The sequence below is a fragment of the Planosporangium thailandense genome (genome assembly GCF_011947195.1).
Taxonomy (GTDB): Bacteria; Actinomycetota; Actinomycetes; order Mycobacteriales; family Micromonosporaceae; genus Planosporangium; species Planosporangium thailandense.
The window spans coordinates 1-57,671 of sequence record NZ_JAATVY010000026.1 but is presented as its reverse complement, the minus strand read 5'-3'; the positions used below and the strand labels follow the sequence as shown (position 1 = coordinate 57,671).

The window sequence follows — 57,671 nt, the reverse complement described above, 5'->3', positions numbered from 1 at the left end:
TCCGCCCGAGGGTACGGGCCCACTGCACCGCGCCCCGTGCCGTGGCGACCCCTACCTCGAGCCAACCGTCGTCGAGGCGCGCGTCGTCGAACGCCCGGATGCCACCGGTGATGGTGCCCACGTTGCCCAACAGGACGCAGCTCGCCTTGCCGTCGAACCACGTTGTCCCGTCGACGCGGATCCTGGCCCGTACCGGATCGTCGCGCACGTGCCTGAGCGCGGTCCACACGTACGCCAGCCGGCCGGCCCTGTCCTTGAGCGACCGGTCGGCGTCGCGGATGAGCGCGCCGTCGAAACCGGCGCCGGCCATAACCGCGAAGTGCTCGCCGTTGACCTTTCCCAGGTCGAGGGCGCGGCGCCGGCCCTCGAACCCGATCCGCACGGCAGCGGCCAGGTCACGCGGGATACCGAGGTTGGACGCGAGCATGTTGGCCGTGCCGGCGGGCACGATGGCCAGCGTGGCGCCCGAACCGGCCAGCGCGTCGGCGCAGCGCTGGACCATCCCGTCGCCGCCCCACACGAAGACCAGCTCCGCGCCCTGCTTGAGCGCCTTGCGCGCCTTCTTGGGCGCCTTCGCGCTCTTGGCGACCTCGTACCAGACGATCCGGTCGACGCCGTACCCGCTGACCAGCGTGCGCAGCTCGTCGAGCCCGCCACCGAGCTTCTTCCCGCGGTGCGCGACCACCGCGACGGTACCCACCGTGACGGCGCCGGCAGCAACGGCTTCGGCCGCGACCGCGCTCATCGACATCACCGCCCTCATCCGGCCGTCCCGTTGCGACAGTCACTGGATACCCGGCGATGACACCGTTCAATCCACGCCGTTCAACGTCACAGGCTCGCGACCTCGGCGGCCAGCGCCGCGACCGTGTCCTCGAGCTGTTGCGGGGTGTGGCTGGCGTTGATGAAGAAGCGCAGCCGCGCCGCGGAGTCCTCGACGGCCGGGTACAGGATCGGCTGCACGTTGACCCCGCGCCGGCGCATCCGGTCGGCCAGCAGCAGCGCGCCGGACGAACCGCCCGTGAGGACCGGCACGACCGGGGCCGTGCCGGACCCGACGGCCAGCCCGGCCTCGGCCGCGAGGCGCCGGAAGAGCGCGGTGTTGGCGGTCAGCCGGGCCACCCGCCCGGGCTCGGCCCGCAGGCGGCGGAGCGCGGCCAGGGCCGCCGCGCCTGCCGCCGGCGGAAGGCCGACGCTGTAGACGAAACCGGGGGTGGTGTACCGCAGGTACTCGATGAGCCGGGCCTCGCCCGCGACGTACCCGCCGCAGCTGGCGAGGGCCTTCGACAGCGTACCCATCCAGATGTCCACATCGGACGCCGCGACGTCCCAGTGCTCGCCGGCGCCCCGACCGGTCGCGCCGAGCACGCCGACGCTGTGCGCCTCGTCGACATAGAGCAGGAAGCCGTGGCGGCGGCGCAGCTCCACCAGGGCGGGCAGGTCGGCGAGGTCGCCGTCCATGCTGTACACGCCCTCGACGGCGACGACGACCCGCCGATGGCGCGGCGCAAGGTCGGTCAACAGCCGGTCGAGCGCGGCCAGGTCGTTGTGCGGGAACGGTCGGCGCGACGCCCCCGACAGCCGGATCCCCTGCAGGATGCTGTCGTGGGCGAGCGCGTCGTGCAGGGCGAGATCACCCGGGCGCAGCAGATGCCCCAGCACGCCGACGTTCGTGGCGTGGCCGCTGACCATCGTCAGCGCGGCCTCGGCGCCGAGCAGGTCCGCGATCTCCGCCTCCAGGTCGCGGTGCAGGGGACGCTCGCCCGAGGCGACGCGGCTGGCCGACACCGAGGTCCCGTAGCGCGCGACGGCTTCGGCGGCGGCGGCCACCACGGCGGGGTCGGTGGCCAGGCCCAGATAGTCGTAGCCGGAGAAGTCGATCAGCTCCGCGCCGTCGACGACGGTCGTCGCGCCCAACGCACCGTCATGGGCGACGAAGTACGGGTTGGGCACGCCCAGCCGCTCGGCGAGCGACAGCCGGTCGCCGAGCGCCGCCAACTCGGGCAACCGGTCATCGACCAGCGGCTCGGTGTGCGCCACCGGCGGGCCGGCGTGCCGGTCCAGCCAGGCGGCGACCTCCGCGATGGTCGTGGTGCGCTGCAGCAGTTCGTCCGGCAGCCGGTCGAGACCCGGGTACGCCTTCGCCAGGTGCTCCTCGAGTTCGAGCAGCATCAGCGAGTCGAAGCCGAGGTCGTCGACCAGGGCCTGGTCGGGCCGCAGCGAGTCCTCGGGGTACGCCCCGGCGCTCGCGATCGCCGCCATCAGCGCGTCGGCGGTGGGCGCCGGCACCGACGAGCCCGCCGGCTCACCCCGGACGTCGGGGCTCGCCGGCGCGCTCCCCCGGCGGACCGCCCAATACCGGGTGGCCTGGCCATCCCGCGGGGACGACGTGACCGGGTGCGGGGCGCCGGGCGCCTCCTCCAGCACCACGTGGACGTTGGTGCCGCCGAAGCCGAACGAGCTGACCCCGGCCCGCCGGGGCGCACCGGGGTTCCGCGCCCACGGCCGGGCGGTGTCCGACACCCGCAGCGACCCCAGCATCGGGTCCGGCTCGTCGCAGCCCACCTGCGGCGGCACGGTCGCGTGCCGCAGCACCAGCACGGCCTTGATCAGGCCCGCGATGCCGGCGGCCGACATGGTGTGGCCGATGTTGGCCTTCACCGAGGAGACCTCGGTCGCGCCGCCCGCGCCGAACACCTCGCGCAGGGCCGCGAGTTCGACCGCGTCACCGGCCGGGGTGGCGGTGCCGTGGCACTCGACGAAGCCGACCGCGGCCGGGTCGACGGCGGCGTCGCGGTACGCCCGCCGCAGGCATGTGACCTGTCCTTCCAGTCGGGGCGTCATCGGGCCCTCGGCCCGTCCGTCGTTGGCGCAGCCGGTACCTCGGATCACCGCGTACGGCCGGTCGCCGTCGCGGAGAGCGTCGGCGAGGCGCTTGAGGACGACCACGCCGGCGCCCTCGCCGAGCACGAACCCGTCGGCCCGCCGGTCGAACGGCCGGCACACGCCGGCCCGCGACACCGCACCGATGCGCGAGAACCCGATGAGGTTGTCCGGTACGAGGTTGAGGTAGACGCCGCCGGCGACCGCGAGGTCGCACTCGCCGGCGCGCAGGTGCACCACCGCCTCGTGCAGCGCCACGAGCGCGGACGCGCACGCGGCGTCGACGACGAAGCTCGGGCCGCTGAAGTCGAACACCGCGCTGACGGTCGCGGCCGCCATGTTGAGCAGGGTGCCGGGGATCGTGTACGCGCGCGGCGGCGCCACGCCATCGACCGCCGCCCGGGCCGCGTCGGCGTCGAGCGGCGCGCCGAACTCGCCGGCGGCCATCTGCCGGGCCCGGATCCGGCTGGTCAGCAGATCCTTGTACTCGCTGACGGACGCGCCGACGTAGACGCCGGTACGGTCTCGCGGGATCGCGCCGAGGCCGGCGTCGCGCAGCGCGTCGTCGGTCAGCGTGACCAGCAGGCGGTGCTGCGGGTCGGTGACCTCGATCCGGCGGGGTGCGAGCGCGTACCGCTGCGCCGCGAAGCTGTCGACGTCCGCCAGGTGGGCGACGACGTCGGTGTACGCGAAGTCGGCGGCGCGCAGGTCATCCGCATCGTGCAGCCAGCCGTGCCGCCATCGGTCCGGCGACACGGGTGCCGTCGCCACCCGCCCGGTGCGGATGAGGTCCCAGTACCCGTCGAGGTCCTCGCCGCCGGGGAACCGGCAGGCCATGCCGACGACGGCGATGGGTTCGCTGCGCTCGCTCATCGCTTCGCGCCGGCCTGTGTCAGCAGCCCGGGCGGGCCGGGGATCTCGGTGACCGCCTCGGCCGGTACCCGCGGCAGATCGTGGCGGGTCAACCCCAGCTCCTTGAGCAGCGGCAGCACGACCTCGGCCAGGAACACGCCGCGGTCGACGCCGGCCGCGCGCATCACCTCGATGCGGCTGTCGTAGTCGGGCAGCAGGTCCTCCGCCGGCATCCGGAAGGTACGCAGTACGAAGGCGAGGTCGGCGAGGGTGCCGTCGCGGTCCTCCGCTAGGTGCAGCTCGATCATCTTCAGATAGAACCTGGAGTGCGCCATCTCGTCCCGGCCGATCAGCCGGTAGATCTCCGGCAGCACCGGGTCGCCGAGCTGCCCGGCCCAACCGCGCTGCTTGCGGTAGATGACAAACGTCGTCATCTCCTGCAGCGCGCCGTAGATGGTCATGCGGCGGCCGTCGTCGTACGGGGCCTGCCAGGTGCGCGCCAACACCGCCTCGGTGTAGTCGTGCAGCTCGTCGTCGCCGCGCGCGCCACTGCGCCGCAGGTACTCGCGCAGCACGAGCGAGTGCTTGGCCTCCTCGTAGCCCCAGTTGGCCGCGAACCAGGCCCGGCCGTAGTCGCCGCGCATCAGCTCGAGGTGGGCGCGGAGGTAGTCGGGCAGGTACATCTCCACGCCGCAGAACGTCTCCGCACACAGCGTCAGCCGGGGATCGGGCTGGTGCCCGGCCAGCTGATCCCAGTCGACGTCGGTGAAGACGTTCCAGCGGCGGGTTCGCTCGGCCCGTTCGAAGAACGTCAGGTACTCGCGGTGGAACGCCTCCCGCAGTGCCCGGCTGGTCACCGGGGCTCCCCGGGCAGCCGGGCGGACAGCGCTCCGGTGAGGTCGCCGATGCTGCGTACCGTCGCCAGCTCCTCGTCGGGCACCCGGATCGCCAGCCGCTCCTCGGCCCACGAGACCAGCTCCAGGGTCTGCAACGAGTCCAGCCCGAGCGCCTCGATCCCGGTGTCGATGTCCAGCGCCGGAGCGGGCCGCCCGGTCACGTCGGCGATTCCCGTCCTGATCAGCGCGAGCAGTTCTTCGGTGGACACGGCACTCCTAGATCTCATCGATGCGGCGCAGCGACCACTGCGCCAGCGACTGGTAGTGCATCTCGAACGCCCGGATGCAGGCGGTCAGGTACCGGTCGTAGTCAGCCAACAGGTGATCGCCCCAGCGACGCCGGATCTCGTCGGCGTGCCCGCGCAGCCGGCTGCGCCAGTGCTCGCAGGTCCGCCGGTAGTCCTCGCGCCGGGTGCGCACCTCGACGATCTCCCAGTACGGGTTGACCGCCTGCACGATGTCCTCCATCCGGGGCGTGATGCCGCCGGGGAAGATCTGGTACGTGACCCAGCCGATCTCGCGGATGTCGGCGGCCAGCCGGGGCGCCCGGTTGCGCAGAATGCACTGGAGCGCGAAGTGGGCGCCCGGCCGGCTCCACTCCCAGGCCCGCCGGAAGTAGTCGCGGTACCGGGCGACGGCTTCACCTGCGCGCGCCTGCTGCGGGGTGCAGACGTGCTCGATCATGCAGATGGACATGATGGTGTCGAAGCGCACCGGCGGAACGTAGTCGCGGTAGTCCACACAGGACGCGGTCACACCGGGCAGGTTGCGGCGCACGATCTCGGCGTGCTGCGCCTCCGACAGCGTGATGCCGTGCGCCTCGCGTACGCCGCGGTCGACGGCCAGGTACTCCAGGTTCGCGCCCCAGCCGCAGCCGATGTCGAGTACCCGCGAATCCGGGCGGACGTGGCCGTACCGGTAGAGCACATCCAGCTTGGCCACCTGCGCGGCGTCCAGGTCGTCGGTGTCGTCGAACACGGCGCACGTGTAGTTCATCCGCCGGTCCAGCCACAGCCGGAAGAACTCGTTGTCGACGTCGTAGCTGACGGCGACCTCGGCCTTGTCCGACATCAGCGCACCAGCTCCCCGGCGAGGTAGCGCCGGCGAGTCTCCTGCCGGCGCGGCTTGCCCGAGGTCGTCTTCGGCACGGTGCCGGGCCGCACGCGTACGACGTCGGTCACGGAGAGGCCGAGCGGTTCCGCCACCGCGGCGCGTACCGCGTCGGGGATGCCTTCGGGCGCGTTCGGGGCGCACTCGACGACGACCACCACCTCCTCGGTGTCGGCGCCCGGCCGGGTGAACGCGACGACCCCACCTTCGCGCACCCCCGGGACGGTGGCCGCCGCCCACTCCACGCGCTGCGGGTCGGTGTTGGCACCGCGGACGACCAGCAGGTCCTTGGCGCGACCGGTGAGGTAGAGGCTGCCACCGTCGAGGTAGCCGAGGTCGCCGGTGCGCAGCCAGCCGTCCGGGCCGAACGTCTCAGGCGCCGACTCGCCGAAATACCCGCCCGCGACCGACGGGCCCCGTACCCAGACCTCCCCGACCGCGCCGGGTGCCGCCGGAGCGCCGGAGGCGTCGACAACGGCCACCTCGTGCCCGGGCACAGGTCGGCCGCAGTCGACCGTCCCGTCCTCGGCGGTACGCAGGCCGCGGGCGAAGCTCACCGCCAGGGTCGCCTCGGCCAGGCCGTAACAGGGGGTCAGCGCGGCCGCGTCGAGCCCGGCCGGGGCGTACGCGGCGAGGAACCGCTCGAGGGTCGCGGCGTTGATCGGTTCCGCTCCGCAGCCGAGGACGCGGACGCACGACAGGTCCATCGAGCCGACGTCGTCGGGCCGCGCCCGCCGGGCGGCCAGCCCGTACGCGAAGGTCGGCCCGAACGTCACCGTGCCGCGGTACGCCGACACGGTGCGCATCCAGACGCCGGGGTCGCGCAGGAACGTCGCGGTCGGCAGGAAGACCACGGGTACCCCGGCCGTCATCGCGGCGCAGCCGAACCCGACCAGGCCCATGTCGTGGTGCAGTGGCAGCCAGCACACGCCCACGTCGCGGTCGCCGTCCAGCGCGATGCCGGCGGTGATGGCCGCGCAGTTGGCGGCCAGCGACCGGCGGGTGGCGAGGACGGCCCGCGGCCGGCCCGTGCTGCCGCTGGTGAACTGCGCGTACGCGGGCGCGTCGGGCGGCAGCGGCACCGGGGCCGGGTAGGCGTCGACATCCGCTTCGGCTTCGGCGAGATCCTCGACGGCGACGGCCGTTGTCCCCGCCTCCAGCAGGTCGAGCGTCCCGGCCGGGCCGCAGACGAGCCGGGGCCGTACCAGCCCGAGCGACTCGTCGATGCCACAGCGCCACGCGTCGCGGCGCCCCAGCGCGGGTGGCGGCGGCAGCGGCACGGGCACCGCACCGAGCCAGAGCAGCGCCAGGAACGTCGGCATGAACGCCTCGGGCTCGCCGGCGATCAGCGCCACCCGGTCACCGGCGGTGACACCCCGCGCGGCGAACGCCCCGGCGCGGTGGCTGACCAGCTTGTGCAGTTGCGCCCGGCTCAGCGTCACGGCCGTACCGTTGCCGCGCAGGTAGGTGTGGGCGGGCCGATCGGTGTGCTGGGCCGCCGGGTCGCCGTACGACGACACCACGTCGGCCACCCACCACGGGTCCCGCATGACGCTCCTCCCTGGTCACCGGCGTACGCCGGGGTTTGGCGATCATGACCAGGACAACGGAGCGGATCAATCAGGCGAACGGGCGGAGGTCCACATCCAACGGCCAACTCAGCAGGCGAACCGCGCCTTCCTGATCTCCACCGGCAGAGCGGGCCGGGCCGTCGGCCGGGGCCGGGCCGTCGGCCGTGGGCTTCACGCCACCCGCCGCGATCCGGTCCACAGTGGCGAGGCCGTCGGCAGCCACGTCACGGTAATGGAACGGTCGCCCGGGTACGCGAAACGCGTACGCCGATGAGAACGGCCACAGGGCGCCGACCGTAGCGCCCTGTGGCCAGCGTGCCTACTCCGCGACGACCTCCGCGGGCGCGGCACGGACGCGGGTGCCGTCCTGCAAGACAACCTCGACCCGACCGTCTTCGCCGAGCGGGCCTACCCCGTAGATCGCCTTGCCGGACAGCGCCCGCGCGTTCTGCTGCGACGGGCCTGGCCGGAACACCCACGCCACCTCGGTCGGCCGCCTCGACTCCCCCATGACTACCTCCGATCGTCGCCGGAGTTGACCCTAGGAGCGCGCGCGGCGCCGGCCGCGCAGACGCGCCGAGGCGATCTCGCACCACCCCGTCGGGTTAGGACTAACGGCTGCCCGGACGCCGCTCCACGGGCCGTCCCCTCCGCCCATGACGTCCGGCCGGCCGGTCTAGGGTTGAAGAAGGCCGGGCGCCACCCGACACCATGATCGATACTGCCCTCCGCACGCGCCGTGCCCCCCCGTACCCGCGAAGCGGCCGAGCTCGTGACCGCCACCGACGAGCGGGAGGAGCCGACGATGGAGTTCGACGTGACGGTCGAGATCCCCAAGGGGCAGCGGAACAAGTACGAAGTCGATCAGGCGACCAAGCGGATCCGGCTGGCCCGGACGCTGTTCACGGCGACCCAGTACCCGACCGACTACGGGTACGTCGAGGGCACGCTCGGTGACGACGACTCGCCTCTTGACGCGCTGGTACTCGTACGGGAACCGACCTTCTCCGGCTGCCAGATCCGTTGCCGCGCCATCGGGATGTACCACATGCGCGACGAGAAGGGCGACGACGCCAAGGTGCTGTGCGTGCCGGCCGGCGACCCACGCGAGTGCCACCTGCGCGACATCGACGACCTGCCGCACTTCGACCGGTTGGAGATCCAGCACTTCTTCGAGGTCTACAAGGACCTCGAGCCCGGCAAGAGCGTCGAGGGCGCGAACTGGGTCGGGCGGGCCGAGGCCGAGGCGGAGATCAAGCGGTCGCGGCAGCGGCTACGCGCCGCGACGACGGGCGGCTCCGACGCCTCGTCCGCCTGGTAGCGGCGGGCCCGGTGGGCCCCTCCTGCCCGGCGGCGTGTCGCAGGTTCGAACGCCGCCGTCCGGGGCATGACGCACCCGCCCGGGCTCGGCTGTACCCGGCGACCCGTGTCCGTCACCACCGCACGTCGCCCACCGCGCGAGCCAGGCGCCCACCCATGGGATGTCAGGACTGGCGCGTCCGTGAAAGGCGGGAACCGGGTATGCGAGGGGTGTTCGGGCGTCGCCGAAAGGCCGCCGGTACGCGAAAGGCCGACGGTCCGACGGCGGCGCGCGGATCGGCCGGCAAGCGACGACCCGATCGCCGGCCGGTCGGCGGTCCTCGCGTCAAGGCCGGACGACCGCGGCGCGACCCCCGGTGGGCCTGGGCGCTCGTGGTGGTCGGGACGCTGCTGATCCTGAGCAGCGCGGCCACGCTGGTCGGTGGCAGGTTCGTGGTCTCCCGGTACCTCGGCACCGTGCACCAGACGAGCCTGTTGGGCGCGGCCGCCGTGCCCCGGCCGGCCAGCGCGCCGCTCCCGCACACCCAGATCGACGGCCCGCTCAACCTGCTGTTGATGGGTATCGACGAGCGCGCCGACGACCCGAAGGGCGGCGCCCGGTCGGACTCGATCATCATCGTGCACATCCCGGCCAGCCACGACCACGCGTACCTCATCTCGATCCCCCGCGACAGCCGGGTGCAGATCCCCGCCTATCCGCGGGCCGGGTACCGGGGCGGAACCGAGAAGATCAACGCCGCGTTCGCGTACGGGTTCGGCTTCCCCGGCAACCGCAGCCGCTCCGACGGGTTCCAACTGCTGGCCCTGACCATCAAGCAGCTCACCGGCATCGGCTTCGACGCCGGCGCGATCGTCAACTTCGACGGTCTGCGGTCGGTGGTCGACGCGGTCGGCGGCGTGGACCTGTGCGTCGACGAGGAGACCACGTCGGTACACGTGGGTCGGGACGCCTCCGGTCGACCGGCGGTGCCGTACCTGCAACCGCCGCCGGACGGCAGGCCGGTGCCGGTCCCCGGGGTGCGACCGCAGGTCTACCACGTCGGCTGCCAGTCCTTCACCGGCTGGCAGGCCCTCGACTACGTGCGTCAACGCGAGCTGATACCCGACGCGGACTACGGCCGGCAGCGTCACCAGCAGCAGCTCATCGCCGCCCTGGTCAAGAAGGTCTCCCGTACCGGGCTGGTCTCCGACCCGCTGACCACCGATCGGACCATGCGGGCGCTGGGCAGCGCGGTCACCTTCGACGGCAACGGGGTCTCCCTGGCGGACTGGATCTTCATGCTGAAGGGCATCGACCCGGCCGCCATCACCATGGTCAAGACCAACGGAGGCCGGGCCAGCACCCAGCTCATCGACGGCCAGTCCTTCGAGATCCTCACCGACACCACCCGCCAGATGTTCCAGGCGACCCGTGACGACACCCTCGACACCTTCATCGCGGCCCATCCCGACTGGGTGACCACCAACACGACGCCGTGACCGACACGTCCCGGTGGCCCGGTTGCTAGCCTGCGACCATGCCGACCCGCGAGGTGTACGCCCGCTCCCGTCGCCGCCTGCTCGACCTGGCCGCCGGCCTCGACGAAGTCACCGCCGCGCGTGATCTGCCGGCCCTTCCCGGCTGGAGCGTCAAGGACGCCTACGCACACCTCGCCGGAGTCTGCGCCGATGTCCTCGACGGCCGGCAGGGACTGCCGCTGGCGGACTGGGGCGAGCGCACCGTTGCCGAACGGCGCGAACGCAGCCTCGCCGACGTGGTCGCCGAGTGGGCCACCCGCGGCCCCGACCTGGACGAACGGCTGGACGGCGACGGATCGTTCCGCCTCGGGGTCGACGTGTGGAGCCATGAGCACGACATCCGGGGCGCGCTCCACCTCCCGGCGCCCACCCCGACGGAGACCGCGTGGGTGGTCGATCAGGTGCTCGGGAACCTGGGACGCTCCTGGCCCGGTTCCGACGCACCGTCGGTCCGACTCACCGTGACCGACGGCGACGAGCACGTTCTCGGCGCCGGCGAGCCTGCCGTCGCCCTGCGCTGCGACGCGTTCACCCTTGGACGGCTGTTGATGGGCCGGCGCAGCCGGCGGCAGGTGGCCTCGCTCGACTGGTCCGGCGATCCGCGACCGGTGCTGGATCGCCTCTTCGTGTTCGGCCCGGCCGACGAGAACGTCGACTACTGATCGCGATCGCCGACCGTCCGCGTGACCGCCGCGCCCGCGGGTACCGACTTGTAACCGGCGTACACACTCGATGGCGGCCGCCGGTATCCGGCGGGTGACGAGTACGGGAGATGCATGATCATGCTGACGGCGCAGACGCGGCGTCGCCGACGCTTCGGCGCGGTTGTCGTAACGGTGGCCACGGCCCTCGCCTCGGTGCTGCTGACGGCGGCCCCCGCGGGGGCCGCGACCGTCGCCATCCACGACGACTCGCAGGTGCTGGATGCCACCCGGGTACAGAACGAGGCGGCCTCGCTGCCCGACCCGGTCGCCGTCTACACCACCACGAAGTTCGCCGACGACAAGGCCGCGTTCGATCGGGAGGCGCAGTCGAAGGTGACCATCCCGACCGCGATCGTGATCGCGGTCAACACCCAGTCGCAGCACCTCGCGATCCGTACCGGGCCCAGATCGCGGGTCAGCCAGTCCGAAGCGCAGCAGGCCACGCAGTCGTTCGCCACCTCCTACCGCGCCAACCACGACTACACGGCGGCCACCGTCGCGGCGCTGGACTCCATGCGTACGGCCGTGCGCAACGGTCCCGCCGCGGGCGCCCGACCGCCGGCGCACCGGACCGCCCGCTCGTCGGGCGGCGGCCTGGTCGGAGGATTGTTCTGCCTCCTGCTCGTGGTCGCGGTGGTCGTCGCGATCGTGGGGATCACCCGGCGCTCCCGCCGGGCCCGCCGGTCCTAGGGCCCCGGCTACGGGCCGCCCGGCCGCTCCGGCGTGAACCCGCGGCCGGGCGGCGGCGACGCCGGCTCGAGCGACACGTTCTGACCCGGTCGATCTTCAGCGTTTACTCAGGGGACCGCGAGCAACCTGGGGGGTGGATGGCCGGTGGTGCCGACCACCGGATGACAGCTGAATATCGCAGGAGGTTCGGCATGAAGCCGATCAGGCGCGTCGTCGTGACCACCGTGGCGGCGACCGCCATGGCTCTCGGCGGCGGGGTCGGCGTGGCGGCGGCCGACGCCGTACCGTCGCCGACGCCCACCACGACGACGGTCCCCAGCCCGACGACCGTACCGGGTATGACCACGTCGCCCGGGCCCCACCACACAACAAGCCCGGGCGGCGGCGCCGGTGCGCCCGGCACCCCAGGCGCTCCCGGCGCTCCGGGCGCGACCGGCGCTCCAGGTGCTCCCGGTACGTCAGAGCCCGAAGAGCACGAGTGCTGCTGCTGTTGCATGCAGCACCACCACCATCACGGGTACCGGCACCCCGGCGAGGGCGGCCAGGAGACCGGTGGCCCCGGGGGCGGCCAGGAGACCGGTGGCCCCGGGGGCGGCGAGAACACCGGCGGTGACGGCGGCGCCTGGTGGTGACCGAGGTAGCACGAGGTAGATAGCGCATGTGGGGCCCGGCCGCGCCGAGGCCCCACGGCACCCGACGAAGGTCCCCGGCAGCCGCGGGCTGCCGGGGACCGGCATCGCGAATCTGCTGCGCGGTCGCGTCGACGGCCGGCCGAGACGTTCACGTGTGTTCGGCCGGATCCCGCTCACGGCGTCCGGCAGATCATCCTGCTGCGGTTCGGCTGTCCGGTTAGGAAAAACGGACGATTAGGCATTAGCAGCACGAAAACGCAGAGCCCACGGCGAAGATTGGCCCAACGCGGACGCGCTGATCGTCGCGCGCCCGCTGCCTGGCGCACGGAACTGCGCCGACGACCAGTCGAACAAGTCCCGGACCGGGCCGAGAGCGCCCGGAACGGTGACAAAGTGGGCACGCAACACACCGCTGTACCGCAGTAACGCCTGAACCCCTACCGGCCCGCATCGGATGCCGTACGGGTGCGAGCCGGGACCGGTCCGGGCGCGCCTCGTGCCCGGCGCACGCCCGCTCCGATCAGTGATCGCGGTACGACCGCGACACCTTGGGGGCTTCCGCGTGCGACCGATGTTCGGAGCGCTGCGTCAGTACAACTACCGCCTGTGGGCAACGGCCGATCTGATCTCCATCATCGGCACCTGGATGCAGGTGCTCGGCGTCAACTGGTACCTGCTGCAGTCCACCGGCTCCGCGACGAAGATGGGCTTCGGCGTTCTGCTGCAGTCCCTGCCCGTCCTCCTGCTGGGCCCGTACGCCGGCGCGCTGGCCGACCGGATCCGGCCGCGGCCGCTGCTGGTGGTCAGCCAGCTCGTCCACGCCTCGCTGGCCGGCGCGCTCGCGTTCGTCGTGTTCTCCGGCTCCCACGCCGTGTGGCCGGTGTACCTGATCTCCCTGCTCGCCGGCGTGACATCGGCGGTCGACGGCCCGGCGCTCGGCCGCTTCGGCACGATGGTGGTCGGACCGAAGTCGCTGGGCAACGCGCTGGCCCTCGGCTCACTGATCAACTCGACCGGCCGGATCGTCGGGATGAGCCTCGGCGGTGTGCTGGTCGCCGCGGCCGGCCCGGGCGCGCTGTTCGCCGGCAACGCCCTGAGCTTCCTCGCCGTCGTCGCCGCGCTGCTGCTGATGCGCCCGCACGAGTGGCACCCGCTCGCCGGCGCCTCGGACGCCCCGGCAGCCGAACGCGGCGTCCGAGCCGGGTTCTCCTACCTGCTGCGCCAACCGGTCGTCCTGGTCACGCTCGCCCTGTCGCTGGCGCTCGGCTGCCTCGGGCGCAACTACCAGGTCACGATGGCGGCCATGAGCGCCGGGCCGCTGCACTCGGGCGGCGCCGGGTACGGACTGCTGTCCACGGTGTTCGCCGCCGGAACCATCCTCGGCGCGCTCGTCACCGCCCAGCGGGCGCAGCTGTCCCACCGGCTGCTGCTGGTGGCGGGCACGGTGGCCAGCGCGCTGCAGCTGGTCTCCGGGCTGGTCCCGAACCTGCTGTCGTTCGCCGTCGTCCTGGTGCCGATCGCGGCCGCCGCGATCACGATCGACACGACCGTCGCGGCGCGCGTGCAGCTGGACACCCGCGAGGACATGCGCGGCCGGGTCGTGTCGGCGATGTCGATCGTCGGGTCGCTGTCCGGAATGGCGGGCGCGCCGCTGCTCGGCTGGCTGTCCGAGCGCCTCGGTCCGCGTACGGCCCTGGTGTTCGCCGGAGCGGTGTGCCTGGCCGTCTGCGCGGCAGCGGCGGTGCTGCTGGCCCGGTTGGGCGCGACGGCGTCCGCGACCGTTCCGGCCACGACGGGTGCGGGCGCGCTGCCGGCCGGCTCCGTGACCGCCGCGGCGGACGCGGCCGTGGCGGCGCATCCGGCAGCCGCTACCGTCGCGGTCGTCGAATCCACGCCGCGCCCGCGCGGCGCCGGCCAGTCCGCGGTTCACACCCGGTACGCGGTTGCCGGGCCGGCCCGGCGGCGCCGGCAACCGGGTCCGGCCAGCTACGGCGGGCACCTGTCGCCCGGCTCCGCCGCGGCGCGGCGGGGCCGCGCCGGCGGCACCCGCACCGCCTGACCTGAGCGGAGGCCGACACGCGCCCGGCCTGAAACGAACGCACGGCCACTCGCCCGTTACGGTGCTTCACGAGATCCGCCGCCCGTGCCGCTGGGAGTGCCTGTGAGTGTGCAACACCTGCTTCTGCTGTTCGCCGCTGCGGGCGTCGCAGGCTGGATCGACGCGGTCGCCGGCGGCGGCGGCCTGGTGCAACTGCCCGCGCTGCTGCTGGCCGCGCCCAACGTCCCGGTGGCCGCCGCGCTGGGCACCAACAAGCTCGCCTCCATCACCGGTACGACGACCGCCGCGGTGACGTACGCCCGGCGCACCAAGCTGGACTGGCGCACGCTCGGCCCGGCGGCGGGGCTCGCGGTGGTGTGCGCCGGGCTCGGCGCGCTGTCGGCCTCGGCGGTACCGACGTCGTACCTGCGGCCCGTCATCATGGTGATGTTGCTGGCGGTCGCGCTGTTCGTCGTGTTCCGGCCGCAGTTCGGCACGCTCCAGGCGGAGCTGGACCAGCAGGCCCGGCGGCGGGCGATCGCGCTGGTGCTCGCCGGCGTCGTCATCGCCTTCTACGACGGCATCCTGGGCCCCGGCACCGGCACCTTCCTGATCTTCACCTTCATCGGCGTGCTCGGCCAGGACTTCGTGCACAGCTCGGCCATGGCCAAGGTCATCAACGCCGGCACCAACTTCGGCGCGCTCGCCGTGTTCGCCACCCAGGGGCACGTGCTGTGGCTGACCGGGCTGGGCATGGCCGTGTTCAACGTCGCCGGCGCCCGGCTCGGGGCGGCGACCGCGTTGAAGCGCGGATCGGGCTTCGTCCGGCTGGTGCTGCTGGCGGTGGTGACCGTGCTGGTCGGCAAGCTCGCGATCGACCAGTGGGCCTGATTCGGCGGGCCGGTCGCGTCAGCCCGCCTCGGGGCCGCGCCGGGTGGGGATGGTGATGGCGAGCAGGACCGGGCCGCCGGTGGTCGGGCTTCCGCAGCCGGGCGCGTCGCCGTTGCCGGACGGGCAGCTACCGCACCCGCCGCCGGGGCAGCCCCGGCCGATCTCCTCGACCGTCAGCTGTCCCCGACGCACCCAGTAGTCGACCATGGCGTCGACCTCACCGCGGCTCACGCCGACGTTCCGCGCCACCTCGTCGAGGCTCACGCTGTCGGCCGACCGGATCTCACGCAGCACCTGACGGAGCGGGCTGGCCCCTCGCCCGTTCACCACAGCAGGCTCCCCACCTGGAAGACGAGTACCGACAACAGCCACGCCACGGCCAGCTGGATCCCCATACCGACGAGGGTCCACCGGGTGCCGATCTCGGCGCGCTGCGCGGCGACCGTGGCCATGCACGGCGTGTACGCGAGCAGGAACACCATGAAGGCCAGTACGGCCACGGCGGTGTGCCCGCCGGAGGTGTGGGTGAACGTGGCGACCAGTTGCGGCCCCAGCTGTCCGGCCCGGTGCACGTCGGACGGCTCGGCCGCGCTGTACGTCTGCGCGAACGTCGCCACCACGGCCTCCTTGGCGACGAAGCCCGTCATCAGCGCCGCGCTCGCGTGCCAGTCGCCGTACCCGGCCGGGGCGAACGCGGGCGCGATCGTCCGCGCCGTGGCCCCGAACAGGCTCTGTTCGACCGGGGTGTGTCCGGGCGTCCCCGCGCCGCCGCGTACCGGGATCGACGACAGCAGCCACACGGCGGTGACGGTGAGGACGATGATGCCGCCGGCGGTCTTGAGGAACCCGGCCAGCTTCTGCCACGTCTGCAGGCCCACCACGCGCGCTGTGGGCCGCCGGTACGCCGGTAGCTCCAGCACCAGGGGCTCCCGCGTGTGTCCGCGGAACAGCGTCCGGCGCAGGCCGAGGCCGATCAGGATGATGAGCGCGATCGACAACACGTACATGGCGAACACGGCCGTGCCGGCGGAGCTGCCGAAGAAGACGTTGGCGAGCAGCACGTACACCGTCAACCGCGCGCTGCAGGTGACGTACGGGACGAGCAGGCTGGTCAGCAACCGTTGCCGGGTGTCGGACAGGATGCGGGTGCCGGCGATCGCCGGCACGTTGCAGCCGAAGCCGACGATGAGGGGCAGGAACGCCCGGCCGGGCAGGCCGATGAGCCGCATGAACCGGTCGACCACGAACGCCGCCCGCGCCATGTACCCGGAGTCCTCGAGCAGGGCGAGGAGCACGAACATGATGGCCATGAGCGGCACGAAGGTCAGCAGCTGACCGACGCCCGCGACGAGGCCGTTGAGTACGAGCCCGCCGACCCAGCCGTCGGTGCCGATGCCCACGCGGGTGAGCAGCCAGCCGACGCCGCTGCCGACGGGTCCGTCCAGCAGCGACTGCAGCCCGCTCTGCAGCGGTGCGGCGACCCGGGTGGTGGCTTCGAAGACGCCCCACATGACCAGCAGGAAGACCGGCAGCCCCAGCAGGCGGGAGGTCAGCACCCGGTCGATGCGGTCCGACCAGGTGACGATGTCCTCGCCGGCGCGCCGCACGGAGGCCGCCACGACGCCGTGTACCCAGGCGTAGCGCCGCTCCGCGACGACCGTCTCGGCGTCGTCGTCGAAAAGATCGTCGCCCGGGAGAGCCGGCTCGTCGCCCGGAGCGGCCTCGATCAGGCGCCGCCGCGCCACCGGTACCGCAGCGTGGATCGCCTCGGTGCCGGCCAGGTCGGCGAGGTGGGCGGCGCCGGGGCCTTCGGTCAGCAGCTCGAGCGCGAGCCAGCGGGCGGGGAACCGCTCGGCGACGGCCGGCGTCGCCGCGATCAGCACGCCGAGGTCGGCGACGACGGCCTCGACCGGTTGCCCCAGGTCGACGCCGTGCGCGGCGGCGTCCGCCCGCCCGTGGGCCGCCGCGTGCGACAGCGCGTGGGCCACCTCCGCCGCGAGCTCACCGCAGCCGCGGCGCTGCCGGGGTACGACGGGCACGACCGGTACGCCGACCGCCCGCCCCAACGCCTCGGCATCGACGTCGATGCCGCGCCCGGCGGCCACGTCGACCATGGTCAGCGCCACCACGACCGGCACGCCGGCCTCCAGGACCTGGGCGAGCAGGTACAGGTTGCGGGCCAGGTTCGACGCGTCGACCACGACGACGGCGAGGTCCGGGCGGCCGGCGAGCCCCCGGTCCACCAGCAGGTCGCGGGTCAGCTCCTCGTCGGGGGACTGCGGCAGCAGGCTGTACGTGCCGGGCAGGTCGACGACCTCGACGGCGCGGTCGCCCAGCCGCCAGGTGCCGGTGGCGACGTGTACGGTCTTGCCAGGCCAGTTGCCGACGTGCTGGCGGGCGCCGGTGACCGCGTTGAACAGCGTGGACTTGCCGACGTTGGGGTTGCCCACGAGCGCGACCCGGGCGTCGTGGCGGGCGGGGTCGACCTCCCCGACGGGGCCGTCGGTAACCGGCTCGCAGCAGGGTGCGGGACGGGTCGGCTGGGGGGAGGGAATCCTGCGCGTGGTCGGGCTCGTCACCGGGCGGGCCGCCATCACGCGGCCGCGCGGATCAGGTCGACGCGCAGCGCCCGGCAGGTCTCCACGTCGACGGCGATGCGCGCGTCTCCGACGGCCAGCAGCAGGCCGCCGGTGGCGCCACGGCCGAGGACCCGCAGGATCTGACCGGGCACGAAGCCCAGCTCCATGAGCCGGCGACGCTGCTGGCGGTCGCCCTCGATCCGGTTCAGGCGTGCCCGGTCGGCCGGTCGGCAGTCCCGAAGGTCCATGCCTACTCCCCGCGACGTGATGGTAGGTAAACCTAACCTAACATCGAGCGGCGCCGCGCGCCGTGTTCAGTTCTTCAGATCACGTTCCGTCATCTGTGGGCCGGACGATCCGGGTCGGACAATCCGGGTCGCGATTCCCAGCTCAGGATGACACGGACGGGCCACCCCGGCCGCCCAGCGAACGGGTTACCCACAGCGACCGCCCGTACCCGTCACCGCCCGGCGCCGGTCACCTACTGACAGGCACTGAACAGGGTCGTTACCTTTCTCGGACATCGTCGCTCTACGATTCGCTCATGACCACCCGTGCGGAAGTTGCACATGTGCTGCGCCGCGCCACCTTCGGTCCGCGCGCCGACGAGGTCGACCGCGCCGAGCGCGTAGGCGTCGACGCCACCGTCGCCGCGCTGCTCGCTCCGGCGGGTGACGACGCCGGAGCCGCCCGTACCCCGGCACCCACCCTCCCCTTCGTACCCGCGGTCCCCGCCACCGGTGACCCCGCCAAGATCCAGCGGGCCCGCCAACAGGTGCTCGACCAGCAGCGGACCGCGACGCTGTGGTGGCTGGACCGCATGACGCAGGCCGACCACCAGCTACCCGAGAAGCTGACCTTCTTCTGGCACGGGCACTGGGCGACCTCCGTGGAGAAGGTCCGCGACGCCGGCCTGATGGTGCTCCAGCAGCAGACGCTGCGCCGGCTCGGCGGCGGCGACTTCGGGGTGCTGGTGAAAGCGATGCTGCGCGACCCGGCGCTCATCATTTGGCTGGACGGGCAGACCAACGCCAACACCGCACCCAACGAGAACCTCGCGCGCGAGCTGATGGAGCTGTTCACCCTCGGCATCGGCAACTACACCGAGACCGACGTACGGGAGGGTGCCCGCGCGCTCACCGGGTGGGGCATGAGCCGCGCGCTCCAGAAGTCCATGTTCGACCCCAAGCGCCACGACGGCGGGGTGAAGACGATCCTCGGACGTACCGGATCGTTCGACGCCGACGGCTTCGCCGACATCCTGCTCGCGCAGCCGGTGAACGCGGAGTTCCTCACCGCGCGGCTATGGCTGCGGTACGCCTCCGCGCAGCCGCTGCCCGACGACGTGCGGAGCCGGCTGGCGGCGGCCTACCGCGCGCGGCGCAACATCACCGACCTGCTGCGGGCACTACTCACCGATCCCGCGTTCGCCGACACGCGCGGGCAGCTGGTCAAACAACCCGTGGAATGGGCCGTCGGCGCCATGCGCCAGCTGGGCATCCGCCCGCGCGCACTGTCCGACAAGCAGCAGCGCCAGCTCCTGCAGGACCTCGAACAGCTCGGGCAGGTGCCGTTCGCGCCGCCGAACGTCGGCGGGTGGCCCTCCGGGGCCGCCTGGCTGACCACCTCGGCCATCCAGGTGAAGCTGCGGATGGCCGACGCTCTCGCCGCACAGGCCGCGCCCGCCACGATCGCCGCGCTGGCCGCGGTGCCGGCGGCACAGCGCCCGGAGGCGCTCGCCCGGCTGCTCGTGGTCGACGCGTTCACCGACCGTACGCGGGCGGTGCTGGCCAAGTCGGCCGGCAACGTCCGGCAGTTGATCGCGCTGGGCCTGGCCAGCCCCGAGTACGCGGTGATGTGAGGAGACACGCCATGGACACGCTCACCCGTCGCCGGTTCCTCATCGCCAGCGGAGTCGTCGGTGGAGCGGCTCTCGCGGCCGGCGCCACCGCGTACACACTCCACGACATCCTCGCCACGGCCGGCGACCGACCGTCGGACCCGGACACGCGGACCCTGGTGCTGGTGACGCTGTACGGCGGCAACGACGGGCTCAACACCGTCATCCCGTACGCCGACCCGGCCTACCACACCGCCCGCCCGGAGCTGGCCTACAAGCCGGAGGAGGTGCTCCGTCTCGACAACTCCCTCGGTCTGAACCCCGGAATGACGGGCTTCAAGCGGCTCTACGACGCCGGCCGGCTGGCGATCGTTCGCGGCGTCGGCTACCCCAAGCCCGAACACAGCCACTTCCGCTCGATGGACATCTGGCAGACCGGACAGCCCGACCACCCCGGTTCGACCGGCTGGCTCGGCCGCTGGCTGGACGCCACCGGGGGCGACCCGCGCCACGCGGTCTCCTTCGAACCGGTGCTGCCGCCCGTGCTGGCCGGTGCGACGACGGCCGGCGCGGCCGTCCCACCCCGGTCGAACGCGACGACCGCGGTGCCCGCCGGGTTCGGCCGGACCGCGCCCGGCGAGCCGCCGCTGCAGGCCCGCGCCGCCCGCGCGTACGCCGACCTGGTCGAGGTCGACGCCATGGTCACCCACCTGCCGCCGACCCCGGCGCCGGGCGGCAGCGCGGCGGCCAGCGGGAAGGCCGCGCCCAAGCCCGCGAGTGCCGCTCCGCGCAGCCCCGTGGCCGCGCAGTTCGACCTCGTCGCCCGCTGTGTCGAGGCGGGGGTGGCCACCCGCGTCTTCTCGGTGTCGCTCGGCGGGTTCGACCTGCACGCCGACGAGAAGGAAGCTCAGCAGCAGCAGCTCACCGAGCTGGACGCCGCCGTCACGGAGTTCGTCGAGCGGATGGGCCGCAGTGAGGCCGGACGCGACGTCGTGGTGGCGATCTACTCGGAGTTCGGTCGTCGCGTTCGCGCCAACGCCTCGCAGGGCACCGACCACGGCACGGCGTCGGACCTGTTCGTGCTCGGCACCCCCGTACGTGGCGGGCTCTACGGCGCCCAGCCCAGCCTGACCGACCTCGACGACGGCGACCTGAAGTTCACCACCGACTTCCGGGATGTGTACGCGACGCTGCTCGACGGCGTGCTCGGCACGGACCCGGCGCGGATCCTGGACGGCTGGTCCGGCCAGGTCAACGGCCTGCTGCTCTGACCTCTGTCGAGCGGTGGCGACCGATCACCGGCTGGTGGCGACCGGTCACCGGCCGGTGACCGCCTGCAGCCCGAGCCCGGTCAGCGCGACCGTCACCGACAGCACCACCCCCAGCAGCAGCGGCCGGACGCCGGCCCGCCGCAGTTCGGCCAGCCGCAGGTCCAGCCCCACACCCGCCATGGCCACCGCGACGCCGAGGGTGGCCGTGAAGCCGAGCGCGGCGTGGGCGTCGTGGGGCACCGCACCGACCGTGTTCGCGAGCGCGGCCAGCAGGAACAGCAACAGAAACGGCGGTACCAGGCGGCGGACCGGCGGCCGTCCGGCGGCATGCGTCCCCGCCGTGCCGCGCCGGTGGCGCAGCACCGAGACGGCCAGGACCACCGGGATGATCATCAGGGAGCGGCAGAGCTTCACCACGATCGCGTAGTCGCCAGCGGCCGGGCCGTACGCGTACCCGGCGGCCGTCACGCTCGACGTGTCGTTGATCGCGGTGCCGGCCCACAGCCCGAAGCCGTGCGCGCTCAAGCCGAGCAGATGACCGACGACGGGGAAAACAATCACCGCGGCCACGTTGAAGACGAAGATCGTCGACATCGCGTACCCGACGGCGGCCTCGCCCGCGCCGATCACCGGTGCCACCGCGCCGATCGCCGACGCGCCGCAGATGCCGGTGCCCGCGCCGATGAGCAGCCGCAGGTCGTCGTCCACGCGCAGCAGTCGGCCCGCGACCAGCGCCATGACCCCGCACGCGGCGAGCGTGCCGAGCATGACCGGCAGCGAGGCGACGCCGACCCGGAGCACCGAGGTCAGCGACAGGCCGGCGCCGAACACGACGATCGCGGCCTGCAGGACGTACCGGCCGGCGAGCCGGCTACCGGCGGCCACCGCCCATCCGGCGCCCCGTGCCCACCGTCCGGCCAGCGCACCGAGCGCGATCGCGATCACCGGAGCGCCGACGACGGGCAGTAGGCGCCCGATCCCGGTCGCCAGGCAGCCGATCACGGCGGCGATCGCCAGCCCCGGCAGGAGGCGCCGGACCGGACGCGCGCGTACCGGTGCGTGGAAGGTCATGGTCGGACGGGTGGGGACGGAGGTTGTCACGAGCCCAGTTTCTGACACACGGGACGATTCGGATACGGGGCAGTGTTATATGGCGCGATAGGGTGTACCTATGGCACCACCCCGGCTCGCCGCCGCCGACCTGACCGCACTGCGACTGCTGGTCGACACCGTCGACACCGGCAGCGTCTCCGCCGCCGCGCGGGCCGCCCGCATCGCCCAGCCGTCGGCCAGCGAGGCGTTGCACCGGCTCGAACGGCGCCTCGGTCTCACCCTGCTCGTGCGCACACCGCAGGGCTCCCGGCCGACCCCGGCCGCACAGCGCCTGGTCGGCCTCGCGCGGCAGGCGCTCACCGCCCTCGACGCGGTGGCCGCCGAGGCGGCCGCGCTCCAGGCGGCGGAACGGCAGGAGGTGCGCGTCGCGGCCAGCTACACGATCGCCGAGTACGTGCTGCCCGCCCTGCTGCCGGGCGCGGGCGACCTGACCGTCGCACTGTCCGTGGTCAACTCCGACGAGGTGCTCACCCGGGTGCGCGGTCACGAAGCCGACGTCGGCTTCATCGAGGGCCCGCTCGACGTCACCGGGCTGCGGGTACGGCGAATCGCCCGCGACGAACTCGTCGTGGTGGTCGCCCCGCGCCACCCGTGGGCGCGGCTGGACGAGCCGTTGCCGGCAGCGACGCTCGCCCGAACGCCGCTGCTGCTACGGGAGCCGGAGTCGGGCACCCGGCGTACCTATGAACGGGCCCTGGCCGGGCTCGGCCTGACCCCGGCCGCGCCGCTCGGGGTCCTGACCTCGACCGAGGCGCTCAAAGCGGCCGTACGCGCGGAGGTGGGCGGCACCGTCCTCAGCCGGCTCGCGGTCGCCGCCGACGTACCCGCCGGCACGCTGGTCGAGGTCCCGGTGGCCGGCCTCGACCTCGGGCGCGACCTGCGGGCGGTCTGGCTACCCGGCCGGCTCACTCCCCTCGCGGCGTCGTTCGCCCGCGCCACCGTCTCCCCCGGGGCGTCCGACGAGGCACCGGTCTCGTCGGACTAGGCACCGGTCTGGTCGGACCAGGCACCGGTCTCGTACGGCAGGACCACGGTGAAGCGGGCGCCGCCCTCCGGCGCGTGGCCCGCCTCGATCGTGCCGCCGAGCCGGCGCACCAGCCGTGCGGCCAGCGCCAGCCCCAGTCCGCTGCCGACCGTGCGCACCCCGCGGTACCGCTGGTATAGGGCGCCCCGCTCGAACGCCACGGCGAGATCGTCGTCGGTGAAACCCGGGCCGCCGTCGCGCACCTCGACCACTCCCCCGGCCGGCTCGGCCCGGACCGCGAGCACCAGCGGGGCGCCGGCCGGGACCACCCGCAGCGCGTTCTCGCACAGGCCGTCCACGACCTGGCGCACCCGTCCCGGATCGGTGCGCGCCGTGACGGGTGTGCCCGGAAGCTCGGTACGCAGCACCACGCCGACCGGGGCGCAGCGACCACCCCACGCCTCGGCCGCCGAGCCGATCAGGTCGGCCAGATCGACCGGCATCAGCTCGACCGGCAGGTCGGCCGCCTCCAGCCGCGCCAGCACGAGCAGGTCCGACACGAGCCGGTCCAGCCGGTCGGCCTCATCGAGGACGGTCCGGCCCGCCTTCGGCGCACCCTCCGCGCCGACGACGCCGTCGGCGAGCGCCTCCGCGTACCCGCGGATCGTCGTCAGCGGCGTGCGCAGCTCGTGGGAGACCGACAGCAGGAAGTCCCGCTGGCGCCCCTCGCTCGTGGCCAGGGCCGCGGCGAGCCGGTTGAACGACTCGGCCAGCTCGGCCACCTCGGTCGGCGGCCGGACGGCCAGCCGGACCGTCCGGTCTCCGGCGCGCAGCCGGGCGGCGGCCGCGGCCGCGTTCCGGACCGGGGTAGCCACCAGCCGGGCGAGCAGGGCGCCGGCGACGAGTCCGGCGGCCAGACCGGCCGCGAGCGCGAGCCACAGGTTCCGCAGGACCAGCGCGGCCGCACCGGTGACCGCCCGGGTCAGCACGACCCCGTTGCCGGCGGTGGCCAGCGGGCGCCCGGCCACCAGGACGGCGTGTCCCCCGACCACCGCCCGCCCGTCCACCCCGACACCGGCCGCCACCTGGTTGACGACGGGCGCCGGCAGACCCGGCTGATCGGGTACGCCGCGGCGGATCATGTACACCTCGATGCCCTGCCCGCGCAGGCGGCGCACCAGGGTCTCGCGCTCGGCCGGCCTGGCGGTCGCCAGCACGTCACCGGTGAGAATCGCCTTGTCGTGCAGGCCCTGACGCGCCTGGCGGTTGGCCGCGGTGACGGCGACCGGCAGCGCCACCGCCGCCGTCACGATCACGGACACCACGGCCGTGGCACAGGTGACCAGGATCGACCGGGCGGTGAAGGTACGGATCATCGGACCTCGTCGGCCGTGTAGCCGGCCCCACGGACCGTCCGGATCAGCGCCGCCGCCGGGCCGAGCTTGCCGCGCAGCTGGGCGACGTGCACGTCGACGGTACGGGTGCCGGCGGCTGCCGCGTACCCCCAGACCGACGCGAGCAGCTCCTCCCTGCTGAACACCCGCCCCGGCCGGGCCATCAGGTGCTCCAGCAGGGCGAACTCGGTCGGCGTCAGCGTGACCGGCGCGTCGTCGACGAGCGCCAGCCGCCGGCCCGGGTCGAGGGTGACCGGTCCGAGCCGGCGTACCCGGTCGGTCTCGGGTGGCCCCGCGGCCCGCCGCAGCAGGGCCTTGACCCGGGCGACCAGCTCCCTCGGGCTGAACGGCTTGGTGACGTAGTCGTCGCCGCCGAGCTCCAGGCCGAGGATCCGGTCGATCTCGTCGTCACGGGCGGTGAGGAAGATGACCGGGGTCCAGTCGCCCGACTCGCGCAGGCGCCGGCACACGTCGGTGCCGTCCGTACCGGGCAGGGCGATGTCGAGGACGCACGCCACCGGCCGCAGCCGGCGCGCCGCCGCCAGGCCCGCCGTTCCGTCGTGCTCCACGTGCACGCCGAAACCCTCACGCGTCAGGTAGAGCCGGACCAGGTCGGCGATCGGCCGTTCATCCTCGACGACGAGGACAAGGCCTTTGGCAGCGGCGTGCTCGGTCACGCCGCCCATGATGCCCCGCGGATCTCAACGGCGGATCAGGGCAAGGTTTGGAAAATGTACGAGCCGCCGGTCACGAGGGTGGCAACGGGCCCGGCGCGCCTGGCGCCGGGCCGGTCGGTTCAGCTGCCCGAGGTCGGGTCGTGGCGCGCGGCGTTCACGGCCTTGCGGTCCGCGACCAGCTGCCTTCGGTCGGCCTGGACGGTCCTCAGCGCCGCGCGGGCCGCCTTCAGGCCCACCCGGTCGGTCACCGCATCCACCTGGTGGCGGGCGGTGGCGGCGTCGGTGACGAGCTTGTCGAGGTCGGCGTCGAGCTTCGCCTTCTGCGCGGCGGTCAGCTTCTGGTTGGCGTCCACCCGCTGCCGCGCCGCGTTGGCCCGCGCGGTCAGCTTGTCCAGCCGCTGGTCGGCCCGATGCTTGAGCTCGTTCACCGTCTTGTGGGTGCCGCCGGTCGATGCCGCCGGGCTGGGGCTGGCAGCGGTGGCGGCGAAGGCGCCGGTCGCGCCGGCGGCCAGCAGGCCGGCGCTGATCGCGCCGACGGCGAACGCCTTACGGGTCAGTCTCATCGGTGGGTACTCCTCCACGTCGTACCGGACGGCTACGTCCCCTAACGCTGCCGGAGCGGTGCTTGTATCCGGCAAAGCGAACGTAAAGGTCTGGTAAGCCGTGGACCGCCGGCCGCGAGACTTTCACAACTTCCGAACAGCACCCTGACAGGGTCCGGATAGGTTTCCGGTATACCTCTCAAACGTGGCAACACGCGTACGACCCGGCAAAGAGCACAAGCTGTGAACGAGCAGACCGGTAACACCCCCCAGCGGACGAACCGCCCACCCACCACCAGTGGCACCGTCTACCGCTCCCAGGCGGCGGCAGCCCCCGTCAGCCCGCCCACCGCCAGCGGGGCACCCGCGGCACGACCCCGACGCGGTCGGGGTCCGGGTCGGTTCGCGCTGGCCGCCCTTCTCATCCTGAGCACCACGGCGTCGATCCTGGCCGCGTACCACCTCACCTCGTCGGCGGCGAACGCGGCGGCGAAGACACCGGCGGGCGTCGGTACGTCCGCGGCGGCCGACGCGCCATCGGCGGCCGCCCCGTCCCCGACGGCCACCCCCGGCGTCCGGCTCACGGCCGGACCGGTGAACGTCAACGTCGACGGCTTCTTCTCCTGGGCGCTCATGGACCGCACCACCGGCGCCATCAGTGGTTCGGCGAACGACGCCACCGAAACCAGCACCACCGAGTCGATGATCAAGATCTGGATCTCCAGCGACTACCTGCGCCGCCAGGCCGCCGCCGGCAACGCACCCAGCCAGCAGCGGCTCGACGAGCTGACCACGATGATCCGCGACAGCGACGACCAGGCGGCCGAGGACATCTACCGACTCGACGGCGGCGACGACGTCGTCGACCGCATGATCTCCATGTGCGGCCTCACGAACACCACGATGGTCGACGGCTGGTGGAGCAAGACCCAGATCACGGCCGCCGATGCGACCCGTCTCGGCCTGTGCGTCGCCGACGGCCGCGCCGCCGGCCCGAACTGGACGGCATGGATCCTCGACCAGATGCGGCAGGTCCGGGGCGAGGGCCGCTTCGGGATCGTCGACGCGCTCCCCGCCAACGTCGCGGGTACGACCGCGATCAAGAACGGCTGGACCCTGATCTATGACGAGGGCCAGTGGCATGTCGCCTGCCTCGCCGTGCAGGACAAGTGGATCCTCTCCGTCCTCGCCCGCTACGACGGCTCGCGGGGCCTGGCGTACGGCGCGAACGTCTGCGCCGACGTCACCCGGCAACTCATGGCCGGCTCATCGTGACCATCCGCTGACCGCACGGGGTACGCGAGCCGGTTTGCGACAGCGCCGCGCGGGTAGACGGCTCTGCTTCGGGCGGGACACGACGGGTTCGGACAGGACGCGACAGGACGCCGGACGGGGCGGTCACCATGGCGGAGTTGGCGTTCATCGACAAGGTAGCGGAGCGCGCGGGCGTTCCCGAGGATCAGGCCAGGGCTCTGACCGAGGCGACGCTACGCACGCTGGCCGAGCGGCTCACCGCCGGCGAGGCGGACGATCTGCCCGCCCACCTGCCCGACCAGTTCCGGGCCTTACTGATCAAGGGTCAGGAGCCGGCGCCCGACTTCCCCCTGGACGAGTTCGTGGACCGGGTCGCCGGCCGGGCCGGCGTCCCGCGCGCCATCGCCGAACGGGGCATCGGCTCGGTCCTGCAGGCCATGCACGACGCCGTCGGGCACAAGGAGTTCCGGGACGTCATGTCGCAACTCCCGCGGGAGTTCGGCGACCTGATGGACCTCTCCCACCGGCAGCGCTGACCGCGCGGCTGCCCGTACGTCGGGGACGGCGCGCCGGCCGTACCGCTGACGCTACGCGCTCTGCGCCGGGCGGCGAGCAGCACGTTCCGCGCCGTACTGTCCATAGAGGAGGTCACCGGTCCGGAGCCGGTCCGGCCGTTCCAGCCTCCCACGCCGCGCCGGAATGAACGCTCGTGACCTCTGCCCCGTGATCGGTCGACTAAACGGCGCGTAGGGCCTGTGTCAGAAACGGTGCGGCCCGGGGACCCGCCCTAGTCGGCCCCGACGAGAGCGGCTGCGTCAGTGGCGGTCGCCGGAAGCCCGAGCGCGGCATCGACGCCGACCACGCCGAGAACACGCGCCGCGAACGCGTTGACAGCGGTCAGGCGCAGCCGGACACCCATCTCGCGACAGATACGCTGCGCCACGACGAGGGTGCCGATTCCGGTGGAGTCGATGAACTCCAGACCACGGAGGTCGAGGCCGATGGCGGTGAGCCCACCGCGGTTGAGCAGCTCGGTCAGCGCAGCGCGAAGCTGGCCGTTGGTCGCGCAGTCGAGCTCACCGCGCACCGACACGGTGACCTCGCCACGCCCGACCGGCTCGACTCCGATCTGCAGAGTCGGCTTCCCCTGGGCAGCGGCGTCGGTGTCCATAGTTCGGCCATCATAGCCCTGCCGAACGACGGGCAGTCCATATCCGGATGACCGATCCGGACCGCGCGGGTCGCCACAACGCCGGCGCCGGCCGGCGAACAGGCAGGTCGCGCAGTCGATGCGGAGACGTGACGTGGACCCGGACAGTGGCCGGAAAACTACCGATCGGCCATCAGCGTGTCGAGGAGGCCGATGCGGCGAAGCTGGTGGGCGACGACGCCGTTGGGCTGTCGCAGCACGAATCCGACGGCCATCCGGCTCGCGACGGTGCGACCGGCGACGATCGCTTCGATTCCGGTCGAGTCGATGAAGGCCACGTGCAGCAGGTCGAGAACGATCCGCGTCGGCATCACCCTGGTCGCGGCGTGGACGAGCGCATCGCGTATCCGGCCGGAAGCCTCGGCGCCTATCTCTCCCCGTACCTCGACCAGCCAGCGCACAGTGCTGGGGCGCCACGGTACGGCGCGATCGCCGCGGACGGAACAGATCGCACCCATGTATCACGAACTGTCAATAGCCAGCGACCATGTGCGACGCGCCGGTCCGCTGGGTAACGCTGAGGAATGGAGTTGACGTGGTCGAGGTACGAGGTGCGCGGCGTCGCCGTACTCGCCCTGACCGGCAAGCTGTGTGCGGCCACGGTGCTCACCGTCGAGCCGGAAGTGGCGTGGCTGCTCGCCGGCGAGCGGCCGGTCCTGGTCATGGACCTCGCCGGGCTGGAAACGTGCGACTCCGCCGGCTTGGCGATGCTCGACGCATGTGACCGGGCGGCCACGACCGCCGGGATCGAGCTCCGCCTGGCAGCCCCCACCCACCCGGTATCCGAGGCGCTTCGGGCCCGCGGGCTGATATCCCGGCTGCGGATATTCGGAAGCGTCGACGGGGCTGCCCGGGCGGACGCGCTGGACCTGCTGCCGGCCACGCACCCGGTGGTGGATCCGGGCTGAGCAGGGCGGCCGAGGTCCCGCGATTGCCGGATGGCCGAGATGGGCATCCATGAAACGTGAACACTGCTGTCGACACCGGCCGGGTGGGCGGGACCGGTGGTCGTACCACGCGGCGCGCAGCCTCCACGGCCGCGCTTGCCCGTACCGTACTCACGCAGGCGGGCCGGTTGATTCGCGCCGAATCGCGGGCCGGCTGGGCGGAGCTGCGACCGAAGGCCCGCAGCGCGGGCACGGGTGCGGCCCTGTTCGGCGCGGCCGGGGTCACGGTTCTCTACGGCATCGCCGCGCTGCTGACGGCGGTGGCCGCGCTGCTCGCCACGGTACTGCCGGTCTGGGCCGCGGCGCTCGTGGTGACCGTCGCGCTGTTCGCCACGGCTGCCGGAGTGGCGCTGCTCGGCGCCGGGCGGCTGCGCCGGATCGGCTCCATCACGCCCGAGCGGATGGTCGAGAGCATCAGATTGGACCTGCGGGCGGTAACCCTGGCGGCGCGGCGGCGGCACGACGTACGGGCTGAGAGCACGGCCGCACCACGTGCGACGTACGCCGCGGTCACGACCGCCGTCGGCAGCGCCCGAGCGAATCCGGCGCGGGTACGGATCAGCGATGGCGTGCGCCGGCGTACCGGGTGGTGGGCCGCCGTCGGGGCTGGCGTGGTCGCCACCGGGGCGGCAGTGGTCGTACTGAAGCGGCGGCGTGCGCGCCGGACGTCACGCGGGTCGGCCGCTCGCGCGTGGCGCGGGGTGGTCGATCGGCTGGGCCGCTGACGGCCGGCCGGGTCCAGCGGTGGTCAGGTGACGGCGTCGACGATCTGCTGCGCGCGTACCCGCTGCTTGTCGTAGGCGCCGGGAAACGCGGAGCGCTGCACCGCCTGGGCGGCGTCGCTGATGCTCATCGTCTGCCAACCGGGGACCGCCAGAAGCCGGCGGTAGAACAGCCGGGTGGCCGTCGGCGGGTCCATCAGCTCCGCGACGGTTCCCCAGCCCTGGCTCGGCCGCTGTTGGAACAGGCCCACCGAGTCGAAGTTGTGGTACACGCCCTGGTGCGGATGGCTCAGCGACTCGGGCACGGTCATGTTGGCCAGGTTGCGCAGCCCGGTCTCCTGCAGCGCCGTCGCGACCGCCACGACCAGGGCGCGCCTGGGAAGGTTCAGCTCCCGGCCGACCTCGATGATGACGATTGCGTTGTCCATCGCGGCCCGGTTCAGCCCGACCACCGGCCGGCGCGGCGAACTCGCCCGCGCGTTCGCCGACGGCGCCGGGCCGCCGTCGGTCGCCGGACCCGGCTGCGTGACGATCAGAAGCTCGCGGGTGGCGGCCGTGGCCACCGCCGGACCGCCGGGCTTCGCGACGGTGATCGCGGTCCCGCCGATGGCGAGGGCAACGGTGACGGCTGACAGCGCCACCGCGACCAGCCTGAGCCCGGCCCGAGCGGGCCGGGGGCTGGCGTGCCTGCGCCGGTGCCGGTGGCGGGCCGGCCACCCGCAGCGGTCCGGCGCCGGGCCGGCGTCGGCGGGGCCGTGGCTGTCGACCTCGCTGTCAACCGGATCGCTGTGGTCGGCGTCGACGTCACGGCGCATCGGCACAGCCTAGGCACTCCCCCACCCCTGGAGAAGACCGGATGCGATAGCGCGCAACCGGTCGGTCACCGGGACCGAACCACGGCCGGGCAACGAGATCGGCCCTCGAACGTCCCTAATAGACGGAAAGCGGGGTCAGCCGACGGCGCACGACGCGACCGCCGCGAGCAGCAGGCCGTCACGCGTCAGCCAGCGGCCGGCGAACCCGGTCACCTCGCCGTCCGCGAGTCTGGGTCCGGGTACCAGCAGCCGGACGCTGAACACACCGCCCGGATCGATCTCGATCAGCGCGTCCTCGAAGCCCAGCCAGCGCCGAGCGAGCGGAAACCAGGCCTTGTACACCGCTTCTTTCGCGCAGAACAGCAGCCGGTCCCAGCACACCGCCGGTGCGGCGGCGGCCAGTGCCGTCAGCATCACGCGTTCCTGCGGCAGGCTCACCATGCCGAGAACGCGGCCGGGAAGCGGCAGCGCCGGCTCGGCGTCGATACCGATCGTCGGCACCTTCGCCGCCCAGGCCACGGCGCTGGCCCGGTAGCCGGTGCAGTGGGTCATGCTGCCGACGATCCCGTCCGGCCAGCGGGGCGCCCCACGCTCACCACGCGGCAGCGCGACCGGCGGGAGTCCGAGCTCGCCGAGCGCCCGCCGGGCGCACGCGCGAACGGTCGCGAACTCCGCACGCCGCTTGTCGACCGCGCGCTCCAGCTGCGCGGCCTCCTCGGCGAACAGCGGCGCGGGGCCGAGGTCGTCGAACGCCTCGGCCGACCGGACATCCTCGGGAAGGACCTCCTCGATCACGTCGGCTCCCAGCGCAGCGGAATGTCAATGGCCGCTTGGCCCGCGCCGACCATATCAACGTCGGTCACGGATTCGCGCGCGACGGTGTCACGCGGCCCGACGCGCCCCGCCCCTGGACTGCTTGATCGCGTACATCGCCTGGTCGGCCCGCGCGATCAGGGCTTCGCCGGACGCGGCGTCGTCCCCGGTCGTGACGGCCACCCCGACGCTCGCCCCGACGACGCACGCCTCTCCCCGTACCCGGACGGGCTCGCTCAGGCTCCGCCGGATCCGTTCGGCGGGGTCACCGACCTCGCGCTCGTCGACCCCGCCGCACACGACGAGGAACTCGTCGCCGCCGAAGCGCCCGACGACGTCCGCGCCGCGCACGCACTGCCGCAGCCTGTGCCCGACCACGCGCAGGACATCGTCGCCGGCCTGGTGCCCGAGAGTGTCGTTGATCGGCTTGAATCCATCGAGGTCGCAGAAGAGGACGCCGACGGACGGAAGCGCTCCGGCGCGCAGCCGCCGCATCGCCGCGTCGACCTCCTCCAGCAGGGTGCGGCGGTTGGGCAGGCCCGTCAGCTCGTCGTGACTGGCCTGGTGGGCCAGGGCCTGCTCGGCCTTCATCCGCCGCACGGCCAGGTTCCAGAACCGGACCAGCAGGAGGGGAATGCACACCAGCGTGCTGACGATCAGCATCAGCACGTCCGGCGAGCCGCCGACGGCGAGAGTGACGCCCGCGGTCAACGCGGGCATGCTGAGCACGGCGGCGGTACTGAGCATCCGGCGGGCGGACAGGTCGTCGGGGTGTACGCCGTCCGGCGTGGTCAGGTCGACGACGGACGGATGGAGGGCAGCCGCCGCGCAGCCGAAGTACGCGGTGAACCACAGCGATTCGGCCAGCAGTGTCGCGGTCGTCCGGTGCGGGCCTGCCGTGAGTGCCATCGCGACGACCGCGGCCATACCGCCGGCCATGGCCAGGATGAAGAAGTAGAGGTTGGCCCTCGCCTTGACCGTCGTCTTCAGGACCCGCAGCAGCGTGCCCAGCAGGGTCATGAGCGCCACGACGATGATCAGCAGCGCGCCCCGGCGCAGTGGTGGAACGCCCGCGGCAACCAGCCCGGGGCGCACCAGCACCTGCCAGATGGGACCGGACAGGCCGAGGCCGACCAGGGCGGCGTGCATGACACCGCCGGGGTCGGTCGGCGCGTGGCGCAGGACGATGGCGACGCTGCCGCTGAGCAGGGTGAGATGCCCGCAGGCGAGCGCGACGTACCCCCACGGCGTCGCACTCGCCCGACCCAGGAGGTCCACCTGGATGATCCACACCACGTTCGGCACGGTCATCAGGGTGACGCCGGTGCCGGCCAGGTACCACGGCAGGCGGTAGGTCAGCGGGTAGATCCGCAGGCTGGTGACGATCGCGGCGATGGGCAGCAGGTTGCCGAGCAGGAAGACGCAGTCGCGCGCCAGGCCGGGCAGGAGAACGTACGCGGTGGCGAAGACGAGGACAGCCGTCGGCCAGCCGGCGTGGATCCACCGCGGCCGGATCACCGGTTGATCTGACGCCACCCGTTCACCTCCCCACGTCGCACGACGGCCGGACGCAGGATCGGCGCGGTGCGGGACGACTTGAGGCAAAGACGTCGGCGGCGGAGCGGTGGGTGGGAGCGGTGCCCGTCAGCGCCAGCCGGCAGCCGATACCGCTGGCGCCGGCACCGGCCTCCGGGCGTGCGGTGCGACATTCGGGCGTGCTGGCGCGCCACGCCCGGTCGACGCCACCGCGAGCCGCCGGTTCGGTATGCCCGGCTGGCTCGGCACTGTCCAGGGGCTCTGCCTGCACGATACGGCGACGAGGCCATCCAGGTCGCCGGCGAGGGCCGCGTCGACGGTGCGGTAGATGGGCACGGTCCGCGCGATGCCGAGGGCGGTCACCAGTTGCAGAACGAAGGGGTTCAGCACGGCCAGCCGCAGGTACCCGCCGGCTTCGACGCAGTGGTTGCTGGCGAGCGCGAGAGCCGACAGCCCGGTGGAGTCGCAGTAGGTCAGCGCGCCGAGGTCGACGACGACGCGGGTGACCGACCGGGCGCGCAGCCGTTCGAACGTGGCGTACAGCAGCGGGGCGGTATCGAGGTCGAGCTGCCCGACCAGGGCGACGACCGTCGCACCGTTCACCCGATCGTCGGTGACCAGAACATCCACTTTTCCGTCTCCCCTGCACACCACTCAGTTACCAGGCGACGCCGTTCAGCCCGGCCGCCGTAGACGTAACGAAAAGAAACGGTTGGTCCCTATTGGGACATTCAGGCATAAGATCCAGCCGTTCGTACGGTTCCGCGATCGCAGTTCGTGCGGTATCTGCCGAGCGATCCTGACCTGCTCGCTCTGCCGGCGCAACCGAGCCGCACCGGTGGCGCCTCAGCCTCGTAATCGTCGACAACGGTATTCGTACGCTCAGGTGAGGGCCGATGACCACGAGTGAACTGCCGGCCCGCGACGCCACCACCGTGGCCGGGCCGTCGATGCTGTCCGGGTGGCGCCGGCCGCCGGCCTGGGCCGGGTTCATCGCCTCCGTCGTGGTGTTGGCCGGGGTCTACTACCTGGTGCCCCTGGCCGGGCCGGTCGGCGCCTCGTTGCAGACGATCACGTACGGCGTGGTCGTCTGCGGGTCCGTCGCGGCGTTCCTGCTCGGCGTACGGCGGCACCGGCCACCCGCACGCACGCCCTGGCTGGTGATCGCGGCCGGGCAGGCGTTCACCGCCGCCGGCGAGATCACGTACGACGTGATCCACCTGCTCCTGCACAGCGACGCCAGCGTCACCGCCGCCGACCCGCTCCTGCTGGCCGCATTCCCGGTGCAGGCCGTGGGCCTGATGCTGATGGTCCGCCGCCGGACCCCCGGCTGGGACGCCCCGAGCATCATCGACGCCACCATCATCACCGTCAGCGCGGCGCTGCTGTCGTGGATCTACCTGATCAGCCCATCGGCGCTCGCGACCGACCTCACTCCGCTCGACCGGGCGGCGGCGGTCGCGTACCCGCTCGGAGACCTGCTCCTGCTCGCGGTCGCCGCCCGGCTCGTGCTCGGCGCCGGCGTCCGCACCACGGCGTTCTGGCTACTCTCCGCCGGCCTGGCCGCGAGCCTGCTGACCGACACCGTGTACGGCGTGCAGACCCTGCTCGGCACCTACTTCGACGGCAGCTGGACCGACGCGGGGTGGATGCTGTGCTACGCGCTGATGGGCGCCTCCGGCCTGCACGCCTCCATGACCCGCGTGGCGGAGCCCTCGCCGGCCGCCGGTCCGGACGCCACCGCCGGCCGGCTGCTGGTGCTCGCCGTCGCCGCCGTGCTGGCCCCGACCGCGGAGCTCGTGCAGTACCTGCGCCACGCGCCGACGTTCCTCCCGCTGGTGACCACCGGCTGCATCGCCCTCTTCCTGCTGGTCATCGCCCGCATGGCCGTCCTGATCCAGGCGCAGCGCCACATGGCCATCACCGACGCCCTCACCGGCCTGCGCACCCGACGGTTCCTCCAGCAGGCACTCGACACCGAAACCGCCCGCGCCCGCCGCCAGAATGCGTCGCTCGGCCTGCTCCTGCTCGACGTCGACCACTTCAAACACGTCAACGACACCCACGGTCACCACGGCGGCGACCGGGTCCTGTGCGAGGTCGCGCACCGGCTGAAGGCCGTGGTGCGACCCGGCGACATCGTCGCCCGCTACGGCGGCGAAGAGTTCGCAGTTCTCCTGCCGCAGGTCAACGACGCGGACCTCGCCGACGTCGCCGAACGCATCCGCCGCTGCATGGCCAACACGCCCATGGCGGTTGACGCACAGACACTCATCAACGTGACGGTCTCGGTCGGTGGGGCGCTGCTCCCCGACCACGTCGACACGCCCGACGACCTCACGCTCGCCACCGACCGGGCCCTGTACGCCGCCAAGGAAGCCGGCCGCAACCGCACCGTCACCGCCGCGCCCATCGCATCGCGCGCCTGACCGGGTGCCTGCGGCACCTCGGGAAAACCCGGGGCGGGATCACGCGGACGCGGACAGCACCGCGATCAGGCGTCCTCCCGTTCCGGGTTCTCCAGCCGGAAGAAGTTGCTCTGCCGGCCGTTCGCAAGCTTCTCCTGGAAGATGAATTTGAGGCCGCGGCCGTCGAAGGTGCCGAACCACCCGTCCCAACCGACCTGGCGGAGCCGGTCGTCGGCGCCGAGCGGCGGGAAGTCGAACCTCAGCACGCCGGGGCGGCCTTCGTGTTCGGTGCCGGCGACGGTGGCGGGGACCGCTCCGCGCTCCTCCGCCCACTTCCGGATCACCTCGTGGTTCGTGGTGACCAGGCTCTTGCCGGGCTCGTCGGGTATCTCGTCAGGTGAGTTGACCACCTGGGCGTACTTCAGGGTCTTCGAGGTGGCCTCACCGGTGCGTACGCCGGCCTTCTTCTGGGTCATGACGACCCCCGGTTTCCTCGTCGTCGGTCGGCACCTACCCGCCACCGCCGGCTGAAACCACGACGGACGGCGGGGGGATCACCCCACGTCCGTCGGGGCGTCGCCGGCGAAGTGGACCTCCACGTCCTGCTCGTCGGCCGGCCGGCGCCGGGTGCTCTCCGCGTACGCCCGGTAGGCCGCCCGGTCGGCGCGGGTCAGCGGCGGCGCGACCACGCTGCGCGGCCACAGGTGGCGGGCGCGCACCACGTCGACCTCCACCGCGTACAGCATGAGCCGCGCCTGCAGGTGCAGCCACGCGAGCAGGCCGAGCACGACCCCGAACGTGCCGTACAGCGCCTGCTGATGGCGTATCTGGTGGGCCACCAGCACGGTGCCGATGGCCAGCAGCGCCTGCCAGACGACGGCCGAGAAGACCGCGCCGGCCGCCAGGTCACGGAAGCGCACCTCCGGCGCCGTGGCCAGCCGGAACCCGAGAAGGAAGATACCGATGTTGAACACCGCCGAGACGGCGAACGCCGCGATCCGCAGCAGCACGCCGATCGAGCCGGTGCCACCGCCCACGCCCGACAGCAGGCCGGTGACGAGCACGGCCAGCCCCATCACGCCGAGCAGGCCGAAGCTGCGCGCCAGCGAGGCCGGGAAGCCGGGCCGCCGCGCGTACGGCACGCTCCACAGGCCGTTGAAGGCGTTCTGGGCGGCCGTGGCGACACCCTGCGCGCCCCAGACGCTGACGAGCACGCTGGTCACCAGCACGTACCAGTGCCCGCGCAGCCCGGCGGTCCTGATCTGATCGCCGATGACCGGAAACTCCACCAGCGCGGAGTGCACCAACCGCTGTTGCAGGTACGGATTGTCTCTGAGCAGGTACCCGAGGACGGTCGTGAAGGCCAGCAACAGCGGGAAAATCGACACGAACGCGTAGTACGCGAGCAACGCGGCCAGGTTGCCGGCCTGGTCGTCGCCGAACTTCTTGAACACCGCGTACGCGAAGGCCACGAGGCCCGAACGGCGCTGGGCGCTGTCGATCCTCCGCATGGTCCGGTCGACGGGATTCACGCTCCGGGTGGTGCCCAGAACGGGCAATCGCCAATCAGCGCGCCGAGGGCGGCCCCTGGTTTAGCCGGGCCGGACCGGGAAAGCACCCTGCCGGTGGCGACGTACGAGTACCGCTGTCCACGCGACGGCGACTTCGAGGTCCGGTTCCCGATCGGCGCGGCGGCCGCGCGGGTCACCTGCTCCGCGTGCGGGGCGGACGCCGCCAGGGTGTTCTCCGCGCCCCTGCTCACACGTACGCCGCAGTCGCTGGCCGCCGCGATCGACCGGACCGAGCGCAGCGCGGAAACACCCGAGGTGGTGACGAGCGTTCCCCCGCGGCCGCGACCGGCGCGGCGTCGTCAGGCCAGCCCGGCGCTGGCTCGCCTGCCCCGCCCCTGACGAGACCTCCCCCCACTCCCACCGCGTCGCTCCGGAAGGGACACCGCGATGCCCGAGGTACTGTTCCGGCTGGATCCGACGCGTAAGTTCACCGACCAGGAGAAGGTCGGCCACAACAGGTGGCATCCCGACATCCCGCCGGTCGCCACCGTCCGACCCGGTCAGACGTTCCGGGTGCACTGCCGCGAGTGGTTCGACGGATGGATGCGCAACGACGACTCGGCCGAGGACGTGCGGGACGCCCCGCTGTCCATCGTGCATGCGCTCAGCGGGCCGTTCGCCGTCGACGGCGCCGAACCGGGCGACCTGCTCATCGTCGACATCCTCGACGTCGGCCCGATGGCGGAGGACTCCGGCCCGCTCGCCGGCATGGGCTGGGGGTACACGGGGATCTTCGCGAAGCGCAACGGCGGCGGGTTCCTGACCGACGAGTTCCCCGACGCCTACAAGGCGGTCTGGGACTTCCGCGGGCAGCAGGCGACGTCGCGGCACGTCCCGGGCGTCACGTTCACCGGGATGATCCACTCGGGGCTCATGGGGACAGCGCCGTCGGCCGATCTGCTGGCCAGGTGGAACGAGCGGGAAGCCAGGCTGATCGCGACCGATCCCGATCGGGTGCCTCCGCTCGCGTTGCCGCCGGAACCCCGCGACGCGATCCTCGGCACGCTGTCCGGCGACGAGTTCGACCGAGTGGCGCGGGAGGCGGCACGCACCGCGCCGCCCCGGGAGAACGGCGGAAACCAGGACATCAAGAATCTTACGAAGGGAACGCGGGCCTTCTATCCGGTCTACGTGCCCGGCGCGAAGTTCTCCGTGGGCGACCTCCACTTCTCGCAGGGCGACGGTGAGATCACCTTCTGCGGCGCCATCGAGATGAGCGGGTACATCGACTTCCACATGGACCTGATCAAGGACGGTATGAACAGGTACGGCGTATCGGAGAACACCATCTTCCTGCCGGGCAACACCGATCCGCGGTACTGCCAGTGGTTGGCCTTCTCCGGCCTGTCCGTGACGCCGGAGGGTGAGCAGCGTTACCTGGACTCGCAGTTGGCGTACAAGCGGGCCTGCCTGCACGCCATCGACTATCTGACCAGGTTCGGGTACACCCCGGAGCAGGTCTACCTGTTGCTGGGCGCGGCCCCGATCGAGGGGCGCTTTTCCGGGGTGGTGGACATCCCCAACTCGTGCGCGACCGTGTACATCCCGACCGAGATCTTCGACTTCGACGTGCGGCCGAACGCCAAGGGTACGGCCAGGATCGATCCGGGCAGGGGCGCCCCGCGGGCCAGCTTCTAGAGCATCGCGGCCATCGTTCGCAGCCGCATCGCGGCCGTCGTTCACAGCCACCTGGCGGGCTGGCGGAACACCGCTACTCTTAGGCGGCCTGTCCACTGCTGCGCCGGCCGGTACGCCGCGCGGCCTCCACGGTGGTATCCGCTCCGGTCGCGTCGCACCGGGCGCAGCGGGACATGCGCGTTGGGCCCGACACCGACCACGAGGACCGGCGGCGATGCGACGAACGACCCTGGCACTGCCGGTGGCGATGACCGTGACCGTGCTGGCCGCGACCGGCTGCTCCCGCAGTAACAGCTACGCCGCCGGGCCGGCCGAGAACTACTTCCACGATCTCGGCGACGAAAACTACTCCGCCGCCTGCCAGCTGTTCACCGACAACCTGCGGCGGCAGCTCGGCGACTGCCCGGCGACACTGCGCCAGCGGCTGGGCGGGATACCCGTGAGTGAGCTGAGGGAGCTCCAGCACGTCAGCGTCGGCCACGTCGTCTACAAGGGCAAGACCGACGCCCTGGTCTATACGCGGGACGTCAAGACGTACAAGACGGTGACGGTCCGGGTGAAGGGCAGCCCGGCGCCGCGCAGCAGCGCGGTACGTTCGCTCGCCGCCTTCCACGCCACCGACGGCAAGACGCTCCGGCTGACCAAGACCGGCAACGAGTGGCGGATCTCCGGCTGGGATTAGGTCCTATCAGGACCCTCCCGCAATACCGGACCTCGCCGTTGCGGCCGGACACGCTCCGGCCGGGCCGCGTGGAGTCAGGTTCCACGCAGCCCGGTGTGGAGCACAATTCAGGACAGCGACGCGAGCGCGGCGGCGATGTCGGCCTCGGCCCGGGCAGGATCGACGCCGAGACCCCCGAGCACTCCGGTGCCGTCCTCCAGTTCCAGCAGGGCGAGCAGGATGTGCTCGGTGCCGACGTAGTTGTGCCCCAGCCGTAGGGCCTGCCGGAACGTCAACTCCAGGGCCTTCTTCGCCCGCCCGTCGAACGGGACGAGATCGGGGACCTTGTCGGTGGGGGCCGGCAGGGTCTTCGTCGCCACCTCGCGCACCCGTTCCAGCGGTATCCCCTGTCCGACGATCGCCTTCGCAGCGAGCCCCTCGGGCTCGCCGATCAGACCGAGCACCAGGTGCTCGACGCGGATCTCGGCATTGCCGGCGGCGCGCGCCTCGCTCTGCGCCGCGATCACCACCTTGCGGGCTCGCGGGGTGAAGCGGCTGAATCCCTCCTGCGGATCCAGATCGGACGCCTTGGGCACGAAGCGCTTCTGGGCGGCCTGCTTGCTCACCCCCATGCTGCGACCGATGTCGGTCCACGACGCGCCCGCCCGCCGGGCCTGGTCGACGAAGTGTCCGATGAGATGGTCGGCGACCTCCCCGAGGTGGTCGGCGGCGATGACCGCGTCGGAGAGCTGCTCGAGCGGGTCGGCGTGCACCTTCTTGATCGCCTCGATCAGGTCGTCGAGGCGGACGGCGTGGGTTGCGCGTACTGGTTCGGCCATGCGTCAACCATAGGTTGACGATGCCATCGCGTCAACCCATAGTTGACGATTCCAGGGCGGGACACCGACCGCCAGTCAGGACCGTGCCATCCACCGTCGTCGGTAGCGTGGCGTCAGCGACCACCAGTGCCGTGGGCGTCAACGTCGGCCGCCACGATCGGCTCAGGCGTACGGGAAACCGGCTGCCGGGGCGGCTTTCCGGTCGGCTCCCCCATCTCCTCCGGGTTCGCACGCCGGCGACTCGCCGATCGCTGGCGGCGCACCCGCGCCGATCGCTGGCGGCGCACCGCAGCCACGTCCCCCGTCACCTGTCCCGGCCGTCACAACCGGGGCGTACGAGGCCGACGAAGCCCGTCACCGGGCTGCACCTAGATTGGACCCTAGGACACGGCCGGCAGTCAGGAGGACCGGCAATGGACTATCAAGGTTTCCTCACCACGGTCGAGCAACTGACCGACATCCCACCCGGTCGGGCCGCGGACATCACCTGCTTCACGCTGAAAACGCTCTCGCAGCGCGTCTCAAAGGGCGAACTGGAAGATCTGGCCCCACGGCTTCCCCAGGAGCTACGGCCGTGCCTGCAGCGCGAGGGCCCGACCGCCACCTTCGGGCTGGACGACTTCCTCCGCCGCGTCGAGGAGCGGACGGGCGGAGGTCGGGAGACCGCCGAGCGGGTGGCCCGCGCTGTGCTCTCGGCACTCTGGACGTCGCTGGGGCCCAAGGAATTCTTCGACATGGGCTCGCAGCTGCCCAAGGACTTCGGGCCGCTGCTGGAGGCGGCCGAGGTGCAGGCGCCGCCCCGGCCGGGACCGGAGGTGCGCGCGTACGCCGGGAGGCCGTGGCCGCTCGACGAGATCGTCAACCGCGTGGCCGACCATACCGGACTCGACCGCGACAACGCCCGCAAGGCGCTGGAGTCCGTGCTCGAAGAGCTGGCGGTCCGGGTCAGCGCCGGACAGATCAACGACCTGCGGGCTTTCCTGCCCCGTGACCTGTACCCCGCGCTCGACCGCGGCCTGGCCCGCAGCGAGGGCCGGGCGCTGCCGCTCACCTTCGACGAGTTCCTCAACGAGATCACGCGGCTCGAAGGCACCTCACGGAAGGACGCGCTTGCGCACGCCCAAGCGGTGATGGCCACGCTACGCGAGGTGGTGGGCGAGAAGGAGTTCCGGGACACCACCGCACAGCTTCCGCAGGAGTACCGGACCCTGGTGACGCAGCCGTAACCGATCCCGCCCGACCAGGTTCGGCCGGGACGGGACCTCTCCCCGTGGGTGGTGGAGGCCCACGGCTGCGCCGGGAGATCCGGCAGTCCTCAGCCCATCGATTTCGCCCCGTCGAGAGCTTCGCGGATGATGTCGGCGTGCCCGGCGTGCTGCGCCGTTTCGGCGATGATGTGCAACAGGACCCGCCGCGCCGACCAGCGTGCACCGGGCTCGAACCACGGCGCCTCCGGCAACGGCTGGGCGGCGTCGAGGTCCGGCAGCGTCCGCACCAGGTCGTCGGTGCGCCGGGCCACGGCGTCGTACCCTTCGAGCAGCCCCGCGAGGGTCTCCCCGGGGAGCATCCGGAAGCCGTCCGCATAGCGCTCGACAACCGAAGGGTCGGTCCAGGACGGCATCGCCAGCGGGCCCTCGAGGATGAAGTTCGCCCACATCCGCTCGGCGTCCGCCACGTGCTTGACGATCCCACCGAGGCACAGCTCGCTCACGGTGGTGCGCTGGGCGGCCTGCTCGTCGGTGAGGTCCCGCACGGTGTGCCGCAGGAAGAAGCGGTGCTTGGCCAACACCTCGAGCAGGTCGGCGCGCTCGCCGGTGATCGCGGTCCCGGTGGCGTTCATGGGGTTCCCTCCGTCGACGGTCACTATGGACGCTATCGACGACCACCGACACTTTCCGCCGGCCGGTGCGGCTGCGCGCCGTGGTCGGCACGGCGCTTGCCGAGGGATCACAGAAACGCCCGGGGGCCGGGGGCGACGACCAGGTCAGATCATCACCTCGGCCCCCGGGGCCCACTGTCGGCGGCGCAGGTCAGCCGCGCTCGATGAGGCGGCCCACGACATCCGGGGACGCGGCGGCCATGCCGGAGCCGTCACGGCGGTAGTCGACCGGTGGCAGCTCGACCGGGTCACCGGTGTCGGTCGCGCCCGCCGGTCGCGGCCCGACCCAGGCCACGGCGAGGCCGACCTCGCCCTTGAGGAAGCGGTGGGAACGGACCCCGCCCGTGGCCCGGCCCTTGGCCGGGTACTCCACGAACGGCGTGACCTTCACGCTCTGGCCGGTCGAGGTGATCACCATCGGCTCGCCGTGTTCGGCGTCGTCGGTGCGCACCGCGCCGAAGAAGACGACCTCCGCCTCGGCGCCGAGGTTGATGCCGGCCATCCCGCCGCCCTTGAGGCCCTGCGGCCGGACCAGTTTCGCGGCGAACCGCAGCAACGACGAGTCGGACGAGATGAACGTGAGGGTCTCGGCACCGTCGGTGAGCCAGACCGCGCCCACCACCTCGTCGCCGTCCTTGAGCCCGATCACCTCGAACTCGTCGGAGCGCACCGGCCACTCCGGCGCCGTCACCTTCACCACGCCCTGCCGGGTGCCCAGCGCCAGCCCCGGTGATCCGGCGGCCTGCGCACCGAGCGGCGCCAGGCCGACGACCCGCTCCCCCGGCTCCAGCGGCACCAGCTCGCTGGCCGACATGCCGCCCCGCAGCGACACCGTGCCGGCCTGCTCCGGCAGTACCGGCAGCGGCAGCACGTCGACCTTGAACGCCCGCCCGGTGCTCGTCACCACGAGCACCTGCCCGCGGGCCGTGGTGTGGACGACCGCCCGGATGGCGTCGTGCTTGGTCCGGCCGTTGCGGCGGCGCCCCTCGGTCGCCTCCTCGGACTCGGCGGCGGTCCGGGCGACCAGGCCGCTCGACGACAGGATCACCTGGCACGGGTCGTCGGCGACTTCGAGGGGCCCGGCCGGCGCGGACGCGGCCAGCACCTCCTTCAGGTCACCGTCGATGAGCGTGGTCCGTCGCGGCGTGGCGAACTCCTTGGCGACCTTCGCGAGTTCGTCGGAGACGACCTTCTTGAGAACCGACTCGTCGTCGAGGATCCGCGACAGCTCCGCGATCTCGTTGCGCAGCTTCTCCTGTTCGGTCTCCAGCTCCAGCCGGTCGTACTTGGTCAGCCGGCGCAGCGGGGTGTCGAGGATGTAGGTGGCCTGGATCTCCGACAGCGTGAACTCGCGCATCAGCCCGTCCTTGGCGGCCTGGGCGTTCTCGCTGGCGCGGATCAGTCGGACCACCTTGTCGATGTCGAGCAGCGCGATCAGCAGGCCGTCGACCAGGTGGAGGCGCTCCTGCCGCTTGCGACGCCGGAAGGTCGTCCGCCGGGTCACCACGTCGTATCGGTGGGCGAGGAACACCTCGAGGAGTTCCTTGAGCCCGAGGGTCTGCGGCTGCCCCTCGACGAGCACGAGGTTGTTGATGCCGAACGACTGCTCCAGCGGCGTGAGCCGGTAGAGGTCCGCGAGCAGCGCCTGCGGGTTGACCCCGACCTTGCACTCGACGACGAGACGGGTGCCGTTCTCCCGGTCGGTCAGGTCCTTGACGTCGGCGATGCCGGACAGCCGCTTGGTCTTGTTGACCTCGTTGGTGATCGCGGCGATGACCTTCTCCGCGCCGACGCCGTACGGAAGCTCCGTCACGGTGATCGCCTGCCGGCCCCGGCTGCCCGGCAACGGCCCGATCTCGACCTTGCCCCGCATCCGCACGACGCCGCGGCCCGTCTCGTACGCCTTGCGCACCTCGTCGAGCCCCAGCAGCAGGCCACCGGTCGGCAGGTCCGGGCCGGGGACGAACTCCATGAGCTTGTCGAGCGTCGCGTTGGGGTGGGTGATCAGCCACCGGGCGGCCGTGACGACCTCGCCGAGGTTGTGCGGGATCATGTTCGTCGCCATGCCGACGGCGATGCCGGAGGTGCCGTTGACGAGCAGGTTGGGGAACGCCGCGGGCAGCACGGACGGCTCTTCCAGCGAGCCGTCGTAGTTGGGCCGGAACTCGACGGTCTCCTCGCCCAGCTCGCCGACGAGCAGCATCGCCTCCGGCGACATGCGCGCTTCGGTGTACCGGCTCGCGGCCGGGCCGTCGTCGGGGGACCCGAAGTTGCCGTGGCCGTCGATCAACGGCACGTTCAGGGAGAAGTCCTGAGCGAGCCGGACCATCGCGTCGTAGATCGCGGAGTCGCCGTGCGGGTGGTACTTACCCATCACGTCACCGACGACGCGAGCGGACTTGACGTAGCCGCGGTCGGGACGGTAGCCGTTCTCGCTCATCGAGAACAGGATGCGGCGGTGCACCGGCTTGAGGCCGTCGCGCGCGTCCGGCAGCGCCCGGGAGTGGATGACCGAGTACGCGTACTCCAGGTAGGAGTTCGACACCTCGTCCTGCAGGGAGTGGTCCATGACCCGCGCCCCCGCCTGATCGAAGGCGGACAGGTCGACCTTCGGCTGCGTGCCGTTGCGGCGTGCCATTACTCAGCGCTCTCTTCTGTCATTCGCGATCTACGTCTTTCGTGGCCGGGCGCGACGCTCAGGCGTCGATGGTCTCCTGGTCGACGCGGCTGGCCGATTCGATGAGCCAGTTCTTGCGGGGCTCGACCTTCTCGCCCATGAGCAGTTCGAGCACCTCCTCCGCCGCCTCGACATCGTCGAGCGTGATCCGGCGGACGGCGCGGGTGGCGGGGTTCATCGTGGTGTCCCACAGCTCGCCCGCGTCCATCTCGCCGAGACCCTTGAACCGCGGGATCGGGGTGACGACCTGCTTGCCGGCCCGCTCCAGGCGGGCGACGGTGCTCACCATCTCGGCCTGGGTGTAGGTGTAGACGGTCTCCGGGTTGCGCCCCTTGGTGGTGATCTTGTGCAGGGGCGGCACGGCCGCGTACAGCCGGCCGGCCTCGATCACCGGGCGCATGTACTTGGCGAACAGGGTGATCAGCAGCGTCCGGATGTGGGAGCCGTCCACGTCGGCGTCCGCCATGATGAGCACCCGGCCGTACCGCATCGCCCCCGCGTCGAAGGTGCGCCCGGAGCCCGCGCCGAGCACCTGGATGATCGCCGAGCACTCCGCGTTGTCGAGAACCTGCTTCAGGTTCGCCTTCTGGACGTTGAGGATCTTCCCTCGGATCGGCAGCAGCGCCTGGTACTCCGACGACCGCGCCAGGCGGGCGGTGCCGAGCGCGCTGTCGCCCTCCACGATGAACAGTTCGCTGCGGTCGACGCCGGTCGCCCGGCAGTCGACCAGCTTCGCCGGCATCGACGCGCCCTCCAGGGCGGTCTTGCGCCGGGCGGCGTCCTTCTGCTGCTTCTGCGTCAGCCGCACCCGGGCCGCGTCGACGATCTTCTGCAGGACCGTACGCGCCTCGGCCTTGGTCTTGCGGTCGTCCACCCAGGCCTTGATGTGCTGCTCGACAACCGTCTGGACCACCTTGGTGACCGGCGCGGTCGACAGCTCGTCCTTGGTCTGGGAGGTGAACTGCGGCTCGGGGATCCGCACGTGGATGACCGCCGTCATGCCCTCGAGGACGTCGTCGAGGACCGGCGGCTCCTCCTTCGGCTTGAGCAGGCCCCGGCTGTTCTTGATGGCGTCGGTCAGGGCACGCACCACGGCCCGCTCGAAGCCCTTGCGATGGGTGCCGCCGTGCATGTTGCGGATGGTGTTGGTGAAGCACTCCACCGTCCGCTCGTAGCCGGTCCCCCAGCGGAGCGCGACCTCGACCTCGGCGCGCCGCTCCACGTTGGACTGCATGACGCCGTTCTCGTCGGCGGCGTTCTCCTTGTAGGTGCCCTCACCAGTGATCAGAAGCGTGCCGGAGACGGCCTTCTCCCCGGCCGGCGACAGGAAGTCGACCATGTCGACCAGCCCGTGCGGGAAGACGAACGTCTCGGTGTTGATCGCGCCCTGGGTGGCGTCGCGCAGCACGTAGGTGACGCCGGGAACCAGGAACGCGGTGTTGCGCAGCTTGGTACGCACGCCCTCGATGTCCAGGACCGCGCCGGCCTCGAAGTAGCGCGCGTCGTACCAGTACCGGGTGGAGGTGCCGGTCGACTCGCCGCGCTTCATCTTGCCGGCCACCCGCAGCCCGGGCTGCGGGGTGAACCGCGCCGTCGGGCCGGGGCCGTCGAAGACGCCGGGGACGCCGTGCTGGAACGACATCTGGTGGACCTTGCCGTTGCGCCGCACGGTCACGTCGAACCGGCGGGACAGGGCGTTCACCGCCGACGCGCCGACGCCGTGCAGGCCGCCGGAGGTCTTGTAGCCGGAGCCGCCGAACTTGCCGCCGGCGTGCAGTCGGGTCAGCACCAGTTCGACGCCCGACATCCCCGACCTCGCGTGGGTGTCGGTCGGGATGCCGCGCCCGTCGTCGTCGACCTGCACGGAGCCGTCCGCGTGCAGCGTGACCTCGATGCGGGTGGCGTGCCCGGCGACACCCTCGTCGGTGGAGTTGTCGAGGATCTCGTTGAGGAGGTGACCCACACCACGGCTGTCGGTCGAACCGATGTACATGCCGGGGCGCTTACGGACAGCGTCCAGGCCCTCGAGGTGTGTGAGATCGTCGGCCCTGTACAGGGTCTCGGGCTGCGCAGTCAACGAGTCGTACTCCCAGATCGTGGCGTGTCGGGGTGCCTGCCGTCGAGACGAGCGGGCAATCCCGTGGGCGTCCCAGCGAGCCTAGCCGCCAGGTATGACAGGAAGCGGGAGCCCAAGCACAAGTCGCCCGGTGTGTCAACGACGACGCCGCCGTTGCGATTCCGCGTCCCGGTGCGCGGCGTCCTCTCCCGTGTCACCCCGATGGCACGACGCGGGCGCGCCGTACCGTCGCAGCACCTTACTTGATCTTCTTCGTGCCGGGCGCGACGATCGAACGATACTCCGGATGCCTGGCCACCCAGTCGACCAGGAACGGGCCGATCGGCACCACGGTACGGCGACGGGCCCGCGCGTCGTCCATCGCGGCGCGCGCCAACGCGTCGTCGACGCCGCTGCCGTCGTAGCCGGGCGAGACATCCAGGTGGGTGACGGCGATGACAGCACCCGTGACCTGGTAGGTCAGGAACCCGGCGAGCGCGTCGTCGGCATCGCTGTCGCGGGCTTCGAACCGTTCCCGCTCGGGCACGTCGGTCACCTGGATGGGCACCGAACCATGTTAATCGAGCGCCCGTCCCAGGTGCGCACGGTTGTCGGCGGTCCATCGGTACGCGAGCCGCACGCGCCGGGTGACGCCGAGGTCACGCAGCCGGATCATCGCCGGCTCACCGGCCGCCGCGGCGGCCTCGATACCGCGCCAGCACCGGTCCTGCCACCACAGGATCGCGTCCACCAGGCTCGACCGGTCCGCCAGCCCGTACGCGTCGGCGATCAGCCGCACGAGCCGCGCCGACTCCGCCGTGTCCGCGACGTCGGGCCCCAGGTTCAGGTACTGCCAGCACACGTGGGCGACGTCCTGGACGCGGTCCCCCGGCGCGGCGACGTCCCAGTCGATCAAGGCGACCGGACGCAGCCCGGCGCCCAGGTCACGGTAGACGGTGTTCTTCGGCGACAGGTCGTTGTGGCAGACCACTTCCCGGTCGCCGGCCAGGTCGGTGCCGGCCGTCAGGTCGTGGAACTCGCGGACCAGCCGCGCCACCCGGGCCAGGCTGTCCGCGCACCGCACCGCCGGCGGCTGGTCGCCCTCCCGCCAGGCCACGAAGCCGTCGATGAAGGTGAGGATCTCGCGGCCCTGGGCATCGACGCCGAGGAACCGCGGCGCATGAGGCCAGCGGTGCCGTTCGAAGTGGCGCAGCAGCCGCCGGACGAACTCCGCGTTCCCCGCCGGCTGCCGGCGCACCGTGTCGCCGACGCGGACGACCTCCGTGACGAACCCGCCGGGCAGCCGCTGCTCCGGGCTCTCGACATTCACGACCCTCACTCTCGTGGCAGCAGGCCGGTTTGTCACGCCGTCAGTCGCGTCCGCCCGTACGCAGGGTTCTCGTCGGCGCGGCCGGGCTCGTCCGGGCCGGCCGACCGGGTCGGCGCCCGGGCTCGGACCGGGTCGCCGGCCGCGTCGGCCGCCCTTTCCAGCCCGGCACGATCCCCCGGCCGTGCCCGACCGGCCCCGTCGACCAGGGAACCGCGCCGCGCGCCCGCCGCCCGTCGACATCGCCGGGCTGGCCCCGGTGCCGCTCACCGCGCAGCGTCGTGCTCACGGCGCGGGCGAGCAGCCTGAGGTCGAGGCCGATGCTCATGTTCCTGATGTACGCGAGGTCCTTGGCCAGCCGCTCGGCCGGCGCGATGTGGTACTTCTCGATCTGGGCGGTGCACGCGATCCCCGGCTTCACCGTGTGCCGCTCGGCGAAGCCCGGCACCTCGGCCAGGTTGCCCTCCACCAGGACGGTGCGCAGCGGCCGCGGACCGACCAGGCTCATGGTCCCCGCCAGGACGTTGATCAGTTCGGGTAGCTCGTCGAGGTGCCAGCGGCGCAGCAGCCGGCCGATCACGAGCGTGCGCGGGTCGCCGGCGGGTGAGGCCACCGGGCCGGTCAGCCGCTCGGCGCCGAACCTCATACTGCGGAACTTCACCTGGCGGAACGTCACGCCGCCCTGGCCCACCGAGTTCTTGATGAAGAAGATCGGACCGGGCTCCTCGATCCAGACCAGCACCGCGATGACCAGCCACAAAGGCAGCGTGACCACGAGGCCGACCAGGGCGCCGACGACATCGAAGGCCCGCTTCGGGCGGGGCGGGCGCGGGTACTTCAGATCGCCGGAGAGGTGGTAGGCCAGGACCGTCTCCCGTACGGCGGCCGACGGCGCGGCGTTGTTCTCGACGAAGCCCCGGCCGACCGCAGACGCGACCACCGCGCCGGTCAGGCCGCCGGCGACTGCGAGCAGGGCTCCGTACCAGGTGGCCCAGCGGTTGACGTACAGCCACCACCACGTCGCCGACGCCACCGCCGCGCTCGACAGCCAGGCGCGTCGGCACGTGCGCCCGAAGGCGTCGGGATCATCCGCGGACCGCACCAGCCGGGCCAGCGCCAGCGCCAGCACGAGCGATCCCAGAAACAGCACATAGTTCACGGTCTGTACCTCCCGAAACCGCTGCGGTGGTGAGCGGCTGTGCGGACCAAGTGCGACGCGGTGACGCGGTGACGCGGTGGCGCGGTGGCGCGGACGCGGTGGCCGGCGGGGGGCGGGCCGAGAGGCTAGCGGTACATCTTCTCCTGTTCCGCCCACATGCTGAACATCAACAAAGTCCAGATCTCCCGACTGTGCTCGGCGACGCCGCTCATGTGGCGTCGGACGATCTCGTCCACGCGGTCGAACCGGAAGTACCCCTGCCGCTGCACCGTCTCCTTGCTCAGGTACTCGTCGACCAGCGGGCGGAACACCTGTTTGAGCCAGCGGGGCAGGGGCGCGTTGAACCCCTTCTTGCTCATCGTGGTTATCGCCGGGGGCAGCACGCCCGTCATGGCCTGCCGCAGCAGGTGCTTCGGCCGGTACCCGGGCATCTTGAGCCGGCCGGGCAGGGAGAAGGCGAACTCCACGAGCGGCGTCGCCAGCAACGGCACCCGCACCTCCAACGCGTGCGCCATGCTCAACCGGTCGGCCTTGGCCAACACGTCCTCGACCAGGTACACACAGGCATCGGCGTACTGGAAGCGGGTCAGCGGATCGAACGACGCCCCGCGCAGGTAGTGCGGCTCGTACGTCTCGTACGCGTCGACGACCTCGGCGCAGACGTCGGGCTGGAGAAGCTCGGCCTTGTGCGCCTCCCGCCAGACCACCCGCCACAGGTAGTGCCGCCGGCCGGGGTCCTCGAGGGCGTTGTCGACGAACCGGCGGGCCTTGAAGCCGAAGCTCAGCCGGGCGTCCGACGCCGGCAGCCGGCGCAGCAGCGCCGGCACCAGCCGGGACGTGACGGCCGGCGGCAGGCCGCGGTAGTAGCGCGCGAGCTTGTCCGCCTTGTACGTCAGGTATCCGGCGAACAGCTCATCACCCCCGTCGCCGCTCACCGCCACCGTGACGTGCTGGCGCGCCAGCGCGCACAGGTAGTACGTGGGCACCGCCGACGGGTCGGCGAACGGCTCGTCGAAGCTGGGCAGGATCCGGTCGACCACGTCCTCGGGTCGAGGCTCGACCGCCAGTTCGACGTGCTCGGTACGGAAGCGGCGCGCGACCAGCGCCGCCGCGCTCCGCTCGTCGTAGGTCCGGTCGGCGAAACCGACCGTGAACGTCTTCAGCGGCGCATCAGGGCGCGCCGCACGGGCGGCCGCCACCACGCTGCCGGAGTCCATACCGCCGCTGAGGAAGAACCCGAGCGGCACATCGGCGTCCAACTGCGCGCCGACGCTGTCCACCAGCAGGCCGCGCAGCATCTCCCGGGCCTGCCGGGCCGACAGGTCGTCGCGCCGCGACACCTCGGCCAGGTCCCAGTACCGGCGCAAGCGGTGGGCGCCGTCGCGCCACAGGAGGACGGTGCCCGGCTCGAGCTTGCGGACCTGCGCGTACACGCTCCGGGGTCCCGGTATGTACATCAATGACAGGTACGAGCTGAGCGCCTGGACGTCGAGGGTGGTCTTCACGCCGGCCGCGAGGATCGCCTTGATCTCCGAGCCGAACACCAGCCCGCCGTCGTGCGCGGCGTAGTAGAGCGGCTTGACGCCGACCCGGTCGCGGGCGAGTACGAGCCGCCGCCGCACGTCGTCCCAGAGCGCGATCGCGAACATGCCCTCCAGCCGGGCCACGAAGTCCGGACCGCACTCCTCGTACAGGTGTGGAATGACCTCCGAGTCGCTGTCGGAGGCGAAGGTGTGCCCCCGGCGGGCCAGTTCCCGGCGCAGCCGCCGGTGGTTGTAGATCTCGCCGTTGAACACCGCGTGCACGGTGCCGTCCTCGTTCCCCACCGGTTGCCGGCCGCCCGCGACGTCGATGACGGCCAGCCGCCGCATCGCCAGCCCCACCCCGTCGCCCACGTGGATCCCCGCGTCGTCGGGTCCGCGGTGGCGCAGGCTCCGGCACATCGTCTGCAGCCGGTGGACGTCCACGGGTTGAGCGTCGCGGTCAGTGACTATCCCGGTGATTCCGCACATAGGGCCTCTGCTCGTCGGTATGGTGGCCGGCGCTACCGGCCAGTCCATCCGCCTGGTTCGCGTACCGAGCCGATCGCTGTCACAAGGTCACACTGCGAAGACGTCCGCCCGTCGGTACGTCGGCGGTGGGGCGTCCGGGTTCCACAGGCCCGCTTTCTGCGCGGCGAGCCGGGCGAGATACATCGGGTTGAGCACCAGGTACCGGCGCCACAGGCGCCTGGGTTCGAGCATCAGCCGCCACAGCCACGCCAGGCCGTACCGCTGCATCCAGCGGGGCGGCCGGCGGACGCGGCCGGCGTGGTAGTCGAACGCGGCGCCCACGGCCATCAGTGGCATGTCGAGCCGGGACCGCATCGCGTGAACGAAGATCTCCTGGCGGGGGCAGCCGAGCCCGACCAGGACCAGGCGGGCCTGCGACCGGCTGATCCGTTCGGCGATCGCCCTGTCCTCGCCGGCCCGCGCCACGCGGAACTTCGACGGTTCCGCGCCGGCGATCCGCAGGCCGGGGAACATCCGGGTCAGCGCCGACGACAACGCGGCCAGGGTCTCGGGCGTGGACCCGTAGAGGTAGATCGGCAGCCCCTCGTCGGCCATCCGCCGCAGCACCCGTAACACCAGGTCGGGGCCGCTCACCCAGTCGCGGAGTCTGGCGCCGTGCAGCAGGTTCAAGGCCCAGCGCACCGGCTGCCCGTCCGGCGCCACCACGTCGAAGGCGTTCAACCGGGCGTTGTGTACGGGGTCCGCCACGCCGGTCATCACACCGTGCACGGCCAGCGCGGTCAGGGCGAACGGGCGACGCTCGCGGGCCGCGCTCACCACTTTCTCGGTCGCCGCGTCGTAATCGAGCGCGTCGACGAGTACACCGAGGACGTTGCGCTTGCCGCCGTCGAACCCGGCCGGCTGCTCCCGCCGTGCCGCCGCCCGTCCCGATGCCTGCCATCGTGGTGCCTGCCGCCCGGTCCGGTGAGCCCGGCCGCGCGCTCCGACCGAGCCGTCCGGTTGTGCTGCGGCACCCACGCGTACCCCTTTCGCCTTGCTCAAGGCACGGACATCCGGCGTGACCCTCGGCCGGTGAAGCGGCAGTACCCCTTCGCCGGTGGATAAACTCGCGGGCACGTCACGGGTAGGCCACCGTCCGCGCCGCCGGGGCGCGCGGGGTCCGCCGCCGGCTCGCCGGCCGCGGCGCTACCGTCGCTCGGATCCGTCGGTACGGCGGACGCGCAGCCATTCGTCGAAGTCACGGGCCACGATGCGCTCGTCGGTGACCCCCTCAGCCGCCGGTGAGCACAGCCACCGGATCGGCGCGGCCATGACCGAGGCGTCGAGCATCCGCTCCCGGACCTCGGCCGGCACGCCGGCCGGGACCATGCCGGTACGGGTGGCCCCGCCGGGCAGGAGCACGTTGACCCACACCCCGTGGTCGCGCAGATCGGCGGCCATGACGCGGGACAGCGCCTCGGCTCCGGCCCGGGACGGCCCGTACGGCGCGAAGCCCTTGCGGACCATCGTCTCCTTGTTGAGCGAGATGTTGACGATGCGGCCGGCGCCGGTGGCCAGGAACGCGGACACGACCGCGCGGGCGACCAGGAAGTACCCGGTGAGGTTGGTGTCGACCACGTCCCGGAACCCGTCGGGCGTGACCTCCCAGAAACCACGCGGCCGGGTCAGGAACTCCGGGTCGACGGTACGCATGCCGATGCCCGCGTTGTTGACCAGCACGTCCAGCCCGCCGAGGAGGCCGAAGGTCCGTTCGACGCCGTCGGCCACCGAGCGCTCGTCGCGGACGTCCATGCCTACGCCGCTGACCAGCCCCCGGCCGGCGTCGACCTGCTCAGCGGCGTGGCCGGCCCGGGACTCGTCGCGCCCGGTGATGACCACCCGCGCCCCGCCGTCGGCGAGCGCCTCGGCCATCGCGCGCCCCAGCCCGCTGGTCGCTCCCGTGATCAGTACCCGCACGCCGGCTACGGACTCGTCGGGCCTCATGTCGCTCATGGTCGCCGATCAGCTCCGATCGTCTCGCGCTTCCGCTCGCGTTCTCCCGCCCGGACCGACGGTGCCCGCCCGCGCGCGGGCACTTCAGTGTGACTGGTCCCGCGCGCGGATGTCCGACCCGACAGCGCGCGGGATGTCCGGCCTCGCACATTCGGCCCGTTATCAAGATCACTCGGAGGATTTGGCCCATCGGCCCAGGTCAAGCCGGCCATTCACGCCGCTAAAGTAGTGCCTGGAGCCGCCCCGAGGTGGGGTGGCTCCGCATGCGCTGCGTGGGACAACCACGCCGCGTGAGCCGTCCCGACGTTCTCCGGGCCAACCGCATCGGGACGGCTACCCCCAGCCACCCGATCGGCTTACCACCGACGAACGAACCCGGAATGGAGCAAGCCACGCCATGAGCGTGACTACCGAGGATCCGCGATCCTCCGCACAAAGCCCTGAACCCGCCACCGGCGGGAACGCGATCGACCGCTTCTTCGAGATCAGCCGGCGCGGCTCGACCGTCAAGCGGGAGATCTTCGCCGGCCTGACCACGTTCGCGACGATGGCGTACATCGTCGTACTCAACCCCCTGATCATCGGTACGGTGCCGGACAAGAACGGCCACTTCCTGGGCATCCACCCGGTCGCCGGGGTGACCGCGCTGGTCGCCGCCGTCATGACCATCCTGATGGGCCTCCTCGGCCGGGTGCCGTTCGCCCTCGCCACCGGACTCGGCCTCAACGCCTTCGTCGCGTTCGGCGTCGCGTCCCAGATGAGCTGGCCCGAGGCGATGGGCCTGGTCGTCATCGAAGGTCTGCTGATCACCCTGCTGGTCGTCACGGGCTTCCGGCAGGCCGTCTTCCGCGCCATCCCGGCCGAGCTCAAGGCGGCCATCGCCGCCGGTATCGGCCTGTTCATCGCGCTGATCGGCTTCGTTGACGGCGGGCTGGTCCGCCGGGCCCCGTCCGGGCCCCCCGTCCAGCTCGGCGCCGACGGCACCCTGCGCGGCTGGCCCACGGTGGTCTTCATCGTCAGCCTGCTGCTCATCGCGTTTCTGGTCGCCCGCAAGGTCCGCGGCGGCATCCTGATCGGCATCGTCGTGAGCACCGTGCTCGCCGCGATCATCAACGCGGCGGCGAAGCCGGGACCGGCGATGATCAACGGGAAGCCCAACCCCAATGGCTGGCAGCTCAACGTGCCGACCCTGCCGCACCCACTGTTCCAGGGGCCCGACCTGCACCTGGTCGGCAAGGTGTCGTTCGGCGCGTTCGCGCACGTCGGCGTGGTGACCGCGGTCCTGCTCGTGTTCACCCTCGTGCTCGCCGACTTCTTCGACGTCATGGGCACCACCGTCGGCCTCGCCCGGCAGGCCGGCCTGGCCACTCCCGAGGGCGACGACATGCCGCGGCTGGGCAAGGTGCTGTTCGTTGACGGCATCGCGGCCGTGGCCGGCGGTGGCGCCAGCGCCTCGTCGGCGACGACGTACGTGGAGTCGTCGTCGGGTATCGCCGACGGCGCCCGTACCGGCCTGTCGAGCGTCGTCACCGGCGTGCTGTTCCTGGTGGCGCTGCTGCTGACCCCGCTGGTGTCGCTGGTGCCGAGCGAGGCGGCCGGCCCGGCCCTGGTGGTCGTGGGCGCGCTCATGATCCGGCAGGTACGCGAGATCGACTTCACCGACATCGGTATCGCGATCCCGGCGTTCCTGACCATGGTGCTCATGCCGTTCACGTACTCGATCACCAACGGCATCGGCGCCGGCTTCGTCAGCTGGGTGGTCATCCGGGTGCTGCAGGGCAAGGCCCGCCAGATCCACCCGCTGATGTGGGCGGTCTCGGCCGCGTTCGTGATCTACTTCGGCATCAACCTCGTGAAAGCGATCACCGGCGTGCACTGAGGCGCCGTCTTTCACACCACGCGTTTCACACCACTCCGGAACAGTTCGGCCCCGGCACCCGCCGGGGCCGAACTGTTTCCATCCCGGCGGCATGAGAAACACCATGTATGCGGGGCGCACCGTAGTGGTACGGATGCGCAACGTGGTAGACACGCGGCATGTCGGTTCTTCCCCGCACCTGGCGGCGCGGCGGCCGCAGCGACCTGTCGGCCGCTGACCGCCGCGAGGTACCCGTCCGCGCCGCACGGCCCACGACGGGGCGTGCCCTGGGCACCCTGCTGGCCGCCGCGGCGGTTACCACCACCCTGGTCACCGCCTGCGGCAAACCGACGTCCGCCCCGACAGCCACCTTCTCCAAGATGCCGGCCACCGCCTCCGCGACCGCCTCGCCCACGCCCACCGGCACCCCGACCACGAGCCCCACCGCCGCGCCGGAGCCCAGCGTCGACGTGCACGCCCCAGCCGGTCTCGTCGCGCTGTCCGATGTGGATCCGACGATCCTGCAGGACATCCGGTACGCCACCCCGCACAACTTCGTCGGCCGGCCCGTGGTCGGGTACCTGGAGCCGATGTGCATCCTGACCCGGCAGGCGGCCGAAGCGCTGCACCAGGTGCAGACCGCCGCCCGCGCCAAGGGTTACAGCCTCAAGGTCTACGACTGCTACCGGCCGCAGCGGGCGGTAGACGACTTCATCAACTGGGGCAAGCGCCTCGAGGACCAGAAGATGAAGGCCGAGTTCTACCCGACGCTCGACAAGTCCGTGCTGTTCGACCAGGGGTACATCGCCGGCCCGACCGCACACAGCCGGGGCAGCACAATGGATCTCACCCTCGTCGCTCTGCCCGCGCGTGCGCAGCGCGCGTACGTTCCGGGCGAGAACCTGTTGCCCTGCACCGCGCCGCAGGCCCAGCGCTTCCCGGACAACAGCATCGACATGGGTACGGGCTTCGACTGCTTCGACTCGCTGACACACACGCTCGACCCACGGGTCACCGGCCAGCAGATGACCAACCGGCTCCTACTCAAGCAGCTCATGGGCAACGCCGGCTTCAAGAACTACGCCGAAGAGTGGTGGCACTACTCCCTCAGCCACGAGCCGTACCCTGACACGTACTTCAACTTCCCGGTGGCGCGCGCCGCGCTCACCCGGAGCTGACGCGGCGCCGTCGTTCATATGACGTAGACGACTACCGCCGAGTACGGGTTGCACACCGGTACACAGGTTTCGATACATTAGATACGTGGTCGTCTCGCATCTTCGCCGGTGGTGGGGATCGCGACGGCTGCGTCCCCTGATCGCCGGCCTGACGATGCTGACCGTGACCGCTGGCGCGGGAAGCAGTCTGGCACCGGCCCACCACAATGGACACGCCCGCGGCCATGCGGGTCCGGCTGTCAGTTCCACCAGCACGAGGGTCACCCGTGCCGGCGGCATCGCGCCCACCCGCACGCATGCTACCGATCTGACCACCGCTGGCATGCCAGCAGTCGACCGGTCAACGTCCAACGGGCACAACGACACCGGCAAGGTCCACTTCATCACCGGGGCCGGCACGACGACCGCGCTCGTGTCCCTCACCGGCGACCGTACAAACGTCGCCCCGGCGGGCGTCTCCGCCGATCAAACAGGCGTGGACATCCCGCCAGGGGCGGCCGCCGTCGACAGTGACGTCGCGTCGCTCACCGGCGTGTCCCGCACGCCACGTGGGCCCCGCGCCCCGCCATTCCTCACGGTTTAGTCGGCGGCCCGTCCCGACCCGGCGGCCACGCACCCGCTGGCCGCTACCAGACGCCCGCCCCGACCGCCGCAATCCGGTCAGCTACCTCTCTGGCAGCTCGCGCCGCCGTCGCTCAGCGGCGCCCCTTTCCCGTCCGGTACGACGACTTCGGCGAGGTCCCCATGCTCGAAACTGCGCAGCACAGTCTCATCACAGGTGTCCGCGACGCCCTAGGTGTCTGGGCCGTCCTCATCGCCCTGGCCGCAATCGGGTTCGCGATGATGTTCGCTCCCGGCTGGCGGGAACGCTTCCTGCTGGCACGGGTACGCGCCAGCGCGGCAAAGCTGCGCCACGCCCGCAACGAGGCGCGGCGCAGGTGCGCGGAAGAGCTTGCCGTGGCCGCCGCCAGCGCTGCGAAAACCGCACAGCGCCGCCACGCCGCCTGGGTCGCCGCCGACGCCGCCACTCAGAAGGCATGGCAGGCCTTTGAAGCCGCCGACGCAGCCGCGAACCGGGCGCTGCGAGCCGCCGCGTTCGCCACCGCTGACACCGAACCCGACGAGGAGGAACGGTCCGAGCGACTGGCCTTCCTGCAGCGGGCGGCGCGGGGGGCCTACCGCCGCGGTGAGCTGTCGGCCCAACAGCTGGCGGACATCGTCGCGGGCCGCAACGGGTTCGACCCCGGTCGCCACCCGGTGGAACTGGAGACGCTGCTGCTCCTCGCCGTCCGCGATCACCTGCTGCACGCGTACCGGCAGGCTTCGGTCGCTGAACGTGCCGCCTGGCGGGACGCCGACATCGCGGTGGCCGCGAAGACCAGCCTCGCCGCCGAGGCGGTCGTCGCCACGGAGCAGGCCGAAAGCCCGCAGCAGCCGTTGACCGTACGCATTCCGCGGCAGCGGGTCGCCGCCAGCACCACCAGTTTGTTGTCGCTGTTCCCCGCTACGCGGTAAACGACGCGATCGAGCTCGCCTAACCCGTCTCGTCCGTCACCGTCGCCGATTTCCACGATCGGTTGGTGAACGAAAAGAGGGGCTCCGCGCGGGGCCCCTCTTTTTCGTGTCGGGCCGTC

The 57,671-nt window shown here is 72.1% G+C and carries 55 protein-coding genes (1 of these 55 running past the window's edge); 23 read left to right on the top strand and 32 right to left on the bottom strand.

All coding sequences use genetic code 11. The features are described 5' to 3' along the window. From HC031_RS26100 to HC031_RS26070, 7 genes are all read right to left on the bottom strand, one after another. Positions 1-745, bottom strand: partial view of a diacylglycerol/lipid kinase family protein gene (locus HC031_RS26100; RefSeq protein ID WP_240943023.1) — the 5' portion only. The gene continues 221 nt to the left of window position 1, outside the view; only the first 745 of its 966 coding nucleotides appear in the window; its start codon is at positions 743-745; its stop codon lies off the left edge, out of view. 86 nt (positions 746-831) lie between these two features. After that, positions 832-3,756 (bottom strand): aminotransferase class I/II-fold pyridoxal phosphate-dependent enzyme, encoded by a 2,925-nt coding sequence (locus tag HC031_RS26095; protein WP_167928070.1) that lies wholly within the window; start codon positions 3,754-3,756, stop codon positions 832-834. Next, positions 3,753-4,592 carry an acyl-ACP desaturase gene (locus HC031_RS26090; protein ID WP_205863260.1) on the bottom strand — a complete coding sequence of 280 codons (840 nt, stop codon included), beginning with the start codon at positions 4,590-4,592 and terminating at the stop codon, positions 3,753-3,755. Before HC031_RS26090 ends, HC031_RS26095 begins: the two co-directional genes overlap by 4 nt. Then, positions 4,589-4,840, bottom strand: a complete 252-nt coding sequence (locus HC031_RS26085; RefSeq protein WP_167928069.1) for a phosphopantetheine-binding protein — start codon at positions 4,838-4,840, stop codon at positions 4,589-4,591. Before HC031_RS26085 ends, HC031_RS26090 begins: the two co-directional genes overlap by 4 nt. 7 nt (positions 4,841-4,847) lie before the next feature. Then, positions 4,848-5,702 carry an SAM-dependent methyltransferase gene (locus HC031_RS26080; protein WP_205863259.1) on the bottom strand — a complete coding sequence of 285 codons (855 nt, stop codon included), beginning with the start codon at positions 5,700-5,702 and terminating at the stop codon, positions 4,848-4,850. Further along, positions 5,702-7,291: an AMP-binding protein gene (locus HC031_RS26075; protein WP_167928068.1), complete on the bottom strand. Its 1,590-nt coding sequence runs from the start codon at positions 7,289-7,291 to the stop codon at positions 5,702-5,704. Before HC031_RS26075 ends, HC031_RS26080 begins: the two co-directional genes overlap by 1 nt. A gap of 340 nt (positions 7,292-7,631) precedes the next feature. Continuing rightward, entirely contained in the window at positions 7,632-7,823 is a 192-nt protein-coding gene (locus tag HC031_RS26070) for a hypothetical protein (RefSeq protein ID WP_167928067.1), read from the bottom strand. Between the two features lie 294 nt (positions 7,824-8,117). Between HC031_RS26070 and HC031_RS26065 the strand changes: the two genes are divergently transcribed. The 7 genes from HC031_RS26065 to HC031_RS26035 all read left to right on the top strand — a co-directional run bounded on the left by HC031_RS26065 (position 8,118) and on the right by HC031_RS26035 (position 15,105). Further along, a complete protein-coding gene (locus HC031_RS26065) occupies positions 8,118-8,633 on the top strand; it encodes an inorganic diphosphatase (protein ID WP_167928099.1) in 516 nt (171 codons plus the stop codon). Between the two features lie 371 nt (positions 8,634-9,004). Beyond that, entirely contained in the window at positions 9,005-10,111 is a 1,107-nt protein-coding gene (locus HC031_RS26060; RefSeq protein WP_167928066.1) for an LCP family glycopolymer transferase, read from the top strand. A gap of 38 nt (positions 10,112-10,149) precedes the next feature. Then, positions 10,150-10,812, top strand: a complete 663-nt coding sequence (locus HC031_RS26055) for a maleylpyruvate isomerase mycothiol-dependent enzyme family protein (protein ID WP_167928065.1) — start codon at positions 10,150-10,152, stop codon at positions 10,810-10,812. 114 nt (positions 10,813-10,926) lie between these two features. Continuing rightward, entirely contained in the window at positions 10,927-11,544 is a 618-nt protein-coding gene (locus HC031_RS26050) for a hypothetical protein (RefSeq protein ID WP_167928064.1), read from the top strand. 191 nt (positions 11,545-11,735) lie between these two features. Beyond that, on the top strand, positions 11,736-12,176 hold the full coding sequence (locus tag HC031_RS26045) for a hypothetical protein (RefSeq protein ID WP_167928063.1): 441 nt from the start codon (positions 11,736-11,738) through the stop codon (positions 12,174-12,176). Positions 12,177-12,747: 571 nt separating this feature from the next. Then, positions 12,748-14,235, top strand: a complete 1,488-nt coding sequence (locus HC031_RS26040) for an MFS transporter (protein ID WP_167928098.1) — start codon at positions 12,748-12,750, stop codon at positions 14,233-14,235. A 102-nt stretch (positions 14,236-14,337) separates the two neighbouring features. Then, the gene (locus HC031_RS26035; protein WP_167928062.1) at positions 14,338-15,105 is read left to right on the top strand and encodes a TSUP family transporter; all 768 of its coding nucleotides are present in this window, start codon (positions 14,338-14,340) and stop codon (positions 15,103-15,105) included. Positions 15,106-15,123: 18 nt separating this feature from the next. Here the strand turns inward: HC031_RS26035 and HC031_RS26030 are convergent, their stop codons facing one another. From HC031_RS26030 to HC031_RS26020, 3 genes are read right to left on the bottom strand one after another with little or no spacing between them, the layout of a single operon-like run. Then, positions 15,124-15,435, bottom strand: coding sequence for a FeoC-like transcriptional regulator (locus tag HC031_RS26030; protein ID WP_167928061.1), 312 nt, complete (start codon positions 15,433-15,435; stop codon positions 15,124-15,126). Then, positions 15,429-17,684, bottom strand: a complete 2,256-nt coding sequence (gene feoB / locus HC031_RS26025; protein WP_205863258.1) for a ferrous iron transport protein B — start codon at positions 17,682-17,684, stop codon at positions 15,429-15,431. The genes HC031_RS26030 and feoB overlap by 7 nt, the downstream gene beginning before the upstream one ends. Positions 17,685-17,698: 14 nt before the next feature. Further along, positions 17,699-17,932 (bottom strand): FeoA family protein, encoded by a 234-nt coding sequence (locus HC031_RS26020; RefSeq protein ID WP_167928059.1) that lies wholly within the window; start codon positions 17,930-17,932, stop codon positions 17,699-17,701. A gap of 296 nt (positions 17,933-18,228) precedes the next feature. Between HC031_RS26020 and HC031_RS26015 the strand changes: the two genes are divergently transcribed. Continuing rightward, positions 18,229-19,545 carry a DUF1800 domain-containing protein gene (locus tag HC031_RS26015; RefSeq protein ID WP_167928058.1) on the top strand — a complete coding sequence of 439 codons (1,317 nt, stop codon included), beginning with the start codon at positions 18,229-18,231 and terminating at the stop codon, positions 19,543-19,545. Between the two features lie 11 nt (positions 19,546-19,556). Beyond that, a complete protein-coding gene (locus tag HC031_RS26010) occupies positions 19,557-20,795 on the top strand; it encodes a DUF1501 domain-containing protein (RefSeq protein WP_167928057.1) in 1,239 nt (412 codons plus the stop codon). A 45-nt stretch (positions 20,796-20,840) separates the two neighbouring features. Here the strand turns inward: HC031_RS26010 and HC031_RS26005 are convergent, their stop codons facing one another. Beyond that, positions 20,841-21,896, bottom strand: a complete 1,056-nt coding sequence (locus HC031_RS26005; protein WP_338090835.1) for a YeiH family protein — start codon at positions 21,894-21,896, stop codon at positions 20,841-20,843. A 70-nt stretch (positions 21,897-21,966) separates the two neighbouring features. Between HC031_RS26005 and HC031_RS26000 the strand changes: the two genes are divergently transcribed. After that, positions 21,967-22,893: a LysR family transcriptional regulator gene (locus tag HC031_RS26000; protein ID WP_167928056.1), complete on the top strand. Its 927-nt coding sequence runs from the start codon at positions 21,967-21,969 to the stop codon at positions 22,891-22,893. Here the strand turns inward: HC031_RS26000 and HC031_RS25995 are convergent. From HC031_RS25995 to HC031_RS25985, 3 genes are all read right to left on the bottom strand, one after another. Then, complete coding sequence (locus HC031_RS25995) at positions 22,890-24,248, bottom strand: sensor histidine kinase (RefSeq protein WP_167928055.1); 1,359 nt, start codon at positions 24,246-24,248, stop codon at positions 22,890-22,892. The genes HC031_RS26000 and HC031_RS25995 overlap by 4 nt on opposite strands. Continuing rightward, positions 24,245-24,943 carry a response regulator transcription factor gene (locus HC031_RS25990; RefSeq protein ID WP_338090834.1) on the bottom strand — a complete coding sequence of 233 codons (699 nt, stop codon included), beginning with the start codon at positions 24,941-24,943 and terminating at the stop codon, positions 24,245-24,247. The genes HC031_RS25995 and HC031_RS25990 overlap by 4 nt, the downstream gene beginning before the upstream one ends. A gap of 119 nt (positions 24,944-25,062) precedes the next feature. Next, the gene (locus tag HC031_RS25985; protein WP_167928053.1) at positions 25,063-25,506 is read right to left on the bottom strand and encodes a hypothetical protein; all 444 of its coding nucleotides are present in this window, start codon (positions 25,504-25,506) and stop codon (positions 25,063-25,065) included. A 222-nt stretch (positions 25,507-25,728) separates the two neighbouring features. On the opposite strand from HC031_RS25985, the gene HC031_RS25980 reads away from it, so the two are divergent. Continuing rightward, on the top strand, positions 25,729-26,760 hold the full coding sequence (locus HC031_RS25980) for a serine hydrolase (protein WP_167928052.1): 1,032 nt from the start codon (positions 25,729-25,731) through the stop codon (positions 26,758-26,760). A gap of 128 nt (positions 26,761-26,888) precedes the next feature. After that, positions 26,889-27,275: a DUF2267 domain-containing protein gene (locus HC031_RS25975; protein ID WP_167928051.1), complete on the top strand. Its 387-nt coding sequence runs from the start codon at positions 26,889-26,891 to the stop codon at positions 27,273-27,275. A gap of 251 nt (positions 27,276-27,526) precedes the next feature. On the opposite strand, the gene HC031_RS25970 is transcribed toward HC031_RS25975, so the two are convergent. After that, on the bottom strand, positions 27,527-27,910 hold the full coding sequence (locus HC031_RS25970) for an STAS domain-containing protein (RefSeq protein WP_167928050.1): 384 nt from the start codon (positions 27,908-27,910) through the stop codon (positions 27,527-27,529). Positions 27,911-28,068: 158 nt separating this feature from the next. Further along, on the bottom strand, positions 28,069-28,350 hold the full coding sequence (locus HC031_RS25965; RefSeq protein WP_167928049.1) for an STAS domain-containing protein: 282 nt from the start codon (positions 28,348-28,350) through the stop codon (positions 28,069-28,071). A gap of 129 nt (positions 28,351-28,479) precedes the next feature. Here HC031_RS25965 and HC031_RS25960 point away from each other — a divergent pair, with 129 nt between their 5' ends. Beyond that, positions 28,480-28,857, top strand: coding sequence for an STAS domain-containing protein (locus tag HC031_RS25960; protein ID WP_167928048.1), 378 nt, complete (start codon positions 28,480-28,482; stop codon positions 28,855-28,857). Between the two features lie 56 nt (positions 28,858-28,913). Then, positions 28,914-29,621 carry a phage holin family protein gene (locus HC031_RS25955; RefSeq protein WP_167928047.1) on the top strand — a complete coding sequence of 236 codons (708 nt, stop codon included), beginning with the start codon at positions 28,914-28,916 and terminating at the stop codon, positions 29,619-29,621. Positions 29,622-29,644: 23 nt separating this feature from the next. Here HC031_RS25955 and HC031_RS25950 read toward each other — a convergent pair whose 3' ends face one another. The 4 genes from HC031_RS25950 to HC031_RS25935 form a co-directional block, all read right to left on the bottom strand. Then, entirely contained in the window at positions 29,645-30,433 is a 789-nt protein-coding gene (locus HC031_RS25950) for a hypothetical protein (protein WP_167928046.1), read from the bottom strand. 135 nt (positions 30,434-30,568) lie between these two features. Next, on the bottom strand, positions 30,569-31,228 hold the full coding sequence (locus HC031_RS25945; protein WP_167928045.1) for a 4'-phosphopantetheinyl transferase superfamily protein: 660 nt from the start codon (positions 31,226-31,228) through the stop codon (positions 30,569-30,571). A gap of 87 nt (positions 31,229-31,315) precedes the next feature. Beyond that, the gene (locus HC031_RS34565) at positions 31,316-32,782 is read right to left on the bottom strand and encodes a diguanylate cyclase domain-containing protein (RefSeq protein WP_167928044.1); all 1,467 of its coding nucleotides are present in this window, start codon (positions 32,780-32,782) and stop codon (positions 31,316-31,318) included. A 108-nt stretch (positions 32,783-32,890) separates the two neighbouring features. After that, the gene (locus HC031_RS25935; RefSeq protein ID WP_167928043.1) at positions 32,891-33,412 is read right to left on the bottom strand and encodes an anti-sigma factor antagonist; all 522 of its coding nucleotides are present in this window, start codon (positions 33,410-33,412) and stop codon (positions 32,891-32,893) included. A gap of 266 nt (positions 33,413-33,678) precedes the next feature. On the opposite strand from HC031_RS25935, the gene HC031_RS25930 reads away from it, so the two are divergent. Further along, positions 33,679-35,211: a GGDEF domain-containing protein gene (locus HC031_RS25930; protein ID WP_167928042.1), complete on the top strand. Its 1,533-nt coding sequence runs from the start codon at positions 33,679-33,681 to the stop codon at positions 35,209-35,211. Between the two features lie 65 nt (positions 35,212-35,276). On the opposite strand, the gene HC031_RS25925 is transcribed toward HC031_RS25930, so the two are convergent. Further along, positions 35,277-35,666 (bottom strand): hypothetical protein, encoded by a 390-nt coding sequence (locus HC031_RS25925; RefSeq protein WP_167928041.1) that lies wholly within the window; start codon positions 35,664-35,666, stop codon positions 35,277-35,279. A 78-nt stretch (positions 35,667-35,744) separates the two neighbouring features. Beyond that, the gene (locus HC031_RS25920; RefSeq protein ID WP_338090833.1) at positions 35,745-36,722 is read right to left on the bottom strand and encodes a YihY/virulence factor BrkB family protein; all 978 of its coding nucleotides are present in this window, start codon (positions 36,720-36,722) and stop codon (positions 35,745-35,747) included. A gap of 93 nt (positions 36,723-36,815) precedes the next feature. Between HC031_RS25920 and HC031_RS25915 the strand changes: the two genes are divergently transcribed. The 3 genes from HC031_RS25915 to HC031_RS25905 all read left to right on the top strand — a co-directional run bounded on the left by HC031_RS25915 (position 36,816) and on the right by HC031_RS25905 (position 39,081). Next, on the top strand, positions 36,816-37,100 hold the full coding sequence (locus HC031_RS25915) for an FmdB family zinc ribbon protein (RefSeq protein ID WP_167928040.1): 285 nt from the start codon (positions 36,816-36,818) through the stop codon (positions 37,098-37,100). A 48-nt stretch (positions 37,101-37,148) separates the two neighbouring features. Then, complete coding sequence (gene fmdA, locus HC031_RS25910) at positions 37,149-38,399, top strand: formamidase (protein ID WP_167928039.1); 1,251 nt, start codon at positions 37,149-37,151, stop codon at positions 38,397-38,399. Between the two features lie 214 nt (positions 38,400-38,613). Next, the gene (locus HC031_RS25905) at positions 38,614-39,081 is read left to right on the top strand and encodes a hypothetical protein (protein ID WP_167928038.1); all 468 of its coding nucleotides are present in this window, start codon (positions 38,614-38,616) and stop codon (positions 39,079-39,081) included. Between the two features lie 107 nt (positions 39,082-39,188). Here the strand turns inward: HC031_RS25905 and HC031_RS25900 are convergent, their stop codons facing one another. Beyond that, complete coding sequence (locus HC031_RS25900) at positions 39,189-39,899, bottom strand: Clp protease N-terminal domain-containing protein (protein WP_167928037.1); 711 nt, start codon at positions 39,897-39,899, stop codon at positions 39,189-39,191. 413 nt (positions 39,900-40,312) lie between these two features. On the opposite strand from HC031_RS25900, the gene HC031_RS25895 reads away from it, so the two are divergent. Beyond that, a complete protein-coding gene (locus tag HC031_RS25895; protein WP_167928036.1) occupies positions 40,313-41,125 on the top strand; it encodes a DUF2267 domain-containing protein in 813 nt (270 codons plus the stop codon). An 89-nt stretch (positions 41,126-41,214) separates the two neighbouring features. Here HC031_RS25895 and HC031_RS25890 read toward each other — a convergent pair whose 3' ends face one another. From HC031_RS25890 to HC031_RS25855, 9 genes are all read right to left on the bottom strand, one after another. Then, positions 41,215-41,739 carry a DinB family protein gene (locus HC031_RS25890; protein ID WP_167928035.1) on the bottom strand — a complete coding sequence of 175 codons (525 nt, stop codon included), beginning with the start codon at positions 41,737-41,739 and terminating at the stop codon, positions 41,215-41,217. 190 nt (positions 41,740-41,929) lie between these two features. Next, positions 41,930-44,416 (bottom strand): DNA gyrase/topoisomerase IV subunit A, encoded by a 2,487-nt coding sequence (locus HC031_RS25885; RefSeq protein WP_167928034.1) that lies wholly within the window; start codon positions 44,414-44,416, stop codon positions 41,930-41,932. A gap of 58 nt (positions 44,417-44,474) precedes the next feature. Continuing rightward, complete coding sequence (locus HC031_RS25880; RefSeq protein WP_167928033.1) at positions 44,475-46,532, bottom strand: DNA gyrase/topoisomerase IV subunit B; 2,058 nt, start codon at positions 46,530-46,532, stop codon at positions 44,475-44,477. A 238-nt stretch (positions 46,533-46,770) separates the two neighbouring features. After that, positions 46,771-47,079: an N-acetyltransferase gene (locus tag HC031_RS25875; protein WP_167928032.1), complete on the bottom strand. Its 309-nt coding sequence runs from the start codon at positions 47,077-47,079 to the stop codon at positions 46,771-46,773. A 9-nt stretch (positions 47,080-47,088) separates the two neighbouring features. Continuing rightward, a complete protein-coding gene (locus HC031_RS34560; protein WP_205863256.1) occupies positions 47,089-47,841 on the bottom strand; it encodes a phosphotransferase in 753 nt (250 codons plus the stop codon). 40 nt (positions 47,842-47,881) lie between these two features. Further along, entirely contained in the window at positions 47,882-48,997 is a 1,116-nt protein-coding gene (locus tag HC031_RS33480) for a sugar transferase (protein WP_205863255.1), read from the bottom strand. Positions 48,998-49,122: 125 nt separating this feature from the next. Beyond that, a complete protein-coding gene (gene asnB, locus HC031_RS25865; RefSeq protein WP_167928030.1) occupies positions 49,123-51,009 on the bottom strand; it encodes an asparagine synthase (glutamine-hydrolyzing) in 1,887 nt (628 codons plus the stop codon). Between the two features lie 87 nt (positions 51,010-51,096). Further along, positions 51,097-52,026, bottom strand: coding sequence for a WecB/TagA/CpsF family glycosyltransferase (locus HC031_RS25860; RefSeq protein ID WP_167928029.1), 930 nt, complete (start codon positions 52,024-52,026; stop codon positions 51,097-51,099). A gap of 168 nt (positions 52,027-52,194) precedes the next feature. After that, positions 52,195-52,992 (bottom strand): SDR family NAD(P)-dependent oxidoreductase, encoded by a 798-nt coding sequence (locus HC031_RS25855; RefSeq protein WP_167928028.1) that lies wholly within the window; start codon positions 52,990-52,992, stop codon positions 52,195-52,197. A gap of 406 nt (positions 52,993-53,398) precedes the next feature. On the opposite strand from HC031_RS25855, the gene HC031_RS25850 reads away from it, so the two are divergent. From HC031_RS25850 to HC031_RS25835, 4 genes are all read left to right on the top strand, one after another. After that, the gene (locus tag HC031_RS25850) at positions 53,399-54,880 is read left to right on the top strand and encodes an NCS2 family permease (protein ID WP_167928027.1); all 1,482 of its coding nucleotides are present in this window, start codon (positions 53,399-53,401) and stop codon (positions 54,878-54,880) included. 158 nt (positions 54,881-55,038) lie between these two features. After that, complete coding sequence (locus HC031_RS25845; protein WP_240943014.1) at positions 55,039-56,037, top strand: M15 family metallopeptidase; 999 nt, start codon at positions 55,039-55,041, stop codon at positions 56,035-56,037. 322 nt (positions 56,038-56,359) lie between these two features. After that, the gene (locus HC031_RS25840) at positions 56,360-56,620 is read left to right on the top strand and encodes a hypothetical protein (protein ID WP_167928026.1); all 261 of its coding nucleotides are present in this window, start codon (positions 56,360-56,362) and stop codon (positions 56,618-56,620) included. A 161-nt stretch (positions 56,621-56,781) separates the two neighbouring features. After that, complete coding sequence (locus tag HC031_RS25835; protein ID WP_167928025.1) at positions 56,782-57,552, top strand: hypothetical protein; 771 nt, start codon at positions 56,782-56,784, stop codon at positions 57,550-57,552. The last annotated feature ends 119 nt before the right edge of the window (positions 57,553-57,671 follow it).

Coding starts and splice junctions, on each gene's coding strand:
- HC031_RS26095 (WP_167928070.1), bottom strand. CDS start 3,756: ATGAGCGAGCGCAGCGAACCCATCGCCGTCGTCGGCATGGCCTGCCGG.
- HC031_RS26080 (WP_205863259.1), bottom strand. CDS start 5,702: ATGTCGGACAAGGCCGAGGTCGCCGTCAGCTACGACGTCGACAACGAG.
- HC031_RS26075 (WP_167928068.1), bottom strand. CDS start 7,291: ATGCGGGACCCGTGGTGGGTGGCCGACGTGGTGTCGTCGTACGGCGAC.
- HC031_RS26070 (WP_167928067.1), bottom strand. CDS start 7,823: ATGGGGGAGTCGAGGCGGCCGACCGAGGTGGCGTGGGTGTTCCGGCCA.
- HC031_RS26065 (WP_167928099.1), top strand. CDS start 8,118: ATGGAGTTCGACGTGACGGTCGAGATCCCCAAGGGGCAGCGGAACAAG.
- HC031_RS26055 (WP_167928065.1), top strand. CDS start 10,150: ATGCCGACCCGCGAGGTGTACGCCCGCTCCCGTCGCCGCCTGCTCGAC.
- HC031_RS26050 (WP_167928064.1), top strand. CDS start 10,927: ATGATCATGCTGACGGCGCAGACGCGGCGTCGCCGACGCTTCGGCGCG.
- HC031_RS26045 (WP_167928063.1), top strand. CDS start 11,736: ATGAAGCCGATCAGGCGCGTCGTCGTGACCACCGTGGCGGCGACCGCC.
- HC031_RS26040 (WP_167928098.1), top strand. CDS start 12,748: ATGTTCGGAGCGCTGCGTCAGTACAACTACCGCCTGTGGGCAACGGCC.
- HC031_RS26020 (WP_167928059.1), bottom strand. CDS start 17,932: ATGGACCTTCGGGACTGCCGACCGGCCGACCGGGCACGCCTGAACCGG.
- HC031_RS26015 (WP_167928058.1), top strand. CDS start 18,229: ATGACCACCCGTGCGGAAGTTGCACATGTGCTGCGCCGCGCCACCTTC.
- HC031_RS26010 (WP_167928057.1), top strand. CDS start 19,557: ATGGACACGCTCACCCGTCGCCGGTTCCTCATCGCCAGCGGAGTCGTC.
- HC031_RS26000 (WP_167928056.1), top strand. CDS start 21,967: ATGGCACCACCCCGGCTCGCCGCCGCCGACCTGACCGCACTGCGACTG.
- HC031_RS25995 (WP_167928055.1), bottom strand. CDS start 24,248: ATGATCCGTACCTTCACCGCCCGGTCGATCCTGGTCACCTGTGCCACG.
- HC031_RS25985 (WP_167928053.1), bottom strand. CDS start 25,506: ATGAGACTGACCCGTAAGGCGTTCGCCGTCGGCGCGATCAGCGCCGGC.
- HC031_RS25975 (WP_167928051.1), top strand. CDS start 26,889: ATGGCGGAGTTGGCGTTCATCGACAAGGTAGCGGAGCGCGCGGGCGTT.
- HC031_RS25970 (WP_167928050.1), bottom strand. CDS start 27,910: ATGGACACCGACGCCGCTGCCCAGGGGAAGCCGACTCTGCAGATCGGA.
- HC031_RS25950 (WP_167928046.1), bottom strand. CDS start 30,433: ATGCGCCGTGACGTCGACGCCGACCACAGCGATCCGGTTGACAGCGAG.
- HC031_RS25930 (WP_167928042.1), top strand. CDS start 33,679: ATGACCACGAGTGAACTGCCGGCCCGCGACGCCACCACCGTGGCCGGG.
- HC031_RS25925 (WP_167928041.1), bottom strand. CDS start 35,666: ATGACCCAGAAGAAGGCCGGCGTACGCACCGGTGAGGCCACCTCGAAG.
- fmdA (WP_167928039.1), top strand. CDS start 37,149: ATGCCCGAGGTACTGTTCCGGCTGGATCCGACGCGTAAGTTCACCGAC.
- HC031_RS25905 (WP_167928038.1), top strand. CDS start 38,614: ATGCGACGAACGACCCTGGCACTGCCGGTGGCGATGACCGTGACCGTG.
- HC031_RS25900 (WP_167928037.1), bottom strand. CDS start 39,899: ATGGCCGAACCAGTACGCGCAACCCACGCCGTCCGCCTCGACGACCTG.
- HC031_RS25895 (WP_167928036.1), top strand. CDS start 40,313: ATGGACTATCAAGGTTTCCTCACCACGGTCGAGCAACTGACCGACATC.
- HC031_RS25890 (WP_167928035.1), bottom strand. CDS start 41,739: ATGAACGCCACCGGGACCGCGATCACCGGCGAGCGCGCCGACCTGCTC.
- HC031_RS25885 (WP_167928034.1), bottom strand. CDS start 44,416: ATGGCACGCCGCAACGGCACGCAGCCGAAGGTCGACCTGTCCGCCTTC.
- asnB (WP_167928030.1), bottom strand. CDS start 51,009: ATGTGCGGAATCACCGGGATAGTCACTGACCGCGACGCTCAACCCGTG.
- HC031_RS25855 (WP_167928028.1), bottom strand. CDS start 52,992: ATGAGGCCCGACGAGTCCGTAGCCGGCGTGCGGGTACTGATCACGGGA.
- HC031_RS25850 (WP_167928027.1), top strand. CDS start 53,399: ATGAGCGTGACTACCGAGGATCCGCGATCCTCCGCACAAAGCCCTGAA.
- HC031_RS25845 (WP_240943014.1), top strand. CDS start 55,039: ATGTCGGTTCTTCCCCGCACCTGGCGGCGCGGCGGCCGCAGCGACCTG.
- HC031_RS25840 (WP_167928026.1), top strand. CDS start 56,360: ATGCCAGCAGTCGACCGGTCAACGTCCAACGGGCACAACGACACCGGC.
- HC031_RS25835 (WP_167928025.1), top strand. CDS start 56,782: ATGCTCGAAACTGCGCAGCACAGTCTCATCACAGGTGTCCGCGACGCC.